This window comes from Marinomonas rhodophyticola (genome assembly GCF_026113935.1).
In the GTDB taxonomy this organism is placed as follows: domain Bacteria; phylum Pseudomonadota; class Gammaproteobacteria; order Pseudomonadales; family Marinomonadaceae; genus Marinomonas; species Marinomonas rhodophyticola.
Map to the genome: position 1 here is coordinate 428529 of NZ_JAPEUL010000009.1, position 55427 is coordinate 483955.

The window sequence follows — 55427 nt, forward strand, 5'->3', positions numbered from 1 at the left end:
TGCGCAAATGAAAATCCCCCAGTTAAGACCAATTAACACGGTCGATACCAGCATCGCCAACAGTGCTTTGGGTGAACGCAAAATCCTGATCAAGGCCGCGCCATAGCGCAACGCAACAATCAGTACCAACACAATAACGCAAGACCAAATAATTCGATGAGCCAGCACTTCTTGGGCAGGCACAAACGACATTTCTTTAAAATAGATAGGCGCAATCGCCCATAGAGTAAACGCCGTTAACGCGTAGAAAATGCCGCTTTTTGATGAGGTTTGCATTGAAATAATCCTATTCAATGAATGTTGTTTTTAGGCATAAGAGTGTATAGCAATACTGGTTAAATGGTCAGATTTTTATTGAAAGCTGAATGACTATCTTATGCAACGATTCCAGTGACGGTGAAACAGACAATTTCATTTGCGTACTGATTGAACGTATTGCCTAAGCTGGGGGATGGGTTTAAAGTTAAGCCATTAACTTTACATTAATCGAACTTCGGGGCGGGGTGAAATTCCCCACCGGCGGTAATTTGACGAGATTGAAAAATCTATCAACAGCCCGCGAGCGCCTTGTTTCTTACGTTAAGAAAAGCATCTTAGACATGTCGTTTAAGAAGCAAGGGTCAGCAGATCTGGTGAGACTCCAGAGCCGACGGTTACAGTCCGGATGATAGAAGATCGACCAAGCGTGAGTGCACGAACTTGTCTTCGTGTCTCTGTGCTGCGCCTTTCTGTGTGCAATTCTTGGTATATTCGTTTTCATCACCCCTGTACATCTTATTGATTGGAGAAACCAAAGATGGCAGGCACTTTTTTTATCATGATCGCGTGCTTCACGTGGGCGCTTGATACGTTAATTCGTTATCCCTTGTTGGGTGCGGGTTATTCCACCCTACAAATTGTTTTGATCGAACACCTTACCTTGGTGTTGTTTGTCGCGCCTATGTTGTGGCGTTATCGTCATGTGTATCGCCACATGTCGATCAGTGGCTTTTCGTGCTTGTTTTTCATTGGCGGTATTGGTTCTGCCATGGGTACCTTGGCGTTTACCGAAGCTTTTCACTATTTGAATCCCACGGTGGTGATCTTGCTGCAAAAGCTGCAACCGATCGTGGCAATTTTGTTGGCGTATTGGTTACTGAAAGAACGCATTGAAGGGCAGTTTGTCCGGTGGGCCGCGGTCATTTTGCTGGGCAGCTTTGTGATGATGTGGCCAGATCTACGCCAACTAGGCGATGCCCAATGGCACTATTCAAGTGACACAACAAGCATTATGAAAGGCTATGGTTACACCCTAATAGCGGTGATCGCTTGGGGCGCAGCAACCGTGTGCGGCAAATACTTGTCCCATCAACACATGCCAGCCAACGCGATTATGTCGGGACGTTTTGTAGCTGGCTTATTGGTGTTATTGCCTTTGACGCTGGCCCAATCAGACAGCCTCATTCCCATGACATCCATTGACTTGAGCTTGGCAATTGCTATGGCGCTATTGAGTGGTTTTGTGGGCATGTGGTTCTACTATCAAGGATTGAAAACCGTGCCAGCACAACTTGCCACCTTAGCCGAGTTATCGTTCCCTGTCTTTGCCGCCGTGATCAACTGGTACTTCCTCAACATGGGATTAACCGCCTACCAAATCATCGGCGGCTTGATGCTCATCCTCGGCAACATCGGTTTGCGCATGAAAGAACTGAAAAAAACCGAATTGGCGCCAGTGACTCAGTAGTTTTTAGTTAATTAAAACAGTCTGGTGATTTTTTGAGCATTAGACTGTTTTCAAATCTTTCTCCCACATAGTTAGTTTCCTTTTTTGATTCTGCAAATACCTGCCCCTCTTTGGTGCTTTTTGCTTTAGAATAGCACACATAATTTGTCCGTAAGGTCAGTTTTCTTTTTCTTCATGCGCAGACAGTGTGATTCACACTGTTAAAAGGAATACCGATGTCCAGCTCTTCCTCTACTTCTAATGATTTTTCAATCACCGAGCCAAAAACCCAGTGGCTGAATGTTATCTTGCTGTGGGTGGCGGGTATTTCTGCGGCGATGCAGTTTGCCAAGTTTTCGGTGTCTTTCGATGATTTGCTTGCGCATTATCAAGCCGGTGCAACGTCAACCGGTGCGGCATTGTCTGCGGTTGGTATGGCGGGTTTAATCTTCGGGGTGTCGGCGGGCATGATCGCCAGTCGCGTTGGTTATTTGAAGGTGTTGGTTGGCGCTTTGTTGTTAGGTGGTGGTTTATCTTTGATTCAATCCACTCTGCCGCCTTTTAATCTGTTGTTTGTGACGCGAATGCTGGAAGGCTTTTCGCAATTAGGTGTGGTGGTCGCCGCACCGACGTTGATTGCAAAGTTAAGTGCGCCGCAGCATAAGTCGTTGACCATGGGGATTTGGGGTACCTTCTTTGGGGTCGCCTTTGCTTTATGTGGCTGGGCGGGAAAGAACATTTTAGATCAATACGGTTTGCAGACCTTGTTTCTGAGTCATGGCGTTTTTATTAGTACTATCGGTTTGGTGTTGTTCTTCAAGCTAAGAAAAAATCCGGTCTTGGATTTGGTACCAGTAACGGAAATGCAGGATGGCTTCTTGAGACAGATGATAAAAATTTATCAAAACCCTCGCGCCTTGCTCCCTAGCTGTGTGTTCTTGTTTTACACCTGCACCTTGGTGTCGGTATTGACTTATGTTCCTGGTTTGATTGGTGATTCGACATTGCAGAAATTGATGTTGGTGGTGTTGCCGCTCATTAGTACTGGCGGAACTTTTTTAGCGGGGGCGATTGCGCAATATTTGATGAGGCCGCAACGTGTGGCACTTATGGCGTATTGTGGTGTGGCAGTGAGCGTGGTTGTATTGTCATTAATCAGTGCTTCGCCTGAACTGTTCTGCGTTGTGGTTGGTGTGATGGTGCTGTTTCTTGGTATGGTGCCAGGTTCGGCGTTGGCGATGATTCCCACCCTTGCTCGCAATCCAAGTGAACAAGCACAAGGTTATGGCTTACTTGCCCAGTTTGGTAACATTGGCGCGACGGTTGGGCCACCAACATTTGCGACGGCGATTGCGATTTATGGGCTTTCTGGCTTAGTTATGTTGGTGTTGTGCGTTTGCTGTTTTGGTGTGCTATTTAGTCTCTGGGCTGGGCGTATCAAAGCCACTGTTTAGTGTTTTTCTTGTCTTCTTCGGCTGTGCTGTCTAAGCAGCATAGCCTGTATTCTCGCGCTCTTTCCTAAAAAAATACTGCCAAGTCCTGTAATAATATGGGACTCTTTGGTGTCTAATTCCTTGAGTTACACTTATTTATCACGGTCGAATTGCAAAGCCCTTTCGGAGTACGAATGAAAAAAATTGGATTGCTGGTTTTGATTGCCGCCTTGGTGGTGGGTTTTTTCTATTTTGACTTGAACCAGTGGTTGACGCTGCAAGGGCTAAAATCCGGTCTGGTAACCTTTGAAGCGTGGCGCAGTGACAGCCCAATTTTTGTCAGTGGGGGCTTTTTGCTCTTGTACGTGATTGTGACGGCGTTGTCTTTGCCGGGCGCGGTGATCATGACCTTGGCCGCTGGTGCCTTGTTTGGCTTGCTGTGGGGCACGCTGATTGTGTCGTTTGCCAGTAGCATTGGGGCGACCTTGGCATTTTTGGTGTCGCGTTACTTATTACAAGACGCAGTGCAGTCGCGCTTTGGTGATCGCTTAAAAGCCTTTAACGAAGGCATTGCACGAGACGGTGCCTTTTATTTATTCACCCTTCGTCTTGTGCCTATCTTCCCTTTCTTTTTGATTAATTTGCTGATGGGTTTGACCGCAATTCGTGCTTTGACCTTTTACTGGGTGAGCCAAGTGGGTATGTTCGTTGGTACTGTGGTGTATGTCAATGCGGGCACACAACTGGGGCAACTGGAAAGCTTATCTGGCATTTTATCGCCTTCTTTGTTGCTGTCTTTTGTGTTGTTGGGTGTGTTTCCGCTGATGGCGAAGAAAATTTTGGATGTTATTAAAGCACAACGTGTGTATGCGGGATTTACCAAGCCAAAATCCTTTGATCGTAATTTGATTGTGATTGGAGCAGGGGCCGGCGGCTTAGTAAGTGCTTACATTGCCGCAACGGTGAAAGCCAAAGTGACGCTGGTTGAAGCCCACAAAATGGGTGGCGATTGTTTGAATTATGGTTGTATCCCAAGTAAAGCATTGATCAAGAGTGCGAAAGTCGCCCATCAAATGCGCCATGCTGAAAACTATGGTTTAAACAGCAGCGAGCCGACGTTTTCGTTTAAAAAAGTCATGCAGCGTATTCACGATGTGATCGCAAAGATCGAGCCTCACGACAGCGTTGAGCGTTACAGCAAAATGGGAGTCGATGTCGTACAAGGTTACGCAAAATTGATTGACCCATGGACAGTCGAAATTCAGCTGAACGAAGGCGGCACGCAGCGTTTAACGGCGCGCAGCATTGTCTTGGCAACGGGGGCACGTCCTTTTGTGCCAGATTTACCGGGCTTGGAAGAAGTGGGTTATTACACTAGCGATACTCTGTGGGAAGCGTTTGCCAAGTTAGACGAGCCACCGAAGCGGCTGGTGGTGTTAGGCGGTGGACCAATTGGTTGTGAATTGGCCCAGAGCTTTGCACGCTTGGGGTCTAAGGTGACGCAAATAGAACGCTCGACTCGCATTATGAGACGAGAAGACGAAGATGTGTCGGCTCTGGCACAAGACAGCCTCATTCAAGATGGTGTGATCCTGCTGACCTCCCACAATGCTGTGCGCTGTGAGAAGGAAGGGGGTGTGAAACGTCTGATTGTTGAGCACGAGGGTCAAGAGTCGGTGGTGGAGTTTGATGCGTTGATTTGTGCGGTGGGCCGCGAAGCGCGTCTTGAAGGTTATGGTTTGGAAAACCTTGGCATTGAGACCAAAGGCACGATTGTCACCAACGATTATCTTGAAACCTTATATCCGAATATTTTTGCCGCAGGCGATGTGGCAGGCCCTTATCAATTTACTCATGTGGCGGCGCATCAAGCGTGGTACGCCGCGGTGAATGCCTTGTTTGGTTCGCTGAAAAAATTCCGTGTCGATTACCGAGTGATTCCTTGGACCACTTTTATTGATCCTGAAGTGGCGCGAGTGGGCTTGAGTGAGCAAGACGCCAAAGACAAAGGCATTGCCTATGAAATGGTGCGTTATGAATTAGATGATCTGGATCGAGCCATTGCCGACAGTGCCGCGAAAGGCTTTGTGAAAGTGCTGACGGTGCCGGGTAAGGATAAGATTTTAGGCGTCACTATTGTGGGCGAGCGCGCTGGGGATTTGCTGGCGGAATTTGTGTTGGCGATGAAACATGGCCTTGGCCTGAATAAAGTGCTTGGCACCATTCATACATATCCAACTTGGGCGGAAGCCAATAAATACGCCGCTGGGGAGTGGAAACGCGCTCATGCGCCACAGCGTATTTTGAATTGGCTGGAAAAATACCATACTTGGCGTCGAGGTTAAGCGATGAAAAAACGTCGACTATGGGTTTTGACTCTCTTGAGTTTTACGGTGTTGGGTTTGTTTAGCTCTCTGGCTAGCGCGGCAAATACCTTCGATCATGGTCAATGGGATGCTTTGTTAAAACAGCATGTGCTGCCATTAAATGGGGGTCAAGTCACTCAAGTTGATTATCAAGGTTTTGCTTATGACAAGGTGCCGTTAGAAGGGTATCTGGCTGAGTTATCTCAGGTGACTCAGGTCGAGTTTGATGCTTGGTCTAAAGACGAGCAATTGGCTTTTTTGATCAATGCCTACAATGCGTGGACGGTGGCGTTGATTCTGACCAAGTGGCCTGATTTGGACTCGATCAAAGAACTGGGTCGTTTGTTTAGCTCGCCTTGGAACAAGTCGTTTATTCCGCTATTGGGAGAAACTCGATCTTTGGATGATATCGAACACGTTATGATTCGCGGCTCTGATCGTTATCAAGATCCGCGTATTCATTTTGCTGTGAATTGCGCCAGCATCGGTTGCCCAGCATTGCGCAACCAAGCCTATACTGGACAGCAGTTAGAGGCTCAATTAGAGCAACAAACACTGCTTTTCCTCGAAGATCGCAGTCGAAATCGAATAGAAGGCGGAAAATTAGCGCTTTCCTCGATTTTTAAATGGTATCGAGAAGACTTTGAGAAAGGTTGGAAAGGGTATGATTCACTGGAACAGTTTCTAGTGAACTACGCGGTTTCTTTGTCTCTCAGCCCTGAAGACATAAAGCAGCTCACAGAGAAAAAGATGTCGATCCGCTTTTTAGATTATGACTGGGCGTTGAATAAAACCTTATAAATCCGATCCTGTGAATGGGGAAAAACTCTTCATCATTTCCCAAAAAAGATTCGCCTGGTAACTTTGTGTTTGATGGCGTAAACGAATCATAAAAATAGGCAGCTGATTGTGTGAGGTAAAGTTTTCTACTTCAATTGGTATCAGTTGACCATTATCCAATTCGGCTTGAATGCAATGTTTTGGCATTCGCGCCCAGCCAAGACCGTGTAATAGCATGGCTTTTTTGGCTAAAAAATCATTGACGTACCAACGCTTTCCCGTTGGTAAAATATATCTATGGCCATTTTCTGGCGAATTTTCTGCGGTATTGGTGACCAGTATTTGCGGTACGGCGTACAATGATTGTTGTTTGATTTTGGTGTCATTTGCATTGAGATTGCTGAGTAAACTGGGACTAATCACCGTTATCATGCTGATTTTATTGAGTTGAATAAAAGCATGTCGGTCATCGAGTCCGTATCTTGGGCCAATGGCAATTTCGCATTTATTTTTTGCCAGCTTTTCTTGAATACCATGAAGGTGATCTGTGGTGATGTCTAGGGCGATATCCGGATATTGGTTTTGAAAGGCTTTGATTCTTGTCATGCAATCATCGTCGAGTCCCCATCTGGCTTAAACTAATGTGCAGGGGAGCTTCTGTGCCTTGGGCAAGATCGTGACCTAAGTTTTCCAGTTGCAGTACTTGCGACATGAGCTTTTTACTTTGTTGAAAAAAGCGTGACCTTCTGTCGTTAATGTTGGGCGATAGCTGTTTCGATCAAATAATTGGATGCCGTATTGTTCTTCTAAGGCTTTTACCGCGGCGCTGATCCCCGGCTGAGTTTTATGGATAGAGTCTGCCGCTGAACGAAAACTTCCCGTTTCGACGACCGCAATAAAGGCTCTTAGTTGATCCAATTTCATAATGTTCACCACATGATCATTAATTCTAATCGTTTTAATAATAAAACGAGATTATTTATTGTTCATTATATGTCTTATGATGGCTCACATAAATGAGGATTATCCTTATCAATGAACAAGGAGAGAATAAGTGGATTCTGCATTTGTTGTGCTATTTTTAGCGGGATTAATAACCGGTTTTTCTAAGTTTTCAGTCGGTGGTATGGGCTTGTTGGTATTGCCTATTGTGATGATCGCCTTTCCAGGCCCTGAAGCTCTGGGAATGATATTACCCTTGTATATCATTACCGATATTTTGGCGGTATGGAGCTATCGATCTAAAATAGCATGGTCAGTGTTGGCGCGTTTTTTACCTTTGGCTTTTTTAGGTGTGCTGGTCGCCAGCCAATTATTGGCTAACATCAATGCCGACCAGTTTGTGAGCTTTTTAGGTTTGATGATTATTGTGATGATCGCTCTGGGCTTGTATCTGGATTTTCGTCCGGCCTCGTTCATGCAAAAACCATGGGCGGCTTACTCCATGGGCTTTTTGGGTGGTATTGTGACTATGATGGCCAACGCGGCTGGTCCCATTTTTAGCTTGTTTTTGCTTGAGCAAAAACTGAGTAAAGAGACGTATGTGAGCACCCGAGCGTGGGCGTTTTTTATCATTAACGTGGTGAAGTTACCCTTTTATATCAGCCTAGGTTTACTAACCCTGGAAACGACACAAGCCAGTTTGTATGCCGTGCCAGGGCTGATGGTCGGTTCATTTATTGGCTATCATTTTTTGAAAAAAGTAAACCCAGTTCAGTTCAAATGGATGATCCGCATTATGTCGATGATTGCGGCCGTGAAGTTGTTTCTGTTTTCGTAGCGCATACAATAGGGCTGTACAAAAACATACAAAAATAGCTGTGTTCCGTCTTGTATTGTCGGCTGATGTTCCATAATAGTCTGTATGGGCAACTACTTTTGTTGGTTATTGTACAGCTAGGCTCAATAGTGGATTTTTGTATGGAAAACAGACCAGAAACTAATATCCAGTTGAAAGATATTTTGGAGATGGCGCCGATTGCTGTCGCTTGGTCGGATATTACCTCAGATCGGATCGATTACATAAATAAGTCGTTTAGCACGCTCTTTGGTTATTCTTTAAAGGACCTTCCTGATCTAAATACATGGTATGACCATGCTTTTCCAGATCCTTATTATTATCAACAGGTTATCGAACCTTGGATACGTCATAATCAAGAAAATGTGCCAGTAGAAGGGCTAAGCACTAGAATGTTTTGCAAGGATGGTTCGGTTAAAAAAGTGAGAATCTCCTTCTCTATCGTTGCCGATAAAAGGTTATGGTATTTCAATGATATAACCGATTATTGGATTGCTGAAAAAAGGTTGCGTGCGCGTAGTGAAATGCTGGAAATGGTGGCGAAAAGTTCTGCATTAACAAACATCCTTGATGTTATTGTGAAACAGATTCAGTACGAAAGTCCGCTCTCTTTATGTAGCGTGCTACTCTTTGATCAAGCCTCACAATGTTTGTTTTTAGGAGCGGCGCCAGATTTTCCTGATTTTTATAATAAAGCGGTTGATGGTATTAAAATTGACCTCAATGTTGGTTCATGCGGTACGGCCGCTTATTTAAAAACGCGTGTCATAGTAGAAGATATTTTCTCTCATCGATATTGGCAAGATTATACGGCGCTGGCGAGAAAAGCGGGTTTAGCTGCATGTTGGTCAGATCCCATTATGTCATCAAAAGGGGAATTGTTAGGGACTTTTGCCATTTATAAACGCATACCCTCTTCTCCCACCCAAAAAGAGCTTGAGTTGATCAATTTTGCCAGTAATCTGGCCAGTATTGCGATTGAAAGTTTTAGTTCTCGTGAAGAGCCTCGAACGACGGGCTTATTTTGATCATTTGACTGGTTTGGCGAATCGCGGCCATTTTTTTGAGCAATGCGAAAACACTTTGTCTAAAGCGCGTACTGAGAAGACGTCACTTGCTGTTTTAATGATGGATGTTGACCATTTCAAAGGTGTTAACGACGCTTATGGTCATAAAACTGGAGATTTAGTATTGCAAAAATTGGCCGAGATGAGCCTATCTACTTTGAGGAAAGATGACATTATTGCGAGAATAGGTGGAGAAGAGTTTGCAGTTTTGTTGCCAGCGACGGATCAAGACGAAGCTATCCGAGTCGCACAACGATTAAGAGCACGAATAGAAGAGGGTGGTGTGCTGAGTATTGATGGCCACAAAATTTCGTTTACCGTATCGTTAGGGGTGTCTTATTGTAAGCATGATGATTGCTCGACGGTTAATGAATTGCTGAATGCGGCGGATGATGCTCTCTATCAAGCGAAAGCGGCAGGTCGCAATTGTGTCTTTTCACAGTAAAATACATTGAAAAATATATGAGCAAACAAAGTTACTTATGAGTTCGAAGAATTATCTTTCAGGTTACAGTCTCCACGTACAACAACAAGCACAAGCCTTAATTGAGTCAGAAAAATCTGCCCAGTGGTTGTTAAGCAAGTATCCTATCGCTCATAGCTTAGGTGGCGCCAGCGGTTTGTATGATTACGCGTTAGAGATAAAAAATACCTTTATGCGCAGCTCACCTCCGATCAGTAAGGTGATTTACGATGACAAAATTCATGTCATCAACAATGCGCTTGGCCTGCATACTTATGTTTCAAGAATGCAGGGCAATAAGCTCAAAGCCAAGAATGAAATCCGTATATCCTCTCTGTTTCGACAAGTTCCAGAGACCCTTGCTGAGAATGATTTTAGTACATGAGTTGGCTCATCTGAAGGAAAAGGCCCATGACAAAGCGTTTTATAAGCTTTGTTGTTATATGGAGCCTGATTATCATCAGTTAGAGTTCGACCTTCGCCTGTATTTGAGTCATAGAGATCGCTTTGGAGAGCTTTGGCTCTAAACAGTCTGTTTTTCCTTTCTATCAAAATTAACATCCATTATTTTTGCACATTTATTCGATTCCTTGATTTATCTTGGTTGGCACATATCTCACACCCAAAATAATAAAACATTGTTTTATTATTTTGGGTGCATTGGTTTGAAAATGCTTCCAAAATGAAAAGTAAAGGTTTAAATTAAAACCCCTACCTAATAAAAATAAAATGGTGTTTTAAAATGAAGATCAAAATTGTCTCTGCAGCAGTCCTCATTGGACTAACGAGTATGGCGGCTCATGCAACTAGCATAAATATTCGCCATGAATACTTACCTGAGTACGATGGCCAAGATGCGAAGCATGCCGATCGAATAGAAGTGAGCCATCGCTTTGCTAATGGCATCGGTTTTGGCGTAGAAGCTAAGTGGAAAAGCCAAAATGAAGATGCATTTGGTGAGCAGACGGGGAATGGTCAGCAAAGTAATATTAGCTATCAGTACAAGTTGTCTGACACCTTGACGTTAACTCCTCAATACAAGTGGGAGTCTGGTTCGGATAAAGTCGGTCATCAATTTAATTTAAGCCTTGGCTATAAAGTAAACTCAGATTGGTCACTTGGTTTTCGTCATCGGTATCATTATGAGAATGTTGTCGGTAAAGATAACTCTCATTACAACCGTTGGACTTTTTCTGCGGGCTATAAAGGTGTTGAAGATTGGTCTTTTGGTGCCGATCTTGATTATACCTTTAATGAAGAAAAATCTGGTCCAAGATGGAAGGATGAACAGTCCGCTATCTCAGAGGTGAATGTTAAGGCTGAATACACAGGCTTAAAAAAATGGTTGGAGTCCTTTTGTAGAGCTGGGCTTTGTGCCTTATAAGTCGGGTGAAAAATACAGTTTTAACGGCTCAGACGTGACAGCCAATGATGAATGGCGCCCACGTTATAGAATTGGGGCGAAGTACAGTTACTAATAGTCAAAGACACTGAAGAAAAACGCTTATCCATGAAGGCATATGAAAGGCCTATTTTTTCTTCCCTTTTAAATATTCCTTTTTGGTCTGAATGAGATGAGCAATACAAAAAACACCTGTTGGTTTATCTACAGGTGTTTTTTGTTTTCATTACGGCTAATAGAAAGGGAGTAACGCTTTGGTAGTGATGGTGACAAGTTGATCAAAAGCTTTGTGAAATCAGTAGAGCTGCGGTATAGCCTTGGGTACGGTTTTTGGCTTTGAACTCCTTGTAGGCGTGGAAAGAGACAAAGGGCAAGCCTGGACGGAAGAAGCTTAGTTCTGGTCCCGCCGCGATTACCGAACCTCGGTTACCATCCACAATGTTGCTACTCGCTGGTGCTTTGTCATCGATTAGCTGTTTGTAAAAGAAACCACCTAGGCCGATAGTCCAATCACTGAAGTGCTGACCTAGAGCAAATTCATGTCGATATTCTGTTCCACTGGTGTAGTTGGTGTCTTTGTTTTCTGTGTTTATGTCTAATTGAAAACTGGATGACACTTCAAGTCCGCCTTCTGTTAAATAGGTGACGTTAAAGGCGGGGGAAATGGTCCAGTGATTGAGTCCCCGTAGTAATGGTGTCATCTTTGTCATAGTGACCTGTTGGGATTTGTATTTGCAGCTGAGTGTTGGTCGCCAAATTATCCGCTGGATGCCACTGTAATATATAGGGAATAATCTGAATATCGCCTAGGCCTGAGTCCGATCCGACTACAGCAATATCGGCCTTGGGAACACGACCATCAATCTCCATATCTAGCATCGGGATAACAATACCATAGCCATAATTTGCCCCTTGGAAACGATGCTCTGTCATCTTTATATAAGTTAATGACAGTGATTTTACTGTTTGGGAAAAGTCTTTTAGCTTGTCTTCACCCGTACCGTTTAGATTCTTATCGGCATGATAAATAGAGGATCGTATAGAAAAAGCCCCCATATCGGTTACGGGTGGCATATAGCCAGCGCTAAAACCATAAATGCCAGGTGCCGTGCTCGGAGCACCATTTTCTGTGGCCAATGTTGTCGCTGATGCTATCAAACCAAAACTTATCGTCAGTACTGAAATCAATGCATTGTGATTCATATCTTACTCTCTCTGCTCATTTGTTATTTTTATTGATACATCCAGAGCTAGCATGACAAGTGCCTTTGGCTTATTCATATCCTATTTAGGATAAGCGTGTGTTTTTAATGAAAAGGATTTGTCGTGAATGCACAAGCACGATGTGAATGGACAGAAATGCTGTATTGCCTAGAAATCATTTGGCTATCATTTATTTTTGAGGCTCGTGTATTCTCATTTATTGCACTTTTTATCTTCTGTCGCTTTACCATAAAAATAATGAAATAAGTCGAGAACGGGTCCTCTATTTCAGCCCGAGGGCCATGAAAAAGACAGTGATTGCCAAATAATGACAGCGTGAATGGTAGGTCTTTATTCGTTCTTACGTTGAGGGGGTCGCATGTCTTCTTATTATGTCAATAAACTCTTACCCGAACTTTATCGCTGCGTGGATCATCCTACGCAATGGGTCAAGGTGTTAGATCAATTGCGTGATGACCTGGATGTCAGCAGTGTCGTTGTGCAAGTGTTTGATCGGTCTAATACTGGAGATTTGGTACAAAACTGGGTAATGAGGGATTCATTTTCGTTAGCGAATGCAGCGTTACATGATAAATGGGTGAACAATGCGGATAACCCTCGAATGTACATCGAGACAACGGATAGTTTAACGATTATTAGGGACGAGGAGATTTTTTCTTTGCCGTCACCGACGATTGAGCGTTTTTATGAAAGCTTGAAGCAAGCACGTTTAGGTCATGCCATATCTCTTGAAATAAAATCCCCTAATAACCAATATATTGCGCTTATTGCCCACCGTAAATATGGTGACAAACGAGGCTTTAGCCGATTTTTTGATGAGTGTTTTCAGCACTTAGCGCCACATATTCAGCAAAGTGTTGCGTTGAGTGAGAAGTTTAATCGATTATCTTTGCAAAATGCTCATATTAACCAAGTGGCGAATCACATCAATCTAGGCATGATGCTACTTACCCCCAATGGTAGAGTGTATTGGAGTAACCAATGTGCAAAGGAATTGCTTCAGCGTTCTGAGCATATTCGATTAATCAATGGGCAGCTGACCTTTATGCATTCTACTGACCAACAAGTGTTTAATACTCTATTTGCTAAAGCATCCTTTCAAGAAGACCCCCCTCAGCGATTAATCGCAACGGTTGGGCAATACCGCTTAAATCCACTGCAATTACTAGTGACGAACGTGAATGTTCGCCCTAATGGCAGGGACTTACCATTAGAAACAGTTATCGGAGTATTTTTGTCTGAGAGTCATCAAGATTTTGCCCCATTAGAGGGGGAAATTGGTCCGCTGTATGGTTTGACGCCAGCGGAGTCTCGTTTAGCTATTGCGCTTGCGAATGGTTTGTCTTTAGAGGAGTACTCCCTAGAAAAAGGTGTGTCTATCGGCACTGTACGCATTCAATTGAAAAGTATTTTTTCAAAGATGGACATCACGCGCCAACAAGAGCTTGTTAGAGTATTATGGGCATCCATTTCTGCTCGTACGTGCCTGGCTAAGACTGCGTTATCTATTAACTCATCCCCAAGTTAGTTATGTTTTGTATCCTATTTGGGATATGACTTCGTCTAATGTCGAGTCTCATTATCTGGATCATGTAGACACTTTTTAACCTATTAAAGCCGTTTTAAGGTGTTGTCATATATTGTTCAGAATATTTAAAAGACATTAGAGGAAATATAATGACTAAAATAAAAACATTCCGTCGACTAATGAATACCGGTTTATTATCACTTGCTGTTTTGCCCGTTATTGTTCATGCCGGCTCGGTTGTTGATCCGCTGGTGGCGGCGGTGGGGCCAGAATCGCATGTACCTATTGCGATACAAAATTTACGTTGGGCGATGTTAGATGGCGGTGTGAATACTTTAACATTTCGCTCGATGGATCAATTGTTTACCACTCGCCATGTTGCCCGTTCAGGTGCCATTTCGCCTTTAATGCGTGACGATCATCTGCTTGATTTTTCTTATCAATTTGAAGGTGTAAGTTATCAACCTGAGCAATTTCTTGATCGTACTTTCACTAACGGCTTGCTGATTATGAAAGATGATAAGATTGTTTATGAGAATTATCGTAATAATACCAATCAAGATACACGTTTTATGGCGTGGTCTATGACGAAATCGTTGGTGTCGATTTTGGTTGGGATTGCTCTTGAAGAAGGTCGTATTAAATCATTAGATGAAGACATTACTCTCTATCTTCCAGAACTATCAAAAGGCGCCTATAAAGGCGTGACGATTCGTCAAGTGTTGTCTATGAGTTCTGGCGTAAAATATGAAGAGCGTTATGACTTTGCCAACCCTGGTATTGCGGCTCGTAATCATATTTTAGCCTTAGTAAAAAACGTGGCGCGTTTTGTTGAGCCTGCAAAAACCATAGAGCGTTTGCATGAACCAGGCACCGTACAGGAATATAAAACCATTGATACGGCGGTATTAGGCTTGTTATTGGAGCGAGTTAGCGGCGGTAGTAATGTGTCTGCTTATATGGCGCAACATTTATGGGAACCATTAGGAGCACAAGCAGATGGTTTCTTTATTATGGATGGTGAGCCTGGAGTGGGTCGCGAATTTACTGGTGCAGGCTACAGCGCCACTATGCGAGATTTTGCTCGAGTGGGTTCAATGATGCTGAATAATGGTCGCATTAATGGTAAGCAAATTATCTCACCTGAGTGGGTGAAAATGTCGACAGAGCCATTTATGAAAGAAGATCCTAAGCTTGGCGGCTACGGATACCAATGGTGGACTCGACCAAATACCACGGCCTATTCAGCAATAGGATTGCAAGGACAGTATATCTATGTCGACCCTGATACTCGCACTGTGATTGTTAAGTTAAGTTATTTTCCACAAGCGGAAATGGACATAGCGGAGCAAGAAACCATGGCGTTTTTCAGTGCAGCCTCTGCTTGGAATCCTAAAAAATAATATCAGTGCGCTCTAAATAGGATTTTTGGCATAAAAAGAACGCGGATAGGAGTGACCTAATCCGCGTTTTTTGCTTTTTGGGCCGTGCTTTTAAGCGCGAGCTTCTTTATTTAATCGCGTTGTGGTGTGCTGAATGTGTGTGATTTTTTTAATCAGATAATTCAACAATACGCCGTACAAGGGGATAAATAACCCTAAGCTGATAATGATTTTAAAGCCGAAATCTGCCAGTGCTATGGCTTGCCAATGTTGCGCCATAAAAGGATCAGGGCTTTGATAGAAGGCAATGCCAAAGAAAGCCAAGGTGTCTAAGCCATTACCGAATAGAGTGGAAGCTGCTGGTGCAACCCACCATTGTTTGAGTTGGCGGAGTCGATTGAACACCTGAATATCCAGTGCTTGACCTAGTAAATACGCCATCAGACTGGCAATCGCAATGCGTCCAACAAAAGTGTTGTATGTTCCTAATGCCGCAAAACCTTGAAACTCGCCTTGAGCAAATAAAACGGATAAAACATAAGACACAATCAGAGATGGAATCATCACCAAGAAAATGATTTTACGTGCTAAAGGTGCGCCAAAAATACGCACAGTCAGGTCGGTGGCTAAAAAGATAAAAGGGAAGGTAAAGGCGCCCCAAGTGGTATGAAACCCTAAAATGGTGAAGGGAATTTGGACCAAATAATTGCTAGAGGCAATGATCAGTAAGTGAAATAGAGCAAGATAGCATAATGCTTTATCTTGCTGTGCAGGCGTAAACGTATTCATATTGTGACCTTTTTCGTTTGATTGGGGTGAGGGAACCCAAATTAAAAAGCTCGGATTGGTAAAACGAACTTTTGGCTTTTTGATAATGCCGCATTTGACCTTGTGGTCAAATGCGGAGCGCGATTATACATGAAAACTTTGGTTAAAAAAGCGTCAATGGTGAAAAAAAGTGGTGCAGTGTACCAGAAACGCACATTGATATTTGACCTTGTTATTTGCTGAAAGACTTTACAGAGATCGAATAACCAACACGTGAAATCCAATTGTGGTAGAGCCAGCCGAAGACAATAATTAACAAACAACCTGATAGCACGGGGGTAAAGAGAAATCCCCAAGACACATTAAGCGACGCTATTAGGATAGGATTCGCGCCAGCTGGTGGATGCAGGGTATTTGTTAGCATCATCAAAGAAACACCTACGCCAACACTGACGGCCATACTGAGCGGTGTCACCTCCCAAAAATGCAAGGTTAGTAAACCAATGAGGCTGGTTAGTAAGTGACCACCAAGGATATTTTTTGGCTGTGCCAAAGGGCTTTTAGGCAAAGCAAATAAAATCACCATAGTCGCGCCAAAAGGCGCCATGATACCAAGATAGGCTGGAGCAATCTTTTCACCCTGAGCAAGCATGAAGATACACAAAGCAGCACCAACACCTGCGAGACTAATAATGAAAAAACGGGATTGATGAAAAGAGCGACATAAACGCAATAACATAATAAGAGTCCTTGAAATAATATGAGTAGACCGACTTGTCTCCATAATGGTAGACAGATCGGTTTACTTATGTCAATATTCTTTTATCACAGGGGGAGTAAGATGACTAAGCCAGATTCATTGATACACGCCGCGTTTAAGCTTTTTTATGAACATGGCATTCATGCTGTTGGTATAAATCGCATTCTGCAAGAAACTGGAGTGGCGAAGAAAACCCTATATCATCACTTTGCGAGCAAAGACGCCTTACTTGAAGCGGTATTAATGTATCGAGATCAGGTTTTTATGGATTGGCTCACCTCAAGAATGATGGCCGCTGGAGAGGGAAAAATGGCAGTGTTAGCGCTATTTGATGCGCTTGATGACTGGTTTCATGACAGGGTTGAGGTGTTATTACCTTTTAAAGGCTGTTTTTTCATGAAAGCGAATGGCGAGTTTTCAGATCATATGGTGAATGGCTTATGTCAGCGCCATAAACACAATATAACCGCGTTTATACAGGCAAACCTTGTTGGTCATAGCGCTCAGCTGTCATCGGCTGAGTTAGCACAGAGCATCAGTGTCTTAAAGGAAGGGGCTATTTCTCAAGCTTATGTTGCGGGCGACTTAGACGCCGCCAAAAGAGCAAAAGCCATGGCTGTTGCTCTTTTAAGCGAAAAGTGAAAACTGTATCTTAAATGCGCTGAGATTTAATCGTCATCATTGCTGCTGTTAATACGCGCCAATCGATCTTGTTCTTCTTCAAAAGCGTCTTTAATTTCTTGTAATACAGAGTCAACATCGGCGGCCTCAGTAGGCTCTTCGAACTCGCCAGTAAGTTCTGTATCAGGCGTTAGCTTGCCAGCTTCGAACAATGCCCAAATTTCTTTGGCGTATTTTGTTTCCAGCAAGTCAGGTGCGTATATGCCGTAATAATTTCGCATATTGTTAACGTCACGCTCTAACATCCACTCGGCATTGTTATTGGCGGCTGCATCAATGGCTTGAGGAAGGTCGATAATAACAGGGCCATGGGAATCGACAAGCACATTGAACTCTGACAAATCTCCGTGTACTAAGCCCGCACATAGCATACGTACGATATCGCGAATAATGGTGTCATGGTCTCGCCTAGCTTGTTCTTCTGTCAGTACGACATCATTGAGGCGCGGCGCTACTTCACCGCTGTCATCGGTTACAAGCTCCATTAATAATACGCCGTCAAAACAGCCATAAGGCACGGGTACGCGAACCCCCGCATCAGCCAAACGAAACAAGGCATCGACTTCAGCACTTTGCCAAAGACTTTCTTGCTCGTCGCGGCCAAACTTAGAGCCTTTTTCCATTGCACGAGAGCGGCGGCTATTGCGAACCTTTCTGCCTTCTCTATATTGCACCGCTTGTTTGAAGCTGCGTTTACTCGCTTCTTTATAGACTTTCGCGCAACGGATCTCTGATCCACAGCGAACGACGTAGACGGTGGCTTCTTTTCCGCTCATTAATTGTCGAAGAACTTCGTCTACTAAACCATCTTCGATGAGGGGTTGTATTCTTTTTGGGATTTTCATGCGGCTCGTTATACAGTGATTTGATGATAAATGAAACAACCAGAGAATGACTGTGGTGCTTGCCAATACTCAGTTAAAAATAGCCCTATCACAGACATAGTGACAGTTTTTCCACTCTAAAGTGAACCAGGTTATTCGTCAGAATCGCGTTTTTTATATTCATTCCTCACCAAATACTCAATCATTTCATTGATTTTCATGTTTTTTTCTTCAGCTAAGGCATTGAGCTTTTGTTTGGTATTAAGCGTCATGCTGATGCTGTAGGGTTTTTGCCACTCGATTTTTCACGGAATTTTTTCTGACTCCATGCCTTCTTCATTTTATCAATGACGAGTGCTTTACGGTCTACGTTATCAGATAAATCGATAGTAGCAATAACCGCGGCTTTTTTCTGTATTAGAGGTGGGAATCCAGGCTTGTTCTAAAGGTCTTTGAGTGATGTTTTGTAGGTAGGACCATGCCCAAGCCCATTGAGTTGGATTGTTGTCTTCAAGCCACTGAATGATGGTTTCGTTGAAACGAATATCCTGCCATTTGGCTTTTAAGTCTTCGAGTAAATCTTGCTGTTGCTGGGCATCCGCTTCGCCATCGTAAAAGGCATTTAAAATATCGACTAGTCTGTCCGAGACGTTATCTCTTTCTGTTGAAAAGGCTTTCTCTGACAGTAATAAATATGTGTTTTTTTGAATCGCTCCCTGCTCTTGGTTGGCCTCTCTCTTTTTTGTGTAGCTTTTTAAGTAACACCAAATCCAATTGCATAATCGTTCGTCTTTTTTATCAATCCAACGAAAGTAACTTGAGGGAAGTTGGGTTGCTCTGAAGGCGGAGCGCATTTGCGTGGCGAAATTTTTAGGCGCTCGATTTCTTTGTACTAAATTGTCTAGCTCTTCATTGAGCTTTTTGACGCGTTCGGCATGTGTATTCCCCCGTAAGTTTTTCAGCGAGGCACTTCGAATATTACTTAGTAAATAATCAGTGTAAAAAGCGCATTCTCTTTCCGATCTTGCTTCCAGAAATTCAGTATCGCCTTTAATCATATTTATTCATTCCTTTTTTGTTATTAGAGCATTCGAATATATTGATTATTACTGTGTAGTATGTTTCGTAAATAGTACGTGGATTTGTGTAACCTTACAATAATTTTACAGTTGATTTGTTTATTTTTTATTCATCTTCTAACGGCTGGATGTTAATGGGATGGACAAAAAAGTGTTGAGCAAAGAGGATGCATAGAAAGGGATAGGGATCAGCTTTGGTAGGACGAGGTAGAGCAAAGGAAGCTTGGTGATATGGCGAAATGAAAGTCGGTTGTGACGTGTGATGAGCGTGAAATCAGTGAAGTTGGGGGTGGATCGGCGCACAAAGCGCGAGATGATTGAGTCAAATTCGAAATAACATGGGTGATATGCCTTTGCTTACGACAATATAGAATGGTTTTTGTTAGTCATTTGCACGGATGATATTTCGACCTGCTTGTTTGGCCGCATAGAGGCGTTTATCGGCGATTTTGAAGACATCGTGATTGGAATGGGCCTCATTTGAATAGGCAATACCAATGCTGACGGTAATACCGGTTATGTCATCAATAATAAGGTGGCTTACTCCCGCTCTTACATTTTCGGCCAAGGTCATGACTTGCTGAGGGGTTCGGTTTAATGTCAAAACAAGGAATTCCTCACCCCCCCACCGGCCTAGTAAATCATTAGGATGAATGACGCGACTCAGCTTGGCGGCGATGTGACTAAGTACTTTGTCACCAATTACGTGGCCGTAGGTGTCATTGACTTGCTTAAAATAGTCGATGTCGATGATCAGTATGGCGTAGTTTTGTTTCTGCTCCTCAGTGTCTAAACGTAGCTCAGAGAATACCTTCTCGAGTCCTCTACGGTTGAGAATACGTGTGAGCAAGTCTACATAAGCGTAGTTTTCAAGCATATCGGCCCGAGCTGCGGCTTTGTCTGTTTTAATCCTCAGTCGAATGACAGTCCATAACAGAAAAATGTAGATAAGGTGAGCTATGGCGATATTAAGTACGACTCCCAGAGTGTCACTAAACGACTGTTGTTGTATGAGAACCGCAAAATGACCAATGATAGTGACAGTAAAGACGATGATGGTAGTCGGTGCGGCCTTTTTAACTTCTAGAAAAAGGTAGGCAATGACATAGTTTAGTCCTAACCATTGGGCTGCATTTGAGAACTGGCCATTTGGGGCGGCATGGTGCCACATACTCGAGCTGGTTAAGTATCCTGCCACGATAAAATACGTCATGAAATGCAGGCATTGATGGTTAAGTTTGGTGATGATGCTCAATGCATACATAAGAGCAAATGCGATAAGACAAATGGGATATGCTCGTGCATCAAACGATGAAATGAGTCCACTTGACACATCAATTGCCCAAATTGTACTAAAACCAACCATAGCAATGATAAGTAAGTGACGGAATAACCTAGGCGATACTGAGGATGCGTTTAAATGCTTGTTGTGGTTATCGTACAAAGACTGCATGGTTTGAGCGCCGAGAATAAAACATAGGGCTAGTATATAAGGCTTTTATCCAGTTGTGAGCAATTGGATCGGTAAAGTAAGATTATCTAGTATAAAGAGATGAAAGCCGCCGGTGAAACCCCTGAGGCTTTTTTGTGTTAGAACCAAGAAAATTGACTAGGCAATAAATCGATTTAATTCATTTTTTAGCGACACAGTCGATACTTGCAGCCTATCAGCGGCGTCTGCAATTTCTTCTGTGCTGTTCCTATTGTGGGCGGCTTGATTTTCAACATTGGATACGAGTGATAGTACTTGACGAATATCCATGAGTACTTTAGCCACGTTGCCAGAGGTGTGCTGTACTTTATGACGTGTATCCAACATGGTGGTTGAGCTGTCTGTAATGCTTTGCATTGCTTGAGATGACTCAGAAAGCAATTGCTTGAATTGGCCTTCACTGTCTTTCATTTTCTCTGCGACATTGCTTATTGCTGAAACAATGTTAGCAATGGCGGTACTGGTTTCATTCAGGCTACTTTGTGTTCGAATTGCAAGTTGTCGAACTTCATCGGCGACGACAGCAAAGCCTCGACCTTCTTCGCCCGCCCGGGCGGCTTCAATCGCGGCATTTAATGCTAATAGATTGGTTTGATCTGCTATGCCGCTAATAGCGGAAAGAATATTATTCACATCCTCAGCTTTGCGTGAAAGCGTGTTCAACTCGTCAGAAAGTCTTGATTGGGATTCTGCTGTACTATTGATAATGTCTGTTACCTTACTAAAAGCATGTTGTCCTTTTTCAAGAGAGCGGCTTGCTTTTTGAGTGTCTTCCACGGTTAAGGTTAGCTCTTCATCGGAAGAAGCAAGTAGATCGCAAGTAGATGTGGCATGTAGGCGAACTTCATCAACGGCATGGGCGATTTTTTGTGCGGCGACACGGATTTCTTTACTGCTGCCTTGTAGTTGAGAAGACACGGCAGAGTTTTCGATTGCCGACTGTGTCGATATAGATAGGGTTGATTGGAATTCGGTAATGAGATGATTGAAGTCTTGTAAAAGTAGTCCGATCTCATCTGGGCTGGTTTTCGTGCGTAGTGTAAGGTTGCGTGTTGTTGCTATAGTGCGCATTAATGCCTGCGCTTCTGCCAATGGTTTGAGTATGCGAGAGATCAGCCAGAAGATAATAATCGAAGAGAGTAAAAATATAATTAATCCAATAATACTGGAAACCAATAACGTGGCGTTTAGTTCTGTTTGAATAGTAGAAATAGGAGTATCTACACCCACCACAAATGTTTTACCTGAGCGGGTTGTGTAGGGGATGAATACTGACCGGAAGGTACCCCATTCATCGGTATATTCATCAAAAATAGGCGTGGCATTGTTTTTTGAGAAAGCGTTGACTAACTTATCACTTGGTTCATCGTAAGTCGCTAGAGGAGAGCGGAATGTTTTTTTCGACATCTTCTTGCTCTGGCGTGTCGAGTACAAAGAGCACTTTATCAGACGGTTTAATCATGGTGTACATGTATTTTATGTCTGATGATTGCAGTATGTTGTAGGCTTTTAATTGCAGAGCATCTGACTCAGCTTTGGAAAAATTTCCGTTGAATGCATCATCATATACGTTGTCGTCAATTAATTGTCTGGCAACTTGTGCTGCAAATACAAGATTACTGTCTATTTGGTCATACAGATCGGTTTTTCGCACATCATAAAGATGGAAAGTGTAGCTAACACTGGCTAAGGCGCTGAGCAAAAGGACTGTGGATAATAGACGAGATTTAATCGTGGTGAACATTTGATTTCCTTTCAAAGCGAGCGTTGTAAATGGTTTTTATCCACGTCTATTTGAGCATGAGATAGCCAGATTATAAGAGTGAATTCATTTCTGTCTAATGTTTTCTTTTGGGCTTTTTATTTTTAGAAGAGGTCAGTCCTAACGCCTTGGCCCTTAATTCTTTTTTTGATGGTTGGCGCTTTTTAGGTGCGTCTATTGTTTTGGTCAAGTCGGGTTCAAAACCTGGTAACCATTGCGGTACAAAATTTTCACCCACTAGTTTTTCAATATCCGCTAGTAAATAGCGTTCCGCTTCGCTGACCAAAGAAATCGCTAGGCCCGTTGTGCCAGCACGCCCTGTACGTCCTATACGGTGAATATAATCTTCAGCGTTATAAGGGAGCTCATGATTGATCACATACTGTAATTGATCTATGTCTATGCCTCTTGCTGCAACGTCGGTTGCGATAAGAGCCTCTCACCTTGCCTGCTTTAAAGTCGGCTAATACACGTTCTCTAGCGCCTTGAGATTTGTCTCCATGAAAGGACTGAGTCGCAATACCGTCCTTTTGCATTTCGTTGGCAAGTTCATCCGCGCCCTGTTTAGTGCGGGTAAAAATGAGTACCTGCTGCCAATTTTTAGAACCGATAAGAAAAGACAGCAGGGCGCTTTTTCGCTTTTTATCAACGGCATAGATACGTTGTTCTACTTGTGTTGCCGTGGTATTACGGCTATCGACTTCGATCAGCTGTGGCTCTTTTAATAAGGTTTTACTGAGAGCAAAGATGTCGTCATTAAAGGTTGCGGAAAAGAACAGTGTCTGTCGTGTCTGTGGCAAATTTTTTAATATCCTTTGGATATCGATGATAAAGCCCATGTCCAACATTCTGTCTGCTTCATCTAAAACCAATGTTTGTAATGCACTGACATTAATCAGTTTTTTCATAATCAATTCAAGTAAGCGTCCTGGTGTCGCAACTAGTACATCGCAACCTTGCTGCAAGGCATCTACCTGTACGTTGAGGCTTGCACCACCGTAAGCAACAACCGAACGGATGGATAAATTTTGACCGTATTTGACAAAACTAGCGTGAACTTGCTGCGCTAGTTCGCGGGTAGGTGTCAACACCAGAACTTGGATGCATTGGGCTTGATTTGTACTTTTATTGTGTTGAATGCGATGCAGAAGAGGCAAAGCAAAAGCGGCTGTTTTTCCAGTACCCGTTTGTGCGCCAGCCATGACATCTTTGCCCATTAAAACGACCGGAATAGCGGCACATTGAATCGGGGTTGGTGTGGTATAACCCAGCTCGTTGACCTGATTTAAAATGTCTTGATGAAGTCCTAAAGACGCAAAGCTCATGGCTGTCTCGCTAATATTAAAGGTGTAAATAAAGAGCGCTAGTGTAGCACTTTGTTATTGTCTAGTTAGTGGCATTGGCAACAAAAAGCAGAGGCTTTTGGTGGCTCAGACTTGTTGAACTCTGTATCTGTGCTCAGGTTGGCATGGTGCTGATGATGTGTGGATGTTTTAAAATTTCATAACTAAGTAACAAAAAAACATAAAGTATCATTTCTTCTTCATTTTTTGCTTATTCATTAAGATATCTCAAATTGTAAATATTTTCATATAAATTAATTTCTATATATATCAGATATTTACTGGTTAATTTTTCAGCTTTAAAAAATTAAGTAAAAAATAAGAATAATTATCTTTGTCTGATTGTTGTAATAAAGTTACTGAAATGTATTATTAATAGTGAAAACACACGTTTTTGTTGAAGTCTATTTATTATAAAAACAACATACAATTAGGTCTGAAATCATGAAAAAAACTATTCTAGCTACTGCTATTGTTAGCAGCATCCTATCTGTAAGTGCTGTTCAAGCGGCTCCTGTCTTTGATGCCAACTTCGAGTTAAATACCGACGCTGTCGATAAAGCGACAGGTGATACAACCTATGACCAGAATGGTCGAGTTGAACTAAACGCTTACAGCAAGCATACGTCTGGCGATAACTTTTTTGCTGGTAAAGGTACTGTGCTATTGAATACTGATGGAGAGGCAACGGTTGATGATGCCTTTATCCAACTAGGTAATGGCACATGGGACTTCCAACTTGGCCGTTTTGAAGCGATTAACTTATTTCCGTTAGCGAAAGATACTTTGATTGTTCATGTTAGTGATGATTATGTTTATCAGGCCAATAAAGTACGTGGTCGCGTAGGTGACGGCGGCGGCCAGATTGCGTTCCATTATAAAGCCAGTGAAATGGTAAAATTTGAAGTGGATACTATTTACGGTGATGGCGATTCTGGTGATTCTTCAGTAGTTGGTAATGGTGATGACACCACTGCGATTTCTGGTGTGCGTCCTTCTGTCACATTTGTTACGGATGCCGCAACTATCAGTGCGGGTTTTGAAAGTGTTAAGTACGACCAAGTTGGTGGTACTAATGTTGATCTATCTGGTTATGGTGTGACAGCGAACTTTGATGTGGCTGCGGCAAACGTTAACCTTGCTGCTGCGTTCAGCAAAGACGATAACACAGATAAGAAAATCTCTTCATTTGTTGCCAACATGGTGTACGGAAACTTTGGTTTGGGTGTGATTGCGTCTAGTGTTGATGATGGCGCAACGGATCCATCTCTAGTGACCACTTATATTGCTTACACTGTACCAGTGTTAGACATTGAAAATGCGACAGTGACTTTCGCAGGCTCTTATTCAACGGCGGATGATGTAGCCGCTGGTGATAATGATAAAACTACCGCAGCACGAGTTCGTTTTAACTACGGTTTCTAACGTGTAGTTAAAGATAAGAGCAATATCGTTGGTTACTCCCTTTTCTGATGATATTGCTCTTCCCTCGTGCTGGGGGCTATTTTCCATCCATCACTCTTTGTTATTCAATGCCGTAAGCAGCTGTAATATTTCTATTTCAGAATATTGTTGGCTGTTGAATATGGGTAAGTTTCGCAAAGGCATATCCGCCACCATGGATTCAGCCATCAATTTATCTGCTTCTGCTGCAGAATCATTTAGGTCTCCCCCATCATTTTTGTAAACACTGACAGCATGCTGTCGAAAAGTGGCTTGCCCAGTGGTTCATTAGCGATGTCGCCCAAGGTTGAATTTACTGTGTAAGGTGTGATGGGTGTTGGTGTTGGAATGTCGTAACCTAATAGAGCGCTAAAAGCCGCATCATTAAAGTCGCGTTTAGCTGGAGTAAAGTACGTGGCCAAAGCGGAATTTGGTTGCTCTGCTGTGATTCCTGTATCTAGGGCAATAGACGCAGTGTCTCGAATATCTTCAACGGAAGAACCAATATGAATCTGATATTCACCGCTTTCTGCAACCCAAGTGGCTTTATTTTTATGCCAATAAGCGAAAGCGCGATAGTCCAGTTCAAATACGACTTCTTTGCTTTCACCAGGCTCCAAGAAAACCTTCTCGAATGCTTTTAATTCTTTAGCTGGTCGAGGTTGAGAAGGGGATTTTTGACCCACATAGCACTGTACTACTTCGGCACCTGCTCTGTTTCCTGTATTGGTAATAGTGATTTGTAGCTTGATGGAAGCGCTTTCATCAAAGGGCGATTTATCGCCACTTAGTAAGGTTAAATGATAGTAAGTGAAATTGGTGTAGGATAAGCCATGACCAAACGGAAAAAGCGTTTTCGTATTGGTGGTATCGAAATAGCGATAGCCAACCCAAATAGCTTCACGGTATTGAACTTGCTTGGTAGTACCAGGGAAATACGGCTGGCTTTGGCACATCCTCTAAATTTGCCGGAAGGTTTCGGCTAATTTTCCGCTTGGGTTTACTTCACCAGACAGTACTTTAGCAACCGCAGATGCGCCAGCTTGCCCGCCTAGATAAGCTTCCAAAACGGCGGGAACTTTTTCTACAAACGGAAGCACGACTGGTGCGCCATTTTGTAAAACGACCACTGTTTTACTAAGTTGTTCGCCAAGTGCCGCAATCAGATCTAGTTGCACTTGTGGCAGATTCAAATGCTGGCGATCGAAGCCTTCGGATTCGTATTTTGGTGTCAGGCCTGCAAATAAAAAGACCACATCGGCTTGCTTTGCTAGCTCAACCGCCTTGGTAATTTCAGCGCTATCTTCAGCATCATTTAGGTGATAACCCGCCGTGTAAGTGACGTTATCAGGACCAAATTGCTTTTTGATTTCATCTAGAGGCTGTTCTAATTTAAATGGATTAATCTTGGAGCTGCCAGCACCTTGGTAACGAGTGTTGTTGGCTAATGCGCCAATGACCGCAACCTTTTTTCCTACGGCAACAGGCAATAAACCGTCATTCTTTAATAGCACGCAGGTTTCTTCTGCGATCCGGGCAGCCAGTTCGTGGTGAGCGGTTAGGTCTGCTGTAACTTTATTGCTTTCTAACGACACTTGTGATTTCAGAATCAGTTCTAATACGCGAGCGACGGATTTATCTAACTCTGCCATTGTTAGCTGGCCGTTCTCGACAGCGGCGATAATCTTTTTCGTGTTCATGTCGCCAGAGCTTGGCATTTCTAAGTGTTGACCGTTTTTCACCCCTTCTACACGGTCGTTATTTGCGCCCCAATCGGTGACGATAATGCCTTCAAAGCCCCATTCTTTGACCAAAATGTCATCAAGCAATTGTTTGTGTTCTGCCGCGTATGTGCCATTAACCTTGTTGTAGGAACACATCACAGTCCAAGGTTGGGTTTGTTGAACCGCTCTCTCAAAAGCGGGGAGATAGATTTCACGCAAGGTTCTTTGATCGACGATGGCATCGACGGTCATGCGACAGTGCTCGTGATTGTTGACCGCGAAATGTTTTAAACTGGTACCTACGCCTTGGCTTTGTACGCCTTTGATCCAGGCGGCAGACATGTCACCAGCAAGCAATGGGTCTTCGGAGAAATATTCGAAGTTACGACCACCCAATGGGTTACGTTTAATGTTAGTGCCAGGACCGAGCAAGACCGACACATCTTCAGTACGGCATTCTTTGCCTAAAGCTTTGCCCATTTCTTCAATCAGCTTGGTATTCCAAGAGGCCGCCAGTCCTGATGCAGTTGGAAAGCAGGTAGCTTTGACTGCGGCGTTTAGGCCGACATGATCGCCTTCGCCAGCTTGTTTTCGTAAGCCATGAGGCCCGTCCGTTACCATGATGGAGGGTAAGTCTAAGCGCTCAATACCGTGGAGGTTCCAAAAATCCTTGCCGGTACAGAGCATGGCTTTTTCTTCTAGGGTGAGTTCGGTTAAGAGTTGTTTTATTTTTGTATTACTCATCATTGCATCCTTTTTAAGTTTGTGGTGACGGCTTCATACCATCGAGTAGTAATTGAATTAACACCGGGGTGAGTTGCGGAATGGCATCTTGTTCAATTTCCATTAAGGCATCTTTGCGCAGCAACATGCGGCGGAAAAAAGTGGGGACGGCATTAAATAGCGTTACCGCTAAATAAGCGGCTGGAATATCGGTTCGAATACAGCCTTCGGCTTGTCCTAAGGCAACAATGTCAGAGAGGGATTGGCTGACCGTTTCTGGTAATAATTGTGTCAGTTTTTCACGGAATTCGGTTGGTATACGTGATCCAGCATAGTAGCCATCAAATTCGGCAATAAAACGATCATCGTCTTCATATTGATGATCCGAATAGGCTTGCATTAACACGCCAAGACCCTCGCGAATGTTGGAATAATGGCGAGCTTTGATTTTTTCTATAATGCCTTCATAAACATCGATCTTACGAGTCAGCACCACTACAAGTATGGCGAAGCCCAAATCGTATTTATCTTGGTAATAGCGATATAAGGTGTTACGGCTCATGCCAGTGGCTGTGGCAATGTCTTTCATTTGCGTATCAGCAAAGCCATTTTCAATAAAAAGTGCTTCGGCGATGCTGATGATTTTGTCCCGAGTGGCTTCGGTTTGGTGAACCATTCTAGCAATCATAATAATGTTACACGTGTTATATTTTTTTAATAATCTAAGAGCTGATGGATGTGTAGTCAATAAAAAATTGATGAAATAGCGTTCAAGCTCAGAAAATCGAATGAGTATAAGAGGGTTTAGAACAAAAAAGCCTTTGCCTGCTGGCTAGAGGCAAAGGCTGTGATAGGTTTATAAAGCAATAATTTTAGAGGTTATTCAATGACGCGTAGGGTCATCAAATCACTGTCTTTAGTAATGACCAAGCTAGGATCAACGCGCAAACAACTGCCAGCGTAATGTCCTGCTACTGAGAAAGTACACACTTGTGAGCGATAGCCTTCAATGTCTGGGAGTTTCCACAGGGCTTGAAAGATTTGATCTTGATGAGAAAAACGCCCAGCGGTTTCTTCCATCAAGGCGTCTTTGCCGTCATAGAGACTGATGTTAAAACCGCAGCGCCCAGCGATAGGCTTACTCACGTAACCGTTAGTTTTTAGTGCATCACTCAATTCAAAGGACGATTCTAATAAATACGGGTGATCGGGAAAAAGCATCCATAAAACGGGTAAAATCGCCTTATTGCTGGGAATAAGTGTCCAAAGTGGCTCATAAACCATCACGTCCTTACGCAATAATACATCGACTAAACGCGGTGCTTCGCTGCGCGGCATATCCGTTTGATAGTCGCGTAGACGCTGTTCATCATCATCGCATTCGGCACGGATTTGATCGAGCGCGGTTTCCCATGCCCAGGTTTTCCATACCCAACGAATTTTGATGCCATCCGCGTCTACTACGTCACCATCTTGATCCCATCGTAAACTGCTGACGCCTTTAATAACTTTGCAGTTCAGTCCGGCTTTTTCCATGGTGCGTTTCATAAACAGTGCGTGGTAATTCTCTTCAAGATCCGTGTCTTGCATGATGTGAATCACGCCTTTGACAGCACTGTTGCTCCACGCTTCAATAAGTTCGTCGACCAATTCAGTTGCCGAACCTTCGCCTTCCGTTGCACCATAGTGTTCGGCCCACTTTTCTTGAATAATGCCAGCCTCCATATAACAAGAAGCAGAGTCACAGTTGTATTCGTAAACCTTAATGCCCTTTGCTGAGAGGCTAAAATCAAACCGCCCAGTGATCATCTGGTTACGACGGTTGTCCCAAGACTGATGAATTTTAGGCCATAAAGCAGATGGAATATTAAAGCTGGATAATAGATCTTCGTTTTGCAGCACATAATCTGTGGCGTGCATAAACAAGGCGTGTAATTCGTTGGTGGCGCGTTTGAGTTCACGCTCAGCGGTTTCGGTGATGACCATATACTTATAGTCGTCTTCCGGTCGGCTGGCGAGTTTGTGACCGCCCATCATATCGACAAAGGCTTCTTCTGCAGGATTGGCGATATTTAACCAAGCACGGGAAGCCTGGCCTTTGTTGGGTACATGACGTATTTGTAAATTAAATAAAGCCGGATCATCGAGCTTCAATATTTTCGGCATGCAGGTCGTCATCGGTTTGGATTACCCAGCCTAAAATGGAAGCGTCACCATAAGAGCAGCGTAGCCAATAACCGCCATCTTTACTGATTCTGGCATCTAACACGCGGGAGTAATCTTGGCCTTCTGGCCAAACTTGGTGGCCGACGTTTTGTTCGACCAAGTATAAGCGGTCTGGTAAGACTTTGGTCACAATCGCCACATGGCCTGTGATTTCAAATTCGCCGCCTTCGCTCCAAATAAGCAGAGAGCCCCACTTCAGGGTGACGTAATGAACCATTACGAAATGATTTCAATGGTAAGCGGCTTTCATCGGCGATTAAACGTGCCGAGGTAAGGCGAAAAATATCATAAGCCATGGCGACGTCATCAAAGATGTAGCCTTTGTTTAGATACAACCAGCGCCGAGCAAACTCCACACACTGCCATTTGTATCCCATAAAAATACCGTCCACATAACTGCGGTAGGCATGGCGATTGGGTAACTCGTTATCATCGGCTGAATCATAATCAGATGAATACACTGGCACATTCCCAGGAGCGATACCTAGTAAGGTGCCAAAAGGAGCGACTGGCCTGCTGGAATCAGATGTCATTGCGGTGAATTGCCTTACACATAAGTGTTGGATATGAAAAAAGAAAGACGATAAATACATCGCCCAGTGCTGGCAATATAGACCGTCGACAGAGGACCTGCAAGGTCTTAAAAAGAGTATTTTTTGTACTATATTCAGTAAAGAAAGTGCACGCGATTGTATTTTAAAATAACTGCCATATGTAGTGTTTATCTTTGGTATCAAGACCGAAACTTATTTTGGAGTTCATAATGACAAGCACTGTAAAAAATCTGTTTAGCTCAGTAAAAGTGGGAAACCTAGAGTTACCTAATCGTTTTATTATGGCACCTTTGACTCGCACACGTGCACCGGGTCATCAGCCAAATGCCTTGATGGCAGAGTATTATGCTCAACGCGCCAGCACGGGGTTGTTGATTACAGAATGTACCATGGTTACTGAAGGCACATCGGCGTTTGGCGATGACCCTGGTGTGTATTCTGCCGAGCAGATTGAAGGTTGGAAGTTAACCACAGATGCGGTTCATAAAGCTGGCGGTCGTATCTTCATGCAAATTTGGCATGCTGGCCGTGCGGCGCATCCATTATTGAATGACGGCAAAGAAGCGGTGTCGGCAAGCGCGATAGCGATTGATGGTGAAACTCATACACCAGAAGGTAAAAAACCATACACAGTTCCTCGTGCATTAACCGTTGCTGAAATCAAAGACATTGTAGGTGATTTCCGTCAAGCGGCGATCAATGCCAAAGAAGCCGGCTTTGATGGTGTGGAGATTCACGGTGCCAATGGTTACTTAATTGATCAGTTCTTACGTGAAAGCTCTAACCAGCGCACCGATGAATACGGTGGCTCATTGGAAAACCGTGCTCGTTTTTTAACGGAAGTGATTGAGGCGGTAACAGACGTCTTAGGCAGTGATCGTGTTGGTCTGCGTCTGTCTCCGCTTAATAGTTTTCAAAGTATGACAGAAAGTGATCCTGTGGAGTGGACTCGTTTCTTGTGCGAGCATTTAAACCGTTTTAATTTGGCGTATTTGCACCTAATGCGTGCTGATTTCTTTGGTATTCAACAAGCTGATGTGGTCGCAGTGGCTCGTGAAACCTACCAAGGCCATTTAATGGTGAATATGGGATACACACCAGAAGAAGCTAATCAAGTGCTTGCAGACGGTCAGGCTGACAGTGTTGCCTTTGGCAAGGGGATTTTAGCGAATCCAGATTTTGTAGAGCGAGTCAAGGCAGGCGCTGCTTTGAATGAACCAAATCCAAATACCTTCTATACCTCTGGCGCAGAAGGGTATACGGATTATCCGTTCATGACGGCGTAATGTACAAAAGAAAGTATCTAAGTAAAAAGCCAAGGCAGAAAATGCCTTGGCTTTTTACTTTTTGGCGACTGAACTAGCCAGGAATTATTGTTCTTACAGCGATAAATAAAATAGAAGGTCCTAAAAGACAACCAAGAGCTGTATAGAAGGCTGCAGTAATACAGCCATATGGGACAAGCTTGGCATCAGTCGCCGCAAGCCCTGCTGCAACACCACTTGATGTTCCCATCAGACCACCAAATATAATGGCGGTTCTCGGGTTATTAAGACGAATCAGTGGTGCGACAAAGGGGGTCATTACCATAACGAGTATGGACTTCACCAAACCAGCAGCAATAGATAGTGCAATCACCTCTGAGCTAGCACCAATTGCAGCACCAGTAACCGGTCCAACAATATAAGTAATTGCACCTGCTCCAATGGTGGTTATGCTAACGGCGTCGGTATAGCCAAACATCACAGCTACGATAGCTCCAACGATAAAAGAAGAAAGAATACCGACGATAAGGGCGTTAACACCGGCCATTCCTGCGCGTTTTAATTCATCAATTTTGACACCAAAGCCTGTTGCGACAATGGCGAAATCGCGCAACATTGAGCCACCTAGTAAGCCGATACCAGATAATAAAGGAACGTTCACGACGCCTTTATTGCCGCCAGTAAACAGGCCACCAAAATACGCCATTGTTAAACCCAGAAGAATGGCAATAGCCGATCCATGGATGCGTCCTTGAGTCAATTTAGCTGAAAGCCAATACGAGACCCACATAGTAAAACCTATAACGGCAAATCCAGTGATTAAGCTGTATTTCGTGCTAACTAAAAGTAAAGATTCGAACATACAGTCACCTTATAGGTTATTAGTTGATTTAGTGGAATGAGCCGATTCTGTATTGTCGCTGTTTCCCATACGATCAATAACAGGTACCAAAGCAAATGCGACAACAACCGCCATAACACCGGCAAGGATTGCCATTGGGCCGCCGCTTAAGGCACCATGAACGTTTTGTGTTGCAGCCATAGCGACAACAACGGGAATATATATTGCGCTCCAGAACTCAACGCCTTGTTCTGTTTTAGCATCGATAAAGCCTTTTTTATTGAGGTAGCTGCCAGTGATAATCAGTAAAATCATGGCAATACCTACACCACCAACATTCGCAGGAAGACCCATTAAGTTACCTAAAATCTGTCCTATACTAATTCCTACCAATGTACATATTGATAATAACGCGACACCATAAATGATCATGTTTCTCTCCACTCTTATCGTTTTTGTTTTTGGACGAAAATGCTGTTCACTGGTTTCTTGGGTGGCGTTCACCTCCTTTTATTTGCTGCAATATTTTGGTGTGGTTATAAAAGAGTCTTAAGATTTAAATTTTCAATGTTGTAACATTCGCCAGTGCTTAAAATCTTACGGAACAGACCTGTAAGAGTGCTGCCTGGAGGCATTTCTAGAACTCTATTTACGCCTTTCTCTTTAAGCATTTGGCAGCTGTCATGCCAATGCAGCTGATGCGACATATTCAAAGCTAGATCTTTTTTTATCTCATCTGGCTTATGTAAGACTCGAGCTTTTGCAGCACTGACATATAGGCTGTTTGGAGTCTTTAAAGTGATGGACTGAAACATGGCCAGAAGCTTTTCCGATTGCTCTCTTAATAAAGGGCAATGAGAGGGTACGGTGACATCTAAAAAAACACTGGCTCCAACCCCCGTACTTCTAACTTGCTCAGCAGCGATTTTTAAAACTCTCTTTTCTCCAGCCAGAACGAACTGATATTCACCATTAAGATTGGCCAGATAAACGTTTTCGCCCTTTTCCTGGAGTGAGTTAACGGCGGCTTGCACATGTTTAAACTCAGCTCCGGTTATTGCCAGCATGCCATAGCCAGTTGGATAAGCTGACTTCATTGAATCGGCGCGAGCTTTTACTAATCGTAATGCATCGTCAAAATCTAGACTTCCCGCTACCACTGCTGCAGGGTAAGCGCCGATAGAAAGACCTAAAACGTAGTCAGGTTTTATTCCTATGTTTTGTAAATATCGTCCCCATGCTACTCCGCAAATTAATAGGGCAAGCTGCACATTCACTGTATCAGTAAGCGCTTCTTTTGAATCTAGTGCGTCTAGTTTTACGCCTAAGATATCCTTAGCCTGTTGTTTTATAAGGGTTACATCAGGATGATCTGGTAAGTTTTGTAACATATGAACACGCTGCGCCCCCTGTCCTGGAAAGGTAAATACTTGAGTCATAATTGCATACCTCCTTCCCAAGGATTAGCGACCAAAAATGGGCCTTTTTCCGTCTTAATAAGCACTGTCGAACTTTTTCCAGCCCATTCTGATAATGCCATTGCTCCGGTCATTGTTTCGATTTGAATGTCTAAGCGACATGGTAATTCACCAAGCTCTTTCAATAACTCCCGTGCAAAGGGTTTGCTTAATGGCTTCGGTGCCTTGATGACTAAGTCCAGATCACTTTTTGCATGAATTTGCTTATCACCAGTTGCAAGCTCGTAACCAAGGCTTCCGGTAATCCCCCACTCTAAATTATGACCGTCGAGCACTTGGGCGACTGTTTCCAATGCTTGTAAAACGGGCGCTTTGAAGCGATCTGGATGATCTAACCAAGCTTGTGCCCTTGTTATTTCATAAGGCGTTAAGCTCGATTGCACCGCAGATAGAGGAGCATAAGCGGCACAACGCTCATTTTTGTTAGCACCGCGAACACCTACTGCGACAAGCCCTGCTATCGAAACCCGCTCTCGGCGCACGACAACTGGGCCATTTCCACTTGTTACCCAATCAGGTAGGTCTGGTTTTTCAGCACCAGCAACAAGCAAAAAGCGGTCAAGCCAGAGTAAATCGTGCGCTAGCCACATCATAAACTTGGCTCAGCCTTTTTCCATTGCGAGCGAAGCAGTTCACGAACTCGACGTGATGCACCTCTATTCTCACCTTGTAAACGCTTTGTTATTTGCGTGTCACCCTTAAGGTTGTCTACCGCATCGGCTAATAGGGTTTGCACAAGCTCAATATCTTTAGAGGAAGGCGCGTCGGCACTGCTAACATCAATAAATTGTTCAATCAGCCCAAGCGTTGCAAAGCTTTTAAGGTCGTAAGCCATTGGCGGTATGGCTTTGGCTAGTTGATCTAATTCCTCTTCAGAGCGCATGGTAATTCGAGCTGCAGCGGCTTTACCCATTGCATGCACCATGACGCCATCGTCATTTAGGGCAAGAATCGTATTGGCCTGATAGCCATGGGCCAAAAATGCCCCCGACATGGCTTTGCCGACGAGTAGCGCAATAACAGGATGGCCTGCTTGTCTGGCTTGCGCATAAGCAGACACTGCCGCCGCGAGAGCTTGGTGAATACCAAGTGCCTCTTCTCTTCGTCCATAAGCCTGACTAGGTACATCGACAATGGCGATAATGGCTGACTTTTGTTCGCTTCCAGCGTCTTTAGAAACAATGTTATGGATTGCATCCGCCAGTGCCCAACCTTCCAAAAGTCCTACCTCGCCATTAATGGCTCTTGGGTAGAGGTTATTTTTATCGGGTTGAACCAATATCAGTGAGCATGGGCGTTCCGCTAAGTTGCCATTGGCAATCATCACCGAGGGAACGGCACCTTCATGCACCATCATATTGTCTGCTAATAGATCAAACCAAACACGACCACGGTGTGTTTTTACGGTATCTGTCTTGATTGCTTCAGTGCTCATAATGATGCTCCCTTAGCGAAAATCTCACGTGCTGCTTCAGAGGTAATTTGATGCTGCGTATCTACATTTTTTAGTCTGTTTAAAGAGGACTGAATCGCTTCGCTGCGGAAAGTATCTGGTACACCTTTGCGTAAGTACTCTTGTACTTTGTGACGAACGTCTATGACATCTGAGCTAAAAAAGTCGTCAACTAAACCAGTTGTATAACGTTGCTCGCCTCCGGTTAAACCCCAGATAAAAGGGCGATCACGAGAGTCATATTCACCCACGCCAGCTTCTTGCTCAATAACTTGTGGGCCGTTTAATCCAAGGCGACCTTCACGAGTCATTAATAAATAGCTGCACAGACCTGCGGTAATAGACATGCCACCAAAACAACCAACGGGACCCGTAATCAAGGCCACAACAGGTTGTAGTTTTCGTAACGCCACAATGGCCGATTGAATCTCGGCAATCGCGGCCAAACCTAAATTGGCTTCTTGTAGACGAACACCACCGGTTTCAAACATTAATACAGCGGCAATGGATTCTCCTGCTTGGTTCGCTTCAACGGCCAATTCAAGAACGCCCGCTATTTTTGCCCCAGCTACTTCACCCAAACTGCCACCCTGAAAGCTGCCATCAATCGCGATAGCAATCACAGACTTGCCATCAATTGCACCACGAGCAACCACTACGCCATCATCAAACTGAGGCACAATGCCTTGTACTTCTAACCAAGGCGAAATAACTCGGTCGAATGGTGTAACCAGTTCTCGCATTGAACCTGAGTCCAATATGTACTCAATGCGTTTTCTCGCACCTTGTTCAACAAAATTAGTGTTTAATCTCGAGTCTTGAGGGTTACTCATAAGATGCCTCCTTGGTTAAGGCTTGCTCTAATGCTTGTTCTAAACGTAAACGAATCACACCCGGTGTTGCAGAAAAATCATGGATGTCCATGCGCATCATTGGTAAAGGCTGATTGGCTTCAATGCGTTCGATAAGAGCGAGCCATCGTTGCTCCCCCGCCGAGCTAGAAGAGTGGATATAGATGTCAGCTTGAGGACGATCGCTGTTATCAATCATGACTTCTAAATCACCTGACCCAACATAACCCACTAAGGTTTGATTAATGGGGGCTTTACGAGCAGGGCGAACAATATGAAACGTATCCATAAAAACTCCTAAATTAGTGGTTGGTCTGGTGAGTCAGGCTGTCTATAAACAGGGTCGCAGCCAACAAATCGGCAGCACCACCAGGAGAGGCATTTAATCGCAATAGGTCTTGCTCTAATTTGTTAAGCAACTGACGACCTAATAATGTGCCTGTCCCACCCGCATCAAGCACGGCATTAGCGCCTTGCTGCATAGTGTTTATCCCTTCAAGTCCTGCCCGTGACGCAACACAGGTGTCTGAAAGTCGCGTCATAATGGCGAGTAATGCGTTAAGCTGAGCGTCGGACTCTGAGTCGCCTCGAGCCTCGGCTGATGAATAACATAGGAAGACCGAGTTCTTGGATATGAGGAAAGCCTTGTTGCGCTTCTTCCTTCGCACCTGATAAGCCATATTGATGGCGAACTTGTAAGCCGTTACTTAGGTACACGGCTTTAAGTCCTTCGTCAGGTAAGTTTGCTAAACGCGCAGCGTCATTAAATAATTCATCAAGCGTGTTAGCTTTAGTCGCCGCGGCGACTAATAACCCTAATGCCCAGATTGCACCTTTATGAGTATTAACGCCGTTTGTCGCTTTGCGCATCGCCAGTTCCGCATCACGACCAAGGGCGCCAATATTACGACGCAGCTCAGAACCTATTGGGTGCAAGGTGGCAGCTTCAGCCATCTTGCAAAAGTAAGGTTCAAGGCAGTGAGCCGATTTTATTAACAAACCCACATCCATATCAGTGTGGGCACCAGAGCCTCGTGAATCCACGAGGGCTGGCTTCGGACTCAACATTGCTTCTTGCTTCAACGCTTGAGAAGCAAGTCGCGCAAGGCTCTTGGCATCAAGACGTCTTACCTTGGTCGCGTCCAGAGACAGTTCATCTTTCAATAAGATGGTCATCACTAATTTTAGTAATATAGTCATTACCAGCTCCGGAATTTAGCAGGTGGCTTATAGAGACCATTCGACCAAGTTTCAAGGTCTGAAATACTTGAAGCCGCCAACAAGTCTCGGCTAGCATCGCTTCTTCGAATGCCTAAATCTTCTGGGTAAGCAACCAAGCCATCCCGTCGTAATTGAGCGGTAACTTCAGGGTTTTGGCTGAGTCCCAGTGGCGTAACGCCAGCCACCGCTGCGATCATGGCTCGGCGTTGTTCTAGTGATTCGGCTTTGTATACATAAGCGATGCCTTCCTCGGTCAGAACGTGAGTTACATCGCTGGCATAAATCATCACCGGAGCCAATGGCATTTTGTAATCGCGCGCCATGGCCAAAGCATCGAGCCTCTTCGACAAAGGTCGACTTATTACTGTCTTGATAGGTTTCTACCATTTGGACGACAAGCTTGCGGCCTTTGCTTAACAAGGAATCATCGGGCTTCATATCCAGCCAAGCGGGTGATGAATGTCTTCTTCCGCCTGGGTCATGACCCATATTTGGCGCGCCGCCAAAGCCGGCCAAACGACCTCGAGTGACGGTTGAAGAATTGCCATCGCCATCAACTTGTAACGTCGAGCCAATAAACATATCAACCGCGTATTGTCCTGCTAGCTGACAAAAGGCACGGTTAGAACGCATTGAGCCGTCTTTACCGGTAAAGAAAACATCCGGACGATTGGCAATATAATCTTCCATGCCGAGTTCGGTGCCGAAACAATGCACGCTTTCAACCCAGCCAGTTTCAATCGCTGGAATCAAGGTTGGATGAGGGTTTAATGTCCAATGGCGGCAAATTTTGCCTTTTAGTCCTAATGATTCGCCATAGGTCGGCAAGAGCAATTCAATGGCTGCGGTATTAAAGCCAATGCCATGATTTAGAGACTGCACTTGGTGTTTCGCGTAGATGCCTTTAATGGCCATCATGCCCATCAAAACTTGCAGCGGTGTAATAAGGCGAGGATCACGAGTAAACAAAGGTTCGATGAAGAAAGGTTGATCCGCTAAGACAATGTAATCGACCCAAGACGCCGGAATATCCACTCGCGGCAAGTCCGATACATCGTCGACAATTTCATTAACTTGGAAAATAACAATACCATCGCGAAATGCGGCCGCTTCAACTAGTGCGGGCGTGTCTTCGGTACTTGGTCCTGTATAAATATTGCCTAATCTGTCTGCTTTAAAACCCGCTAGTAGTGCAATATTTGGATTAAGATCTACGTAAAGTCGAGCATACAACTCGATATAGGTGTGTATCGCGCCAACTTCTAACAGGCCATCTTCCATTAGTTGGCCAATGCGTAAGCTTTGTGGGCCAGAAAAAGAGAAATCCAGTTTACGAGCAATACCCATTTCAAATAGATCCAAATGTTCGGATCGACTGATGCTAGGCATAATCATATGGAGGTTGTTGATTTTATCAGGGGAGACTTTTGCTAATGAACGAGAAAGGAAATCGGCTTGTTTCTGGTTATTGCCTTCTAGTACGACTTTATCACCAGGCTGTATTAGCTGCTCCATGGCAGCAACGATGTTCTCTGTTGGAATGATAGACCCGTCAACTAGATGACTAAGATCTGACATACGGCGTTCTTTATTTTGACGTCGGCTGAACCAATTATGTCCAGAATCAGTATTCGTTTGCATCGCACTTCATCCTGTTTTTTTCTTTCACAGTATGAAGGAAGGCATTGTCTATCAATCAATGTGCTTGTGGAATCATTACTCTCATGCTAATAATCTTTGAAAAAAATAATAGAGAGCAGTGACGCTCTAAGAAAAAGCTGGAAAGAATTATGTTTGATGAAATGATCACCCTAAAGAAATTGGAAGTGTTTCTGACCTTTATGAAAGTGGGCACTTTGTCTGAGGCGGCCGAGAAGCTGCAGCTCAGTTCAGTAAGTGTTCATCGGGCGATACACTCTCTTGAAGAAGGATTGAAGTGTCCTTTGTTTCGACAAGAAGGTCGATTACTGACGCCTTTACCCAGCGCTAGAGTGTTAGAGGAAAGGGTCACACAAGTATTAAATGATCTCCAAGATGGGATCACCAGCACTCGAGAAGTCGCCGGTCTTTATTCCAATCAATTCAAATTAGGCGCGTTGTATTCGCTCACTATCAGCACATTACCGCAGCTAATCGCCGGTCTTAAACGCCGCAAAAGTGACTTAAATATCGAGCTATCATTAGGTTCAAATGCTTCTTTATTGGGCAAACTAAGGTCCTTTGAACTCGATGTGATCCTGATCTCAGCGGAAAAAACCATTGATGATGTAGAGTATACCCATCTGCCTCTTTTTGAAGATGAGCTGATGTTGGCCGTGAGCTGTGATTCACCTCTCGCCAATAAGAGCCAAATTAAACTCGAGGATTTTCAGCACGAAAATTTTGTTACATTAACAGATGGTTTTGCTACTTCCGCAGACACCAAAAAAGTCTTTCAGCAAGCCGGGATACAACCCAATATTGCGATGGAATTAGGGGACATATTTTCGTTAATGAGCATGGTAAGTGGCGGTGTTGGCTACGCCATATTGCCACGTCGTGTAGAGCATGTCTTTGATACCAAAATAAAATTATTATCGATGGAAAATATGGCCGATATGAAACAGCAAGTCGTCATGGTGTGTCTAGCGAGTCGTGAAAGAGACCCTAGAATCTTAAACTGCATCGTTGAATGCCGTAATTACGCACGAGAATACAAAGCAAGAATGTGATGCAGGGGAACAACGAAATGGGTTTGTTCTTGTCCTTAATATATCGAGATCAATAACCTTTGACTCTGCATTATTTTTTCATAGAGAATGGCTCTCAAGTTCGTATTTTCAAATGCCCAACCTTATATGATGAGGCAAAATCATTGTGACCATTGCTTCTGCACTTATTTCCAAACTGCCGTTAGTCGGCACGACTATTTTCACAAAAATGTCGGCGTTAGCCGCCGAAAAAGGCGCGATTAACCTGTCGCAAGGTTTCCCAGATTTCCCACCTGATGCTCGATTATTGGAACGTGCATCGCAGGCGATTTTAACCGGTAATAATCAATATTCGCCTATGACTGGCTTGCCAATTTTAAGAGAAGCGATTGCCAGCTTGATCGAACATCATTACGACCGAAAAGTTAACGCGTTTGACGAGATTACGGTGACGAGTGGTGCGTCGGAAGCCATTTTTGATGCGATTGCTGCGTTAGTGCATAACGGCGATGAAGTGATCTTGTTTGATCCCGCTTATGACTTGTATGAGCCAGCAGTGACCTTAGCGGGTGGTGTTTGTCGTCGAGTGACCTTAACTGCGCCTGAGTTTCGCCCTGATTGGCAGGCGTTTGCTGATTTGCTTACTGATAAAACGCGTTTGGTCTTAATCAATACGCCACACAATCCGACCGGAAGCTGTTGGTTGGCGGAAGATTTAGAATCCTTATGGCAAGCGATTGCGAGCCGAGACATTTATGTACTGTCTGATGAAGTGTATGAATTTATTCACTTTGGTAAATCTGCAGTAAGTGTTCACCAACACCCTGAGCTAATTAAACGCAGCTTGGTAGTTTCTTCTTTTGGTAAAAGCTTTCACTTAACAGGTTGGAAAGTGGGCTACATTGTGGCACCAGCGGAATTAACCGTGGAACTGCGCAAAGTGCATCAGTTTGTCTCCTTCTGTACCGCAACACCTTTGCAACAAGCCTTGGCGGAGCATCTTATTGCATTGCCTGAAGCGAGTGCTGATTTAGCGGTGTTCTATCAGCAAAAACGTGACGTACTGAGAAGCGCATTGGCTGGCAGCCGTTTTGCCTTATTGCCATGCGAGGGTACGTATTTTCAATTATTGGATTACAGCGCGATCAGTGATTTGGACGACGTGGCGTTTTGTGAATGGTTAATTGACCAAGTCGGTGTCGCCGCGATTCCGATTAGTGTGTTTTATCAACAAGCTCCTAAAGATCAGCGCCTGATTCGTTTGTGTTTTGCGAAGGAAGACAGCACTTTATTAGAAGCCGCCAGACGTTTGACGGCTTTATAAAAGAGACCTACTGGAGGAAGCTGATCGAAGCAAGTTATTTCGTTCAGTTTTTCATCCCAGTTGGCACGGCTGTCCATGAATATATGGGCTTGTGGGGTGATATCGACCTCTGTGTCTAAGCAACCCGCAGGAACGACGACTAAGCCGCGTGTTTTCGCATCTGTAGGCACATTGGAGCCACACACGGAGCAAAAAGTGCGAGCAAAGTTAGTATTTTCTAAACGATAAAAACGGAGTCTATCTTCGCCACTCAACCAAGTAAGCGTAGCGCCCGGTGCAAATAAATTGGCGCAGTGTGCGGTGCCAGAGGTTTTTCGGCAACGGCTGCAATGACAAAGGAAGAACTTCTTAAATTCGCCTTCCAACTCAAATTTAACGGCGCCACATAGGCAAGATCCAGTATGAAGGTGACTCATAATTACTCCGCCAAAAAGAGTTTTTAAACTAAACGCCTACGGAAAACATACCTTCCAAATCATGTTTTGAATACGCTTGAAACGCCAACATGGTTTCTGTTTTCAAAATATAATCAATTTGAGCAAGGTGTTGCGTAACGAGTTTCAGACAGTTGGTCATTAGTTTGTACGCGGGCGATAGCAGCGATATCGTATGAACCACTGACAGAATACACTTCAGATAAACCTTCGATAGACGCAAGTTTCTCAGCGACTTGGTTGATGTGCTTTTTCTCAACAGAAAGCATGATAATAGCGGTAACCATAAGTGTTTCCTCTTTGGATTGTTAATGTGCGCTGTTATTTGAATAAAACAAATTTCGAAGAATTAGTGCCAGCGAATAGTGGGGAATTAAAGCACCTTAAGCTGCGATTTACAAAGGAACAAAGAGGTAACTTATGTGGATAAACAGGAAAGTTAGGGTTGTTAAACGTTGCGTATAAGAAAGAATACGGCATGGCTGTAGCATGCCGTTTGAAAAGTTAAAATATTACTTAATTAAAGCGATTCACTATGTTAGCAACACGTTCGCCGTAAAGACGAGCTGTTTCTAGGTCGCCTTCAGGAATAGCATCATCCCCAGCGTCTGAAGGCGATTGGACTAAAACGCCCACAGAGCCACCTAGATTATTTACGTCGCTACGTGTCGCTGCAAGCGCATTGGCAGGTGGAAGTCCCAAACTTACCCAAATACCACCATGCTGTGATGCGAGTGTTTGCAGGTAAATAAGTGTGACTTGTTTGTCGCCATTTAAACTGGCGCTGTTGGTAAAACCAGCAAATACTTTGTCTTTCCACGCTTGGGTGAACCAAGCTTTAGAGGTAGCATCAGCGAATTTTTTAAATTGCCAAGGTGCACCACCCATGTAAGTTGGCGCCCCAAAAATGATGGCGTCTGCTGCGTTCAAAGTATCCCAATCCGCGTCAGTAATATCACCATTTTCATCAATTTGAATGCTTTGCGCGTTAGCGCCCTTTGCAACATACTCTGCAACGCGTTTGGTATGTCCGTACCCAGAGAAGAAAACCACGACTGTCTTTTTCATTACTCGCTCCAATGTTTTTTTAGATGAATTAATACGAGGTAAGGCTTCGTTTTTTTGAAACAAACTCGATAGTATGTTTTAGAAACTAACTATACAATAAGTAACTTTTAGGTGACTAGGTTACTTGAGAGAAACTACTATGCAGAACAAGACAGATTTTCTAGCGTACAGTATTTATTCTAAAGATTGCCCTGCACGAGCTTTTTTTGATCGCCTTGCCGATCATTGGACCTTGTTAATTATTGGTTTACTGAGAAAAGAAGCGCTTCGATTTAATCAGATTAAAAGAGAAGTAGAAGGTATTTCACAAAAAGTTTTGTCACAAAAGCTTAAACAATTGGAACGAGATGGGCTGCTTACGCGAACCGCTTTTGCTACCGTTCCGGTAACCGTAGAGTATCAATTAACCGACTTAGGCCATGATTTTGCTCAAACGATTGAACTGTTTGCTGATTGGGCAGAACAAAATATAGAGCAGGTAAAACAGGCGCAAAAAAATTACGATAATGCTAATGCCTAGAAGCTGGCTATATTAGTCGCTAATGTTTGTTCTAGGTTTTACATTTACTTCCACTTCAAAGCCGTCCTGTTTACCCATCGCTGGGGATCTGAGCTGCAAGGTAATTCCCGCACCTGTAGTAATGGCATCGACAATCGCTAGCCCCAAACCCGAGCCAGAAGCGGTCGTGTTTGCTCGCACAAACCGATTGCGCAACAAGGCGAGGTCTTGCGGTGCAACAAGATCGCACTCATTCATCACTCGCAGCGTTCCACCTTCCAGCAAACTCACTTCCACTGGACGATTAGCTCGACCATGTTTGAGCGCATTTTCAATCAAGTTACGCGCTAGAATGGCAAAGGCATCTGGGTCTAACAGAGAGTTAATGTCACTTGTCGGCAAGGTTAATTTGATGCTTTCTGGTGACTGACGAGTAAAGTCGCCCACTATCATCTTCAATATAGGCACAAGGTTATGCGGCTTTTGTGAAATAGCGCCACCGCCTTCCGCTTTGGCTAATTCGAGTAACTTCTCAGACTGTTTTGATAGACCTTTTAGAGAGCTTTCAACATCGGTAATTTGCAGTTTTAAATGCTCGTCTTGTGTGATCGATTTGATTCGTTGCACCTTGGCCAATGCGGTCGCCAGAGGTGTACGTAATTCATGGGCACTGTTGGCGGTAAAGCTGCGTTCTGCCTCTAATGTGCGACGTAGTCGTTCGAGCAAGCGATTGACGGCCACCGCAATGGGTTTAAATTCTTTGGGGAGTTTTTCCATTTCCACTGGCGATAAATTCCCTGCGCCACGTTTTTCAATAGCGTGTTGAAAGATAACGACTTTACGAAGAGACAATCGAATAATCCACCAGATACCTAACAAGCTAATTGGCGCTAAAAACAGTAAGGGAAGTAGCAACGCAATCGCCGCCTCCATGAGGTCTTCTTCCCTGTGCTCTAGAGGTTCAGCCACTTCAATATAAACACGATGTTCTAATGCGGATGTGGTGTAAATTCGATGGGTCGAGGTGTTCGAGAAACCTATTTTTAGGGCTTCGCCAAATATCTGCGGATTGGCATCTTTTGAACGCAACAGCACATTGCCTTGCTGATCTTTAACCACATAGGTGAGGTATTCATCATCATTTTCTAGCGTTGGGATGCCGAGCCAGTCATTGTTTTGTTGTTTAAAGGAATCGGCAATCACCAAGGGCAGAATATGTTGAGCAGACTTCTTGAGCGCTTTATCAAAGGACTCGTTCATCTCTTTTTGCACCACCAACCCCGAAGTGATGGCGCCGAACAACCAAAGTAATGAAACGCCCAAAGTTAGGCCGATGCTCAGACTTTTCTTTAAGCTAGCGTTAGTGCTCATAAGTCTCCAAACGATAACCCATGTTTCTGACGGTAATAATGACATCTCGCCCCAGCTTCTTGCGTAACCGACTGATGTAAACTTCAATGGTATTGCTCTCGATTTCGGCACCGAATTGGTACAAACGGTCTTCAAGTTGTGAACGAGACAATAGAGTACCTGGACGCTGTACAAAGCCTTCGAATAGCGCCCATTCACGCGCAGTCAATTCCACGTTTTGTCCATTCGCCTTGATGCGATGTTCACTCAGATCTATTTCTAAATGACCGATTTTGACGAGCGGATTTGGGTCGCCACGATAACGTCGAGCAACCGCACTGACTCGAGCTGATAATTCGGATAGGTCAAAAGGCTTGATTAAATAATCGTCGGCTCCGGCGTTTAGTCCTTCAATTCGATCCGATACCTGATCGCGAGCGGTAAGAATGATAACGGGCGTTGAGTCTCCAGATTTTCTAAGGCTTTTAAAAAATCAAAGCCATTGCCATCCGGCAACATAAGGTCGAGCAGAATCAAGTTATAACTGGTGGTTTGTACGCTGGCTTGTGCAAAATTCAGGCTTTGCACCCAATCTACTGCGTGACCGTCATCACGAATTTGATCGCGAACGGCTTCTCCTAACCCAGTGGTATCTTCTATTAACAATACTCGCATGCCGTATCTCTGATTAGATTGTTTTGCTCATCATAGCTCATTGACCTGACATTAACCTGAAAGGCGAGACGAGAAAGGCTATTTCGATTTTGTTGAGAGCTTCTGTCTTTATAAAAATATCGGCGTTCAGCTCAGAGTCAGGAAAGGATTATAGAGTGCTGTTATCAGATCTTAAAAGGAAACCACGATGAAACACATTCTATTGGCGTTAAGCATTTTTTCAGGCTTGGCATTGTCCATGTCAGCACAGGCTCGGGAAGTAACCTTTACTACCCAACTGGCTCGCTACAATGGCAGCGGCGCGTATTTTGCGATTTATCTTATGGACGCCAATGACAAGTACCAGCAGACGATTTGGGTTGCAGGCAAAGAACGTAAATATTATTCGCACTTACGTGGCTGGTCTCGTGCAAGCGGTAAAAAAAGTGCTGAATACGACGGCAAAACTGGAGCAAGCATCACCAGCGGTAGATCGTTAACCATTACTCAGAACATAGACAATAACTTGATCGACTCTGGCTATAAAATAGTGATTGATAGCGCTGTCGAAGACGCAAACAGCAACCAAGCGGATGTGTCGACGCCTTTGACAACAGCAGGATCCGGCAAAACAGTAATCGGGTCCGGATATGTGATGTCATTTACTTACGATCTTAAATAATCGGGTGGAGTAAAGGTTATGTTACGCAAGTTGCATGGTTTACCAAGTTTAGCGGTGATGCTATTTGTCATAACGCTGGCCTGTACTGGTGCGGTGCTGTCTTTGATGCCGACATTTCATCGAGCCGTCGCTGTGATTCCAGCAGTAGGTGAGGTAAGCGTTGCAACGCTGGCGCAACATGTAGTGACGCATTTTCCACAAGCCGAACGTATAGAACGAGATCTTTCTGGCGAAGTCATTGTGCATTATCAACAAGACGAAAAGTCTCATGCAGACTTGGTTAATCCGTTAACTGGCGAAAGTATTGCACCGCACCGACCTTCCGCTGTGATGGTTTGGGTAAAGGATCTGCATCGTTCTTTTTTATTGGGTGACATGGGGCGAATCATGGCGGGTGTGACCGCTGGTTTTATGATGCTGATCTGTCTTTCTGGAACCTTTTTATTGGTGCGTCGCATTGGTGGTTGGAAAGCCTTAGTTAGACCTTTTAAAGGCAAAGGCGGCAAACGTATTCATTCGGAGTTAGCGCGTTTCGCGGTACTTGGCTTGCTTCTCTCCTCATTAACCGGTGCCTATATGTCAGCACTGCGCTTTGGTGTTTTTACCGATCATACTTATGTGGAAGCCGAGTTTCCTAATGCTGTATCGGGTGGACTGCCCGCTCCTGTCAACTCGTTAATAGCATTAAAAAACATAGATTTAAGTGAACTGCGAGAGCCTCACCTTTCCTGCTCCTAATGACCGACAAGATGTCTACTCGGTAACAACACGTAGTGGCGTTGGATTTGTCGATCAATCAACAGGCCAATGGCTTTCTTTTGCGGTTTTACCTGAAAGCGGCGTACTACAACAATTGGTGACGAAACTCCACACAGGCGAAGGTTTGTGGTTGTTAGGGTTAATCCTAGGTGCTTCTGCGTTGACTGTGCCTGTGTTGTCTTATACTGGTGCTCAGTCTTGGTGGATTCGTCGCCGTTCGGCCATTACTCAAATTAATAGCCAGATCAACACAGTGGATATTGAGCAAGCGGATACCATTATTTTGGTCGGATCTGAGGGCAATACAACTTGGGGGTTTGCTCGAGACCTGCAAGCAAACCTCTGTAAAGTGGGTTGTAAGGTGTATTGCGCTGAGATGAATCAATTGGCGGATTATTATCCACGCGCGAAGCGATTGTTTATTTTAACTTCGACCTACGGCAATGGCGATGCACCGTCTTCTGCCCATAATTTTTTAACAAAATTAGCGAGCTTTCGGCCGGATCAGACGCTGCAATTTGCCGTATTGGGCTTCGGTGATCAGCAGTTTCCGCAATTCTGTCAGTATGCGCTAGATGTGGATGCAGCTTTACAAAACAAAGGTATAGCCCGTATTCATTCGGTAGGTTTGATCAATCGAGGTTCTTCTGCACAATTTCGGGAATGGGGTAATGATATTGCTGAGGTGACAGGTATTCCGCTTGCTTTAACTCATAACCCGCTGCCCACTCCGACAGCAAAACTGACGCTGATAGATCGTGAAGACTATGGTCTAGAAGGCTTGGCTGCCACGAGTATTTTTCGCTTTAGCGCGGTAGGTACGGATTCATTACCTTTTTTTGAAGCGGGAGATTTATTGGGGATTGTGCCACCAAATGATGACGTGGCACGTTTTTATTCCTTAGCATCCTCAACAACCGATGGCGTATTAGAAATCTGCGTACGTAAACAGCCTTATGGCCTTTGCTCTGGTTATTTACATGCTCTAAAACTCGGTGATGGCATTGAAGGTTTTATTCGTCAAAACCCTGAGTTTCGTCCTGCAGTCGGAGGTAATCCGGTAATTCTTATTGGCGCTGGGGCGGGTATTGGGCCGTTGGCGGGTTTTATTCGTAAAAATACTCAGCGCAATCCGATGTTCCTTTACTGGGGCGGACGCAATGAAGAAGCAGACTTTCTTTATCAACCCGACCTTGGCCGTTATCTTAACGATCATCGTTTAACAGGATTACAAACGGCTTTCTCACAAACGAAAAGCCAAGCCGCTGAAAAAGCGTACGTGCAGGACAAGCTGTTAGAAGATCAAACCGCGGTACGACAAATGTTAGAGCAAGGTGCGCAGATCCTTGTTTGTGGTGGCCGAGGCATGGCTGCCGGTGTCGCTCAGGCGATTAATGACATACTCAAACCATTGCAGATCAATGTTGATGCCTTAAAAGCTCAGGGCCGTTATTTGGAGGATGTTTATTAGTCATTTGAGTTGCTTACTAAGCAACGCTTTGTACGTTTCTTGCTCATATCGAGCTTTACAGTAATACTGTTTATATCCCTTCTGCCAAAAAAGTGGTTTAGATGCACTAAAAGGACAGGTAATATGCCTGACTTTTATTTTAGAGCCATAGCCATTTGCTATCCAAATTAATGGAAAATGGAATTAGAGAGAAACTTATGAATACAACGTTTAAAGTGTTACTTGGAATGGTGCTCGGTATCATTGTTGGACTGATCCTTAATTTAACCGGCCTAAACGCTGACGGAACATGGGCAAACAGTTACTTAACCGATGGTGCGTTTAAAGTCGTTGGTACCATGTTTGTAAATGCGCTCAAAATGCTAGTTGTGCCGCTAGTCTTCTTCTCCTTGGTGTGTGGTGTGTGTGGTATCGGCGACATTAAATTGCTGGGAAGAATTGGCTCCAAATCTTTCTTTTTGTACCTAGTGACGACAGCCATTGCCATTGCTGCAGCGTTAATTATTGCAACAGGCTTTGGTATTGGTGAAGGCATGAATGCAGAGTCTTCTGTGAGCTTCACGGGCAAAGAATCTCCACCGCTCTCAACTGTCTTAATCAATATCATTCCATCTAATCCAATCAGTGCGATGGCGGATGGTGACATGCTGCCAGTGATTTTCTTCTCTATCATGTTTGGCGTCAGTATCTTAATGGTCGGGAAAAAAGCCAACGTTGTTAGCGACTTTATCGAAGCGCTGAATGAAATCATGATGAAGATGGTTAACATCATCATGGCAGTAGCTCCGTATGCGGTTTTCTGTTTGATTGCTAGAGCGATTGCCGATTTGGGTATGGATTTACTAGCTCAACTTCTTGGTTATGTTTTGGTTTTGATTGGTGTCTTGTTGTTCCATTTATTTGTGACTTTACAGCTGATTTTAAAAGTCTTATCAGGCTTGAACCCTTTTACCTTCATGAAGAAAATGCGCAACACTCAGGTGTTTGCTTTTAGTACTTCAAGCTCCAACGCAACCATTCCTGTGACCCTGCGTACTGTGACTCAACGCATGGGGGTGAAAAACTCGGTAGCGTCTTTCACTGTGCCTTTTGGCGCAACCATCAATATGGATGGTACGGCCATAATGCAGGGTGTTGCCACTGTCTTTATTGCCAATATCTATAACGTTGAACTGGGCATGATGGGTTACTTAACCGTTATTTTGATGTCCGTATTAGCGTCTATTGGTACCGCTGGTGTACCGGTGTGGGCTTGATCATGCTGTCTATGGTATTTGCTCAAGTTGGCTTGCCGATTGAAGGCATTGGCTTGATTCTGGGTGTTGACAGATTATTAGATATGATTCGGACTTCGGTGAACGTTTCAGGCGATGCCATGGTATCTATCGTGGTGGCTAAGAGCGAAGGGCAGCTAGATGAAGCGATATATAATGACCCTGACGCTGGGAATTTCTCTGAATTGCATCTAGAGAAAAAGCAAGCCTAAAAACGGTTACGTTCTCATAATAAAAAAACGCTTACCTCTTGGAGGTAAGCGTTTTTTTATGGACCAAGTAGTCTTTAGAAACGTGTAACCACAGTGACACCCGGTGGGTTTGCCTTGTCCATATTCATCAGTGCGGCAATGGATTCTTCTAGGCTGATGGTTCGGCCGAGTAGCTTTTCTGGACTGAGCTTGCCTGACTTGATCATCGCCAACATAGCGTCGTAACGAAACGCCTGCATACCATGGCTACCGATGATTTCTAGCTCGTGGGCAATGACTAAATTCATTGGAATCGGCGGTGTGGCTTGCTCGCCTAGCAACAAGCCGACCTGAACGTGCTTGCCGAGTTTTTTCAAACTTTTAATGGAGTTGATACAGGTTGTTGGGTGACCTAAAGCATCGATTGAGACATGGCCCCGCCGCGGGTGAGGTCTTTAATGGCTGCAGCGACATCGGCTACGTGGGTGGCGTTAATGGTTGCGTAGGCGCCTAGGGCTTTTGCGAGCCTCAAGTTTATCGTCTGTCACGTCCACGGCAATCACATTGGCACCAATGCTATTGGCAATCATAATGGCTGACAAGCCAACACCACCACAGCCATGCACCGCCACCCATTGACCTGCGCTGACTTTTCCTTGATCAACCACCGCTCTAAACGAGGTAACAAAGCGACAGCCAAGACTGGCTGCTGTGGTGAAGTCTATGTTTTCAGGCAGGGTAACTAGATTCACATCCGCGTGATGAATGGCAACGTATTCCGCGAAAGATCCCCAATGGGTAAAGCCTGGCTGAGTTTGATTACCGCAGACTTGATGATTGCCGCCATGGCATTCATGACAAGAGCCACAGCCGCTAACAAAGGGCACAGTAACTCGGTCACCGACTTTGAAGCGTTGAACATCTTTGCCAACGGCTTCAATAATGCCGGCAAATTCGTGACCGGAACGTGTGGCAGCACAATGTCTGGGTCGTGTCCCATCCAGCCATGCCAATCACTTCGGCAAACGCCAGTGGCTTCAACTTTGATCACAACACCATGATTTTCTGGTGTTGGGTCTTCGACATTCATAATTTTAGGCGTGGCTGAAAAGCTTTCGTAAACAACGGCTTTCATGGTGTGCTCCTGTTGGTAATCATCTAATGAGTAGCCTACCTAATGCACGAGAAATTACTTTGCTCTTTTCCTTGAATATTAGCGAACTTAAGAAATACTATTTCTAATAATAGATAAATTAGAGAGGAATCTTTCAATGGCGGCTTTGGATAAGGTAGACACTGATATTGTTCGACGTATGCAGCAAGATGGCAAATTGACGAACGCAAAGCTAGCCAGTGAACTTTCGTTGAGTGAAACACCTTGTTGGCGACGATTAAAACGCCTAGAGGAAGAAGGCATCATAACCGATTATCAGGCGAATCTAGATCGTCGTAAATTAGGCTTTGGCGTGATGGCGTTTGTGCAGCTGACATGTAATCAACACGATGAAGACACGACTCAAGCGTTTGAAAAGATTATTAAGCATTGTGACAATGTCTTGTCGTGTCATAACACCACAGGCGCGGCGGACTTCTTACTGCAAGTAGTCGCCAAAGACTTAGACGATTACAGCCGTTTTGTCGACCAAGTGCTGAGGAAATTGCCTGGTGTTTCCGCAATTGTTTCGAATATATCTTTACGAGAACTTAAAGCCTCAACCCGGTTGCCAGTGTAATGATCAAGAGTGTATCTACTTTTTGTAATAAATATGCAGTCTAAGTGCATCTCTTGAAATGCGGTTGTTTTTAATCCTGCCATCACCAAATATGTATGCAGGAACACGAAGTAAGTGAAACGCTAACTAGGAGCTATTGAGCTTAGGAGGAAAGATGCAAAATCAAACTGCACATGCCCACCACATTACAGACATTATTAAAGTAATGAACGGCGGTATTGAATTCTACCAAGAAGCGAAAACCAAATTAGATGACAGCACTTATAACGCTTTTTTTAATCGCATGATTGGCGCTAAAGCGGAAGCGGTTGCTGAGCTGCAGCCATTCGCTGTCGATCAGCAAGGTGAAGTAGAAACCGATACCAATAATCTAGTCAAAGCGCGCCAAACTTATACTAAGTTGATGTCTAAGATCTCCAGCGAATCGACTGCTTTTACTTACATTGATCAGTTAGAAGAAGTAGAAGACAAGGTGCTCGAAGAGCTTGATTTAGCGCTTGAGAGAAAACAAACGCAAGATTGTGAAGTCACTTTGCGCCGCGTTAAAGTTAGAATGAAAGAGTGTCATGACGAAATGAAAGCACTGCAAGTAGCCGCTCAGCATTAACAATTTGTACTGGAATCAAACAGCGCTTTATTTCACTGCTTAATCTCTGTTGGTTAAAACGAGATCAGGGGGGCAGTTAAGAAAAATAGTCGCTGAATACGGCGGTAATACGAAAGCCAGCATTGGCAGATTAGGGTCAATGCTGGCTTTTTTGTGTCCATTCGACAGGCTCACTTAACGTGCCATATGTTTAGATGTCTAAACATTTTCTTGCAATTATTGTCCGCTTTTGTCAAAGTATGCACAAAGGAGGAGCCTTTATGACCTATTCACAAAAGACGGCAACGGGGGCGATTTTGCTTCCAGTCTTTATTCCAACCGTTGTCGTTACCCTATTTCTTATCGTCGGAACCTTAAGTAATCCAGAGCTTGCAGGAGAAGTATTTCAAAGTGCATTGGCTTGGGTGACTAAGACCTTTGGCTGGTTTTATATGCTGGCGACCGCGATTTTTCTCGTATTTCTTGTTTGTATTGGTTTTAGTCGCTGGGGCAATATTCGCTTAGGCCCAGATCACGGAGACCCTGAATACAGTTTTCCCGCTTGGTTTGCCATGCTTTTCTCGGCTGGTTACGGGATTGCCTTGTTATTTTTTGGCGTGGCAGAACCTGTTTTGCACTTTTCCCAACCACCCAATGCGACCGCAGAGACCATTGGTGCCGCTCGTGAAGCCATGCAGATTGCGTATTTCCATTGGGGCTTACATATCTGGGGTATTTACGGCCTGATGGGGTTAGTGCTGGCTTATTTTGCGTTCCGTCATGGCTTGCCGCTGTCGGTGCGTTCGGCGCTGTATCCTCTGATTGGTGATCGTATATACGGCCCTATTGGTCATATTGTCGACGTATTTGCGATTCTCGGTACCTTATTTGGTTTGGCCACTACGCTTGGCTTGTCGGTTACCCAGATCAATGCAGGTTTGCATTATCTTTGGGAAGACATTCCGATTAATACCATGGTGCAAATCACCGCTATTGGTTTAATCACCTTAGCTGCCATTGGCTCTGTGGTTGCGGGTATGGATAAAGGGGTGAAAAACCTGTCGATTTTGAATATGGGCTTGGCTGTATTCATCATGGTGATTGTGTTTTTTGTTGGCCCAAGCATCCATATTCTTGATGCTTTTGTACAAAACACTGGTTCGTATCTGAGTAACATTGTCGAGCGTACTTTTAATCTACAGGCTTATACGCAAAGTGATTGGATTGGTAATTGGACGCTGTTTATTTTTGCTTGGACGATCGCTTGGGCACCGTTTGTTGGTTTGTTTATTGCCAAGATTAGCCGTGGTCGTACGATTCGTCAGTTTATTTTTGGCGTGCTTGCGGTTCCGACTCTGTTTACCTTTTTATGGTTTGCTATCTTTGGCGATACCGCGCTGTATTTGATTATGGAGCAGGGTAAGGATGTGCTGATTGGTGAAGTTCAAGCGGATCATTCGGTTGCCTTGTTTCAGTTCTATGACTTGCTACCTTGGTCGACCTTCTTATCTGTGGTCACCGTCTTTTTGATTATTACTTTCTTTGTCACCTCGTCAGACTCTGGTTCCTTAGTGGTGGATTCCTTGGCGTCTGGTGGTGCGCTAGAAACGCCAGTTTGGCAACGAGTCTTTTGGGCATCTCTTGAAGGTATTATCGCTGCAACCTTGTTATTGGCTGGTGGCTTAGGCGCACTGCAAACCATGAGTATTTTGGCTGCTTTGCCTTTTGCCATCATCATGTTGGTTGCCGCACTTGGTTTATGGCGAGCCTTGGTAATCGAGGGTCATCGTGGGGCCGCGGTAGAAGCTGCAGCGACACCGTGGCCGAGCCTTTAGTAACGAAGGTAGCTGGCGTAAGCGCTTAAGTACCTTGTTTAAATTCCCTGGCGAAGCCAAGGTAAAGCACTTTATCAAAGATGTTGTCGAGCCAGCGATGGTGGAAGTTCAGAAGGAATTGGCGACTCATGGTTGGAAAGCCAATATTACCAAAGAAGAAAACGGCGTCACTTTTCAACTAGAGCGTGACGAAAAATTGGACTTCTATTACCAAGTGATCGCCACGGAACATGAAATCCCAGAAGCGCACAGCGAAAACTCGAAATACGACACTCATTGGCAAGCGGACGTATATATTCGTAACGGTGCCCTTGGTTATGAACTCTACGGCTGTAGTCAAGATGAGGTAATACGTGACTTGATTGACCAGCTAGAACAGTACTTCAACTTCGTTGATTCCGCGCCTGGGCAATTACCTTGGAATACTGTGTCTTAGTTTAGATCTAGTAAAATAGCTAGGACTTAGTAAAAAGCCAACATTCGCTTAGCAAGAGTGAATGTTGGCTTTTTTAGTTGGCAGCATTTCATCCTGCCATACGGGCCAAAATGTTATCTTTGAACCAAAAGCGGTGTATTAGAGCCATTGCTATATGGCCTATCATTAATCCTGCCAGTAGCCATGAGAGAGGGCTGTGTAACAGATCGGCAGGAGCAACCATCCAGGCAATGTGACGTTCTGCTTCAGGTAGTATTGTCATGCCATATAAGCGTATTTCATAACCTTCACCGTACTGACGTAGAAGTGCAAAAGCTGGCAAAAAAAGCAGTAACGCATAAAAGCTAATATGAACGAGGTGTGCAACTTTTCCACCTAGGCCTGGTGCTTTTGGTGGGCGTTGTTTTCGGTTTAGCCATGTCCAATATAAACGAACAAGGGTAACAGCTAGAATCAGAAGACCTAGTGACCCATGTGGGCCTATGCTGTCTAAGAATAATGTAATCGTATTTTTTCCTGTTCCCCGCCAAGCCAGCACAATAGAGAATTGCAGTATGACGAGTACTGCTGTTAGCCAATGCAGTGTTCGGCTGATTTTCCCATAGTGGTTATAGCCGTCTCGCCACTGATTGTTTCGGGGATGTGTCTTGCCTTGATTTGAGGCGTCGGCGTTGTTCACATGTAACGTCATTAAACCTAAATCTCCCTAGTTTTTAACCGTGTCCTGAAATCGTGAATGTATTTTAGTGGTTAAAAGTGATGGTATAAGAGATTTTATTATAACGATAATTGTTATCATTTGAAG

At 44.1% G+C, this 55427-nt stretch carries 61 protein-coding genes, 4 pseudogenes and 1 riboswitch (1 of these 66 only partly in view); of the genes and pseudogenes, 26 read left to right on the plus strand and 39 right to left on the minus strand.

The window, feature by feature from the left end; all coding sequences use genetic code 11:
- Window positions 1-276 carry the 5' end (the start) of an EamA family transporter RarD gene (rarD, locus tag ONZ52_RS16435; RefSeq protein ID WP_265219788.1) on the minus strand. Its footprint begins 627 nt before the window's first position, so 276 of the gene's 903 nt are visible here — the first part of the coding sequence; the start codon lies at window positions 274-276; the stop codon falls past the left edge of the window.
- A gap of 209 nt (window positions 277-485) precedes the next feature.
- Window positions 486-680: riboswitch (FMN riboswitch) on the plus strand.
- A gap of 116 nt (window positions 681-796) precedes the next feature.
- Here rarD and ONZ52_RS16440 point away from each other — a divergent pair.
- The 4 genes from ONZ52_RS16440 (at window position 797) to ONZ52_RS16455 (ending at window position 6305) form a co-directional block, all read left to right on the plus strand.
- The gene (locus ONZ52_RS16440; protein ID WP_265219789.1) at window positions 797-1726 is read left to right on the plus strand and encodes a DMT family transporter; all 930 of its coding nucleotides are present in this window, start codon (window positions 797-799) and stop codon (window positions 1724-1726) included.
- A 215-nt stretch (window positions 1727-1941) separates the two neighbouring features.
- Window positions 1942-3159, plus strand: coding sequence for an MFS transporter (locus ONZ52_RS16445; RefSeq protein WP_265219790.1), 1218 nt, complete (start codon window positions 1942-1944; stop codon window positions 3157-3159).
- Between the two features lie 173 nt (window positions 3160-3332).
- Window positions 3333-5483 carry a dihydrolipoyl dehydrogenase family protein gene (locus ONZ52_RS16450; RefSeq protein WP_265219791.1) on the plus strand — a complete coding sequence of 717 codons (2151 nt, stop codon included), beginning with the start codon at window positions 3333-3335 and terminating at the stop codon, window positions 5481-5483.
- A gap of 3 nt (window positions 5484-5486) precedes the next feature.
- Window positions 5487-6305 carry a DUF547 domain-containing protein gene (locus tag ONZ52_RS16455; RefSeq protein WP_265219792.1) on the plus strand — a complete coding sequence of 273 codons (819 nt, stop codon included), beginning with the start codon at window positions 5487-5489 and terminating at the stop codon, window positions 6303-6305.
- On the opposite strand, the gene ONZ52_RS16460 is transcribed toward ONZ52_RS16455, so the two are convergent.
- Window positions 6300-6890 carry a substrate-binding domain-containing protein gene (locus ONZ52_RS16460; protein ID WP_265219793.1) on the minus strand — a complete coding sequence of 197 codons (591 nt, stop codon included), beginning with the start codon at window positions 6888-6890 and terminating at the stop codon, window positions 6300-6302. The two genes, ONZ52_RS16455 and ONZ52_RS16460, sit on opposite strands and share 6 nt — an antisense overlap.
- Window positions 6891-6965: 75 nt before the next feature.
- Window positions 6966-7208, minus strand: a complete 243-nt coding sequence (locus tag ONZ52_RS16465) for a LysR family transcriptional regulator (RefSeq protein ID WP_265219794.1) — start codon at window positions 7206-7208, stop codon at window positions 6966-6968.
- A 130-nt stretch (window positions 7209-7338) separates the two neighbouring features.
- Between ONZ52_RS16465 and ONZ52_RS16470 the strand changes: the two genes are divergently transcribed.
- The 6 genes from ONZ52_RS16470 (at window position 7339) to ONZ52_RS16490 (ending at window position 10996) form a co-directional block, all read left to right on the plus strand.
- The gene (locus ONZ52_RS16470) at window positions 7339-8064 is read left to right on the plus strand and encodes a sulfite exporter TauE/SafE family protein (protein ID WP_265219795.1); all 726 of its coding nucleotides are present in this window, start codon (window positions 7339-7341) and stop codon (window positions 8062-8064) included.
- A 140-nt stretch (window positions 8065-8204) separates the two neighbouring features.
- The gene (locus tag ONZ52_RS16475) at window positions 8205-9110 is read left to right on the plus strand and encodes a GAF domain-containing protein (RefSeq protein ID WP_265219796.1); all 906 of its coding nucleotides are present in this window, start codon (window positions 8205-8207) and stop codon (window positions 9108-9110) included.
- Window positions 9079-9594 carry a GGDEF domain-containing protein gene (locus ONZ52_RS16480; RefSeq protein WP_265219797.1) on the plus strand — a complete coding sequence of 172 codons (516 nt, stop codon included), beginning with the start codon at window positions 9079-9081 and terminating at the stop codon, window positions 9592-9594. The genes ONZ52_RS16475 and ONZ52_RS16480 overlap by 32 nt, the downstream gene beginning before the upstream one ends.
- Window positions 9595-9631: 37 nt before the next feature.
- Complete coding sequence (locus ONZ52_RS16485) at window positions 9632-9997, plus strand: hypothetical protein (RefSeq protein WP_346433241.1); 366 nt, start codon at window positions 9632-9634, stop codon at window positions 9995-9997.
- On the plus strand, window positions 9981-10139 hold the full coding sequence (locus tag ONZ52_RS25065; RefSeq protein ID WP_346433242.1) for a YgjP-like metallopeptidase domain-containing protein: 159 nt from the start codon (window positions 9981-9983) through the stop codon (window positions 10137-10139). The genes ONZ52_RS16485 and ONZ52_RS25065 overlap by 17 nt, the downstream gene beginning before the upstream one ends.
- A 215-nt stretch (window positions 10140-10354) precedes the next feature.
- Entirely contained in the window at window positions 10355-10996 is a 642-nt protein-coding gene (locus ONZ52_RS16490) for an oligogalacturonate-specific porin KdgM family protein (RefSeq protein ID WP_265219798.1), read from the plus strand.
- A 296-nt stretch (window positions 10997-11292) separates the two neighbouring features.
- Here ONZ52_RS16490 and ONZ52_RS16495 read toward each other — a convergent pair whose 3' ends face one another.
- Both ONZ52_RS16495 and ONZ52_RS16500 read right to left on the minus strand, forming a co-directional pair.
- Window positions 11293-11724 carry a SphA family protein gene (locus ONZ52_RS16495; protein WP_265219799.1) on the minus strand — a complete coding sequence of 144 codons (432 nt, stop codon included), beginning with the start codon at window positions 11722-11724 and terminating at the stop codon, window positions 11293-11295.
- On the minus strand, window positions 11663-12217 hold the full coding sequence (locus ONZ52_RS16500; RefSeq protein WP_265219800.1) for a SphA family protein: 555 nt from the start codon (window positions 12215-12217) through the stop codon (window positions 11663-11665). The genes ONZ52_RS16495 and ONZ52_RS16500 overlap by 62 nt, the downstream gene beginning before the upstream one ends.
- Window positions 12218-12596: 379 nt before the next feature.
- Here ONZ52_RS16500 and ONZ52_RS16505 point away from each other — a divergent pair, with 379 nt between their 5' ends.
- Both ONZ52_RS16505 and ONZ52_RS16510 read left to right on the plus strand, forming a co-directional pair.
- Window positions 12597-13766: a helix-turn-helix transcriptional regulator gene (locus ONZ52_RS16505; RefSeq protein ID WP_265219801.1), complete on the plus strand. Its 1170-nt coding sequence runs from the start codon at window positions 12597-12599 to the stop codon at window positions 13764-13766.
- A gap of 149 nt (window positions 13767-13915) precedes the next feature.
- Window positions 13916-15169, plus strand: coding sequence for a serine hydrolase domain-containing protein (locus ONZ52_RS16510; protein ID WP_265219802.1), 1254 nt, complete (start codon window positions 13916-13918; stop codon window positions 15167-15169).
- 90 nt (window positions 15170-15259) lie between these two features.
- Here the strand turns inward: ONZ52_RS16510 and ONZ52_RS16515 are convergent, their stop codons facing one another.
- Window positions 15260-15937, minus strand: coding sequence for a 7-cyano-7-deazaguanine/7-aminomethyl-7-deazaguanine transporter (locus tag ONZ52_RS16515; protein WP_265219803.1), 678 nt, complete (start codon window positions 15935-15937; stop codon window positions 15260-15262).
- A gap of 211 nt (window positions 15938-16148) precedes the next feature.
- Window positions 16149-16655 carry an HPP family protein gene (locus ONZ52_RS16520; protein WP_265219804.1) on the minus strand — a complete coding sequence of 169 codons (507 nt, stop codon included), beginning with the start codon at window positions 16653-16655 and terminating at the stop codon, window positions 16149-16151.
- Between the two features lie 102 nt (window positions 16656-16757).
- Here ONZ52_RS16520 and ONZ52_RS16525 point away from each other — a divergent pair, with 102 nt between their 5' ends.
- Window positions 16758-17318 carry a TetR/AcrR family transcriptional regulator gene (locus ONZ52_RS16525; RefSeq protein ID WP_265219805.1) on the plus strand — a complete coding sequence of 187 codons (561 nt, stop codon included), beginning with the start codon at window positions 16758-16760 and terminating at the stop codon, window positions 17316-17318.
- A gap of 26 nt (window positions 17319-17344) precedes the next feature.
- Here the strand turns inward: ONZ52_RS16525 and ONZ52_RS16530 are convergent, their stop codons facing one another.
- From ONZ52_RS16530 to ONZ52_RS16560, 7 genes are all read right to left on the minus strand, one after another.
- Window positions 17345-18202, minus strand: coding sequence for a PA4780 family RIO1-like protein kinase (locus ONZ52_RS16530; RefSeq protein ID WP_265219806.1), 858 nt, complete (start codon window positions 18200-18202; stop codon window positions 17345-17347).
- A gap of 353 nt (window positions 18203-18555) precedes the next feature.
- Window positions 18556-19239 carry a hypothetical protein gene (locus tag ONZ52_RS16535; protein ID WP_265219807.1) on the minus strand — a complete coding sequence of 228 codons (684 nt, stop codon included), beginning with the start codon at window positions 19237-19239 and terminating at the stop codon, window positions 18556-18558.
- 403 nt (window positions 19240-19642) lie between these two features.
- Window positions 19643-20713, minus strand: a complete 1071-nt coding sequence (locus ONZ52_RS16540; protein WP_265219808.1) for a GGDEF domain-containing protein — start codon at window positions 20711-20713, stop codon at window positions 19643-19645.
- 156 nt (window positions 20714-20869) lie between these two features.
- Entirely contained in the window at window positions 20870-22159 is a 1290-nt protein-coding gene (locus ONZ52_RS16545) for a methyl-accepting chemotaxis protein (protein ID WP_265219809.1), read from the minus strand.
- The gene (locus ONZ52_RS16550) at window positions 22116-22496 is read right to left on the minus strand and encodes a hypothetical protein (protein ID WP_265219810.1); all 381 of its coding nucleotides are present in this window, start codon (window positions 22494-22496) and stop codon (window positions 22116-22118) included. Before ONZ52_RS16550 ends, ONZ52_RS16545 begins: the two co-directional genes overlap by 44 nt.
- A gap of 94 nt (window positions 22497-22590) precedes the next feature.
- Window positions 22591-22893, minus strand: coding sequence for a helicase-related protein (locus ONZ52_RS16555; protein WP_265219811.1), 303 nt, complete (start codon window positions 22891-22893; stop codon window positions 22591-22593).
- Entirely contained in the window at window positions 22880-23839 is a 960-nt protein-coding gene (locus ONZ52_RS16560) for a DEAD/DEAH box helicase (RefSeq protein ID WP_265219812.1), read from the minus strand. The genes ONZ52_RS16555 and ONZ52_RS16560 overlap by 14 nt, the downstream gene beginning before the upstream one ends.
- A 462-nt stretch (window positions 23840-24301) precedes the next feature.
- Here ONZ52_RS16560 and ONZ52_RS16565 point away from each other — a divergent pair, with 462 nt between their 5' ends.
- Window positions 24302-25282, plus strand: coding sequence for a carbohydrate porin (locus tag ONZ52_RS16565; RefSeq protein ID WP_265219813.1), 981 nt, complete (start codon window positions 24302-24304; stop codon window positions 25280-25282).
- Between the two features lie 236 nt (window positions 25283-25518).
- Here ONZ52_RS16565 and ONZ52_RS16570 read toward each other — a convergent pair whose 3' ends face one another.
- The 6 genes from ONZ52_RS16570 to ONZ52_RS16595 form a co-directional block, all read right to left on the minus strand.
- Complete coding sequence (locus ONZ52_RS16570) at window positions 25519-26256, minus strand: fibronectin type III-like domain-contianing protein (protein ID WP_265219814.1); 738 nt, start codon at window positions 26254-26256, stop codon at window positions 25519-25521.
- Between the two features lie 3 nt (window positions 26257-26259).
- Window positions 26260-27768, minus strand: coding sequence for a glycoside hydrolase family 3 protein (locus tag ONZ52_RS16575; protein WP_265219815.1), 1509 nt, complete (start codon window positions 27766-27768; stop codon window positions 26260-26262).
- 13 nt (window positions 27769-27781) lie between these two features.
- A complete protein-coding gene (locus tag ONZ52_RS16580) occupies window positions 27782-28423 on the minus strand; it encodes a TetR/AcrR family transcriptional regulator (RefSeq protein WP_265219816.1) in 642 nt (213 codons plus the stop codon).
- 203 nt (window positions 28424-28626) lie between these two features.
- The gene (locus ONZ52_RS16585) at window positions 28627-29913 is read right to left on the minus strand and encodes a glutathionylspermidine synthase family protein (protein WP_265219817.1); all 1287 of its coding nucleotides are present in this window, start codon (window positions 29911-29913) and stop codon (window positions 28627-28629) included.
- On the minus strand, window positions 29888-30103 hold the full coding sequence (locus ONZ52_RS16590; RefSeq protein ID WP_265220328.1) for a hypothetical protein: 216 nt from the start codon (window positions 30101-30103) through the stop codon (window positions 29888-29890). Before ONZ52_RS16590 ends, ONZ52_RS16585 begins: the two co-directional genes overlap by 26 nt.
- A gap of 22 nt (window positions 30104-30125) precedes the next feature.
- Entirely contained in the window at window positions 30126-30506 is a 381-nt protein-coding gene (locus ONZ52_RS16595; protein ID WP_265219818.1) for a hypothetical protein, read from the minus strand.
- Window positions 30507-30736: 230 nt separating this feature from the next.
- On the opposite strand from ONZ52_RS16595, the gene ONZ52_RS16600 reads away from it, so the two are divergent.
- Window positions 30737-31813 (plus strand): alkene reductase, encoded by a 1077-nt coding sequence (locus ONZ52_RS16600; RefSeq protein WP_265219819.1) that lies wholly within the window; start codon window positions 30737-30739, stop codon window positions 31811-31813.
- Between the two features lie 73 nt (window positions 31814-31886).
- On the opposite strand, the gene madM is transcribed toward ONZ52_RS16600, so the two are convergent.
- The 11 genes and pseudogenes from madM to ONZ52_RS16655 all read right to left on the minus strand — a co-directional run.
- On the minus strand, window positions 31887-32654 hold the full coding sequence (madM, locus tag ONZ52_RS16605) for a malonate transporter subunit MadM (protein WP_265219820.1): 768 nt from the start codon (window positions 32652-32654) through the stop codon (window positions 31887-31889).
- Between the two features lie 9 nt (window positions 32655-32663).
- The gene (gene madL, locus ONZ52_RS16610; RefSeq protein ID WP_212917271.1) at window positions 32664-33065 is read right to left on the minus strand and encodes a malonate transporter subunit MadL; all 402 of its coding nucleotides are present in this window, start codon (window positions 33063-33065) and stop codon (window positions 32664-32666) included.
- A gap of 104 nt (window positions 33066-33169) precedes the next feature.
- Window positions 33170-34072, minus strand: coding sequence for an ACP S-malonyltransferase (locus tag ONZ52_RS16615; RefSeq protein ID WP_265219821.1), 903 nt, complete (start codon window positions 34070-34072; stop codon window positions 33170-33172).
- Complete coding sequence (locus ONZ52_RS16620) at window positions 34069-34704, minus strand: malonate decarboxylase holo-ACP synthase (RefSeq protein WP_265219822.1); 636 nt, start codon at window positions 34702-34704, stop codon at window positions 34069-34071. Before ONZ52_RS16620 ends, ONZ52_RS16615 begins: the two co-directional genes overlap by 4 nt.
- A complete protein-coding gene (gene mdcE / locus ONZ52_RS16625; protein WP_265219823.1) occupies window positions 34701-35546 on the minus strand; it encodes a biotin-independent malonate decarboxylase subunit gamma in 846 nt (281 codons plus the stop codon). The genes ONZ52_RS16620 and mdcE overlap by 4 nt, the downstream gene beginning before the upstream one ends.
- Window positions 35543-36397 (minus strand): biotin-independent malonate decarboxylase subunit beta, encoded by an 855-nt coding sequence (locus ONZ52_RS16630; RefSeq protein ID WP_265219824.1) that lies wholly within the window; start codon window positions 36395-36397, stop codon window positions 35543-35545. Before ONZ52_RS16630 ends, mdcE begins: the two co-directional genes overlap by 4 nt.
- On the minus strand, window positions 36390-36704 hold the full coding sequence (locus ONZ52_RS16635; protein ID WP_265219825.1) for a malonate decarboxylase acyl carrier protein: 315 nt from the start codon (window positions 36702-36704) through the stop codon (window positions 36390-36392). The genes ONZ52_RS16630 and ONZ52_RS16635 overlap by 8 nt, the downstream gene beginning before the upstream one ends.
- 13 nt (window positions 36705-36717) lie before the next feature.
- The gene (locus ONZ52_RS16640; protein ID WP_473482036.1) at window positions 36718-36957 is read right to left on the minus strand and encodes a triphosphoribosyl-dephospho-CoA synthase; all 240 of its coding nucleotides are present in this window, start codon (window positions 36955-36957) and stop codon (window positions 36718-36720) included.
- A gap of 16 nt (window positions 36958-36973) precedes the next feature.
- Window positions 36974-37615, minus strand: coding sequence for a triphosphoribosyl-dephospho-CoA synthase (locus tag ONZ52_RS16645; RefSeq protein ID WP_265219827.1), 642 nt, complete (start codon window positions 37613-37615; stop codon window positions 36974-36976).
- A complete protein-coding gene (locus ONZ52_RS16650) occupies window positions 37615-37959 on the minus strand; it encodes a malonate decarboxylase subunit alpha (protein WP_321160359.1) in 345 nt (114 codons plus the stop codon). Before ONZ52_RS16650 ends, ONZ52_RS16645 begins: the two co-directional genes overlap by 1 nt.
- 25 nt (window positions 37960-37984) lie before the next feature.
- A pseudogene (locus tag ONZ52_RS16655) lies at window positions 37985-39277 on the minus strand (malonate decarboxylase subunit alpha); the annotation flags it as partial.
- Between the two features lie 149 nt (window positions 39278-39426).
- On the opposite strand from ONZ52_RS16655, the gene ONZ52_RS16660 reads away from it, so the two are divergent.
- Both ONZ52_RS16660 and ONZ52_RS16665 read left to right on the plus strand, forming a co-directional pair.
- Entirely contained in the window at window positions 39427-40347 is a 921-nt protein-coding gene (locus ONZ52_RS16660; protein WP_265219829.1) for a LysR family transcriptional regulator, read from the plus strand.
- A 145-nt stretch (window positions 40348-40492) separates the two neighbouring features.
- On the plus strand, window positions 40493-41650 hold the full coding sequence (locus tag ONZ52_RS16665) for a methionine aminotransferase (RefSeq protein WP_346433243.1): 1158 nt from the start codon (window positions 40493-40495) through the stop codon (window positions 41648-41650).
- On the opposite strand, the gene ONZ52_RS16670 is transcribed toward ONZ52_RS16665, so the two are convergent.
- The 3 genes from ONZ52_RS16670 to ONZ52_RS16680 all read right to left on the minus strand — a co-directional run bounded on the left by ONZ52_RS16670 (window position 41572) and on the right by ONZ52_RS16680 (window position 43152).
- On the minus strand, window positions 41572-42066 hold the full coding sequence (locus ONZ52_RS16670) for a GFA family protein (RefSeq protein WP_265219830.1): 495 nt from the start codon (window positions 42064-42066) through the stop codon (window positions 41572-41574). The two genes, ONZ52_RS16665 and ONZ52_RS16670, sit on opposite strands and share 79 nt — an antisense overlap.
- Before the next feature lie 113 nt (window positions 42067-42179).
- Complete coding sequence (locus tag ONZ52_RS16675) at window positions 42180-42371, minus strand: Lrp/AsnC ligand binding domain-containing protein (protein ID WP_265219831.1); 192 nt, start codon at window positions 42369-42371, stop codon at window positions 42180-42182.
- Window positions 42372-42600: 229 nt separating this feature from the next.
- Window positions 42601-43152 carry a flavodoxin family protein gene (locus ONZ52_RS16680; protein ID WP_265219832.1) on the minus strand — a complete coding sequence of 184 codons (552 nt, stop codon included), beginning with the start codon at window positions 43150-43152 and terminating at the stop codon, window positions 42601-42603.
- 139 nt (window positions 43153-43291) lie between these two features.
- On the opposite strand from ONZ52_RS16680, the gene ONZ52_RS16685 reads away from it, so the two are divergent.
- A complete protein-coding gene (locus tag ONZ52_RS16685; protein WP_265219833.1) occupies window positions 43292-43672 on the plus strand; it encodes a winged helix-turn-helix transcriptional regulator in 381 nt (126 codons plus the stop codon).
- Between the two features lie 12 nt (window positions 43673-43684).
- Here ONZ52_RS16685 and ONZ52_RS16690 read toward each other — a convergent pair whose 3' ends face one another.
- The 3 genes and pseudogenes from ONZ52_RS16690 to ONZ52_RS16700 form a co-directional block, all read right to left on the minus strand.
- Complete coding sequence (locus ONZ52_RS16690) at window positions 43685-45022, minus strand: sensor histidine kinase (protein WP_265219834.1); 1338 nt, start codon at window positions 45020-45022, stop codon at window positions 43685-43687.
- Entirely contained in the window at window positions 45012-45236 is a 225-nt protein-coding gene (locus tag ONZ52_RS25435; protein ID WP_418139099.1) for a winged helix-turn-helix domain-containing protein, read from the minus strand. The genes ONZ52_RS16690 and ONZ52_RS25435 overlap by 11 nt, the downstream gene beginning before the upstream one ends.
- Before the next feature lie 165 nt (window positions 45237-45401).
- Window positions 45402-45676 (minus strand): annotated as a pseudogene (locus tag ONZ52_RS16700) (response regulator); the annotation flags it as partial.
- A 187-nt stretch (window positions 45677-45863) separates the two neighbouring features.
- Here ONZ52_RS16700 and ONZ52_RS16705 point away from each other — a divergent pair.
- The 4 genes and pseudogenes from ONZ52_RS16705 (at window position 45864) to ONZ52_RS16720 (ending at window position 50053) form a co-directional block, all read left to right on the plus strand.
- Complete coding sequence (locus ONZ52_RS16705; protein WP_265219836.1) at window positions 45864-46337, plus strand: DUF2271 domain-containing protein; 474 nt, start codon at window positions 45864-45866, stop codon at window positions 46335-46337.
- 18 nt (window positions 46338-46355) lie between these two features.
- Window positions 46356-47075, plus strand: a complete 720-nt coding sequence (locus ONZ52_RS16710; RefSeq protein ID WP_265219837.1) for a PepSY-associated TM helix domain-containing protein — start codon at window positions 46356-46358, stop codon at window positions 47073-47075.
- On the plus strand, window positions 47041-48567 hold the full coding sequence (locus ONZ52_RS16715; RefSeq protein ID WP_265219838.1) for a flavodoxin domain-containing protein: 1527 nt from the start codon (window positions 47041-47043) through the stop codon (window positions 48565-48567). The genes ONZ52_RS16710 and ONZ52_RS16715 overlap by 35 nt, the downstream gene beginning before the upstream one ends.
- A 227-nt stretch (window positions 48568-48794) precedes the next feature.
- Window positions 48795-50053, plus strand: a pseudogene (locus ONZ52_RS16720) (dicarboxylate/amino acid:cation symporter).
- Between the two features lie 74 nt (window positions 50054-50127).
- Here the strand turns inward: ONZ52_RS16720 and ONZ52_RS16725 are convergent.
- A pseudogene (locus ONZ52_RS16725) lies at window positions 50128-51167 on the minus strand (zinc-dependent alcohol dehydrogenase family protein).
- Window positions 51168-51303: 136 nt separating this feature from the next.
- Here ONZ52_RS16725 and ONZ52_RS16730 point away from each other — a divergent pair.
- The 4 genes from ONZ52_RS16730 (at window position 51304) to ONZ52_RS16745 (ending at window position 54622) form a co-directional block, all read left to right on the plus strand.
- Window positions 51304-51765: an Lrp/AsnC family transcriptional regulator gene (locus ONZ52_RS16730; protein ID WP_265219839.1), complete on the plus strand. Its 462-nt coding sequence runs from the start codon at window positions 51304-51306 to the stop codon at window positions 51763-51765.
- 154 nt (window positions 51766-51919) lie between these two features.
- The gene (locus tag ONZ52_RS16735) at window positions 51920-52372 is read left to right on the plus strand and encodes a PA2169 family four-helix-bundle protein (RefSeq protein ID WP_265219840.1); all 453 of its coding nucleotides are present in this window, start codon (window positions 51920-51922) and stop codon (window positions 52370-52372) included.
- A 260-nt stretch (window positions 52373-52632) separates the two neighbouring features.
- Window positions 52633-54186 carry a BCCT family transporter gene (locus ONZ52_RS16740; RefSeq protein WP_265219841.1) on the plus strand — a complete coding sequence of 518 codons (1554 nt, stop codon included), beginning with the start codon at window positions 52633-52635 and terminating at the stop codon, window positions 54184-54186.
- A gap of 34 nt (window positions 54187-54220) precedes the next feature.
- Window positions 54221-54622, plus strand: a complete 402-nt coding sequence (locus ONZ52_RS16745) for a hypothetical protein (protein WP_265219842.1) — start codon at window positions 54221-54223, stop codon at window positions 54620-54622.
- Window positions 54623-54710: 88 nt separating this feature from the next.
- Here the strand turns inward: ONZ52_RS16745 and ONZ52_RS16750 are convergent, their stop codons facing one another.
- A complete protein-coding gene (locus ONZ52_RS16750; RefSeq protein ID WP_265219843.1) occupies window positions 54711-55313 on the minus strand; it encodes a cytochrome b in 603 nt (200 codons plus the stop codon).
- Window positions 55314-55427: the final 114 nt, after the last annotated feature.

Excerpts from the sequence above, each read along its gene's own strand:
- ONZ52_RS16545 (WP_265219809.1), bottom strand. The coding sequence starts at position 22,159 with ATGTCGAAAAAAACATTCCGCTCTCCTCTAGCGACTTACGATGAACCA.
- ONZ52_RS16575 (WP_265219815.1), bottom strand. The coding sequence starts at position 27,768 with ATGAGTAATACAAAAATAAAACAACTCTTAACCGAACTCACCCTAGAA.
- ONZ52_RS16565 (WP_265219813.1), top strand. The coding sequence starts at position 24,302 with ATGAAAAAAACTATTCTAGCTACTGCTATTGTTAGCAGCATCCTATCT.
- ONZ52_RS16620 (WP_265219822.1), bottom strand. The coding sequence starts at position 34,704 with ATGATGTGGCTAGCGCACGATTTACTCTGGCTTGACCGCTTTTTGCTT.
- ONZ52_RS16630 (WP_265219824.1), bottom strand. The coding sequence starts at position 36,397 with ATGAGTAACCCTCAAGACTCGAGATTAAACACTAATTTTGTTGAACAA.
- ONZ52_RS16560 (WP_265219812.1), bottom strand. The coding sequence starts at position 23,839 with ATGAGCTTTGCGTCTTTAGGACTTCATCAAGACATTTTAAATCAGGTC.
- ONZ52_RS16735 (WP_265219840.1), top strand. The coding sequence starts at position 51,920 with ATGCAAAATCAAACTGCACATGCCCACCACATTACAGACATTATTAAA.
- ONZ52_RS16490 (WP_265219798.1), top strand. The coding sequence starts at position 10,355 with ATGAAGATCAAAATTGTCTCTGCAGCAGTCCTCATTGGACTAACGAGT.
- ONZ52_RS16635 (WP_265219825.1), bottom strand. The coding sequence starts at position 36,704 with ATGGATACGTTTCATATTGTTCGCCCTGCTCGTAAAGCCCCCATTAAT.
- ONZ52_RS16450 (WP_265219791.1), top strand. The coding sequence starts at position 3,333 with ATGAAAAAAATTGGATTGCTGGTTTTGATTGCCGCCTTGGTGGTGGGT.
- ONZ52_RS16750 (WP_265219843.1), bottom strand. The coding sequence starts at position 55,313 with ATGACGTTACATGTGAACAACGCCGACGCCTCAAATCAAGGCAAGACA.
- ONZ52_RS16690 (WP_265219834.1), bottom strand. The coding sequence starts at position 45,022 with ATGAGCACTAACGCTAGCTTAAAGAAAAGTCTGAGCATCGGCCTAACT.
- ONZ52_RS16730 (WP_265219839.1), top strand. The coding sequence starts at position 51,304 with ATGGCGGCTTTGGATAAGGTAGACACTGATATTGTTCGACGTATGCAG.
- ONZ52_RS16650 (WP_321160359.1), bottom strand. The coding sequence starts at position 37,959 with ATGGCGCGCGATTACAAAATGCCATTGGCTCCGGTGATGATTTATGCC.
- madL (WP_212917271.1), bottom strand. The coding sequence starts at position 33,065 with ATGATCATTTATGGTGTCGCGTTATTATCAATATGTACATTGGTAGGA.
- ONZ52_RS16505 (WP_265219801.1), top strand. The coding sequence starts at position 12,597 with ATGTCTTCTTATTATGTCAATAAACTCTTACCCGAACTTTATCGCTGC.
- ONZ52_RS16585 (WP_265219817.1), bottom strand. The coding sequence starts at position 29,913 with ATGCCGAAAATATTGAAGCTCGATGATCCGGCTTTATTTAATTTACAA.
- ONZ52_RS16685 (WP_265219833.1), top strand. The coding sequence starts at position 43,292 with ATGCAGAACAAGACAGATTTTCTAGCGTACAGTATTTATTCTAAAGAT.
- ONZ52_RS16580 (WP_265219816.1), bottom strand. The coding sequence starts at position 28,423 with ATGGTTCACCAAACCGAAGCCACTCGGGACAAAATCATCAGCATCGCC.
- ONZ52_RS16675 (WP_265219831.1), bottom strand. The coding sequence starts at position 42,371 with ATGGTTACCGCTATTATCATGCTTTCTGTTGAGAAAAAGCACATCAAC.
- ONZ52_RS16520 (WP_265219804.1), bottom strand. The coding sequence starts at position 16,655 with ATGTTATTGCGTTTATGTCGCTCTTTTCATCAATCCCGTTTTTTCATT.
- ONZ52_RS16530 (WP_265219806.1), bottom strand. The coding sequence starts at position 18,202 with ATGAAAATCCCAAAAAGAATACAACCCCTCATCGAAGATGGTTTAGTA.
- ONZ52_RS16570 (WP_265219814.1), bottom strand. The coding sequence starts at position 26,256 with ATGTGCCAAAGCCAGCCGTATTTCCCTGGTACTACCAAGCAAGTTCAA.
- ONZ52_RS16705 (WP_265219836.1), top strand. The coding sequence starts at position 45,864 with ATGAAACACATTCTATTGGCGTTAAGCATTTTTTCAGGCTTGGCATTG.
- ONZ52_RS16710 (WP_265219837.1), top strand. The coding sequence starts at position 46,356 with ATGTTACGCAAGTTGCATGGTTTACCAAGTTTAGCGGTGATGCTATTT.
- ONZ52_RS16640 (WP_473482036.1), bottom strand. The coding sequence starts at position 36,957 with ATGACGCGACTTTCAGACACCTGTGTTGCGTCACGGGCAGGACTTGAA.
- ONZ52_RS16510 (WP_265219802.1), top strand. The coding sequence starts at position 13,916 with ATGACTAAAATAAAAACATTCCGTCGACTAATGAATACCGGTTTATTA.
- ONZ52_RS25065 (WP_346433242.1), top strand. The coding sequence starts at position 9,981 with ATGATTTTAGTACATGAGTTGGCTCATCTGAAGGAAAAGGCCCATGAC.
- ONZ52_RS16740 (WP_265219841.1), top strand. The coding sequence starts at position 52,633 with ATGACCTATTCACAAAAGACGGCAACGGGGGCGATTTTGCTTCCAGTC.
- ONZ52_RS16550 (WP_265219810.1), bottom strand. The coding sequence starts at position 22,496 with ATGTTCACCACGATTAAATCTCGTCTATTATCCACAGTCCTTTTGCTC.
- ONZ52_RS16445 (WP_265219790.1), top strand. The coding sequence starts at position 1,942 with ATGTCCAGCTCTTCCTCTACTTCTAATGATTTTTCAATCACCGAGCCA.
- ONZ52_RS16540 (WP_265219808.1), bottom strand. The coding sequence starts at position 20,713 with ATGCAGTCTTTGTACGATAACCACAACAAGCATTTAAACGCATCCTCA.
- ONZ52_RS16680 (WP_265219832.1), bottom strand. The coding sequence starts at position 43,152 with ATGAAAAAGACAGTCGTGGTTTTCTTCTCTGGGTACGGACATACCAAA.
- ONZ52_RS16515 (WP_265219803.1), bottom strand. The coding sequence starts at position 15,937 with ATGAATACGTTTACGCCTGCACAGCAAGATAAAGCATTATGCTATCTT.
- ONZ52_RS16615 (WP_265219821.1), bottom strand. The coding sequence starts at position 34,072 with ATGACTCAAGTATTTACCTTTCCAGGACAGGGGGCGCAGCGTGTTCAT.
- ONZ52_RS16485 (WP_346433241.1), top strand. The coding sequence starts at position 9,632 with ATGAGTTCGAAGAATTATCTTTCAGGTTACAGTCTCCACGTACAACAA.
- ONZ52_RS16465 (WP_265219794.1), bottom strand. The coding sequence starts at position 7,208 with ATGAAATTGGATCAACTAAGAGCCTTTATTGCGGTCGTCGAAACGGGA.
- ONZ52_RS16670 (WP_265219830.1), bottom strand. The coding sequence starts at position 42,066 with ATGAGTCACCTTCATACTGGATCTTGCCTATGTGGCGCCGTTAAATTT.
- ONZ52_RS16495 (WP_265219799.1), bottom strand. The coding sequence starts at position 11,724 with ATGACAAAGATGACACCATTACTACGGGGACTCAATCACTGGACCATT.
- ONZ52_RS16475 (WP_265219796.1), top strand. The coding sequence starts at position 8,205 with ATGGAAAACAGACCAGAAACTAATATCCAGTTGAAAGATATTTTGGAG.
- mdcE (WP_265219823.1), bottom strand. The coding sequence starts at position 35,546 with ATGAGCACTGAAGCAATCAAGACAGATACCGTAAAAACACACCGTGGT.
- ONZ52_RS16595 (WP_265219818.1), bottom strand. The coding sequence starts at position 30,506 with ATGACATCTGATTCCAGCAGGCCAGTCGCTCCTTTTGGCACCTTACTA.
- ONZ52_RS16500 (WP_265219800.1), bottom strand. The coding sequence starts at position 12,217 with ATGAATCACAATGCATTGATTTCAGTACTGACGATAAGTTTTGGTTTG.
- ONZ52_RS16535 (WP_265219807.1), bottom strand. The coding sequence starts at position 19,239 with ATGATTAAAGGCGATACTGAATTTCTGGAAGCAAGATCGGAAAGAGAA.
- ONZ52_RS16660 (WP_265219829.1), top strand. The coding sequence starts at position 39,427 with ATGTTTGATGAAATGATCACCCTAAAGAAATTGGAAGTGTTTCTGACC.
- ONZ52_RS16455 (WP_265219792.1), top strand. The coding sequence starts at position 5,487 with ATGAAAAAACGTCGACTATGGGTTTTGACTCTCTTGAGTTTTACGGTG.
- ONZ52_RS16645 (WP_265219827.1), bottom strand. The coding sequence starts at position 37,615 with ATGACTATATTACTAAAATTAGTGATGACCATCTTATTGAAAGATGAA.
- madM (WP_265219820.1), bottom strand. The coding sequence starts at position 32,654 with ATGTTCGAATCTTTACTTTTAGTTAGCACGAAATACAGCTTAATCACT.
- ONZ52_RS16440 (WP_265219789.1), top strand. The coding sequence starts at position 797 with ATGGCAGGCACTTTTTTTATCATGATCGCGTGCTTCACGTGGGCGCTT.
- ONZ52_RS16460 (WP_265219793.1), bottom strand. The coding sequence starts at position 6,890 with ATGACAAGAATCAAAGCCTTTCAAAACCAATATCCGGATATCGCCCTA.
- ONZ52_RS16525 (WP_265219805.1), top strand. The coding sequence starts at position 16,758 with ATGACTAAGCCAGATTCATTGATACACGCCGCGTTTAAGCTTTTTTAT.
- ONZ52_RS16600 (WP_265219819.1), top strand. The coding sequence starts at position 30,737 with ATGACAAGCACTGTAAAAAATCTGTTTAGCTCAGTAAAAGTGGGAAAC.